Origin of the sequence: Fusobacterium sp., from assembly GCF_019012925.1 — a bacterium.
Lineage (GTDB): Bacteria > Fusobacteriota > Fusobacteriia > Fusobacteriales > Fusobacteriaceae > Fusobacterium_A.
The window spans coordinates 1-57,671 of the sequence record NZ_JAGIRL010000044.1; the positions used below are offsets into that span (position 1 = coordinate 1).

Below are 57,671 nucleotides of genomic sequence, written 5' to 3' on the forward strand. Positions count from 1 at the left end.
ATTGTTTTGTATCTTTAGGTAAACAATATCCACCATATCCAAATGAAGGATTGTTATAGTGCATTCCAATTCTTGGATCTAAACATACTCCATTTATTATCTCTTGAGTATTTAATCCCTTCATCTCTGCATATGTATCTAGTTCGTTAAAATAACTTACTCTTAAAGCTAAATATGTGTTAGAAAATAGTTTTACTGCTTCTGCTTCTGTAAATCCCATAATAAGTGTTTCGATATTCTCTTTAATAGCTCCCTCTTGCAGTAATTCAGCAAATTCATAGGCTTTTTTTGTTAATTCTTCATCATTTTTATCTGTTGAAACTATAATCCGTGAAGGATATAGATTATCATATAAAGCTTTTGATTCTCTTAAAAACTCTGGACTAAATATTATATTCTTAGTATTATATTTTTTTCTTACTGATTCTGTATATCCTACTGGAATAGTAGATTTTATTACCATAATTGCATTAGGATTTACTTTTAAAACTGTTTCTATTACATTTTCTACTGCTGAAGTATCAAAATAATTTGTTTTAGAGTCATAATTAGTAGGTGCTGCGATTATTACAAATTCAGCTTCTCTATATGCTGTTTCTCCATCCAATGTTGCTACCAAATCTAACTCTTTAGTTACTAAATACTCTTCAATATAATCATCTTGAATAGGTGATTTTCTATTATTTATCATCTCTACTTTTTCTGGAATAATATCTACTGCTATAACTTTATGGTGTTGAGATAAAAGTACAGCTATTGATAACCCCACATATCCTGTTCCTGCTACTACTATATTTTTTTTCATTTTTCACCTCTTCATATTTTTTATTTCTAAAACTTCTTTTTTAAATTTATTTAAAATATATTCTCCATAACTAGTTTCAATAATTGATACAATTAAAAATGATAGAATAGTTGCATATGCTGCACCTACAATACCAAATTTGGGAACAAATAAAATATCAAACCCTATATTTAAACTAGCTTGAATTATATTGATAATTTGTAAAAAACTATATTTTTTAAAGCAATTATAAATTAAAATATTAAATACAGTAAAGTATTTTAATAAACTTTCAATAGTCAATATGATTAATGGAATTATAGCCCCAACATATGATACTCCATAAAAAGAAATTATAATTTTTTTTGCTAAAAAAATAACAATCACATGTGGAATAATTAAAATTCCAACTAAGATAAATCGGTCTTTTTTAAAAATACTGTTTAATATATCTATATTTTTTTCTTTTATAGCTTTAACCACTTGCGGAGCAAAATAATTACTAAAAAGATATGAAAATGCAGCCATTCCCATAAATAATTGATATGAAATATTATATATCCCTACTTTTTCAACTCCTAAATAATGTTTTATTACTAAATTATCTCCAAAATTTATTAAATATAAACCTGAAAAACCAAATAATTGCCAAAAACCAAATGATAAAACTTGTTTAAATATTTTTTGGTCAAATATAAACTTTCCAAAATCTTTTTTATTTATTTTTAATAGCCAAATTAATCCTGATAACTCTGCAACTATTGAAAAAATCAGCATTTTTTTTAATGTCATATTTATTATAAAAAGTAAAAATAATGTCACAATCTTAGTTGTAAGAGTTACTAATATTGAAATTTCTCTTTTTTCAATAGCTAAAAAATAAGAAGATAAGTAATCAGTAAAAATTCTTATTGTCATCCAAATAAAAATATATATACTAACTTTTTCTGTTAAGTAGTTATTTATTTTATTTTGAAAATAGATAAATAGAATAACTATTATTGAATAAGAAATAACTAATATTATATTTCGTGACCAAAAAGTTCTATTTAATGAGCCATACTTTAATTTTTCTTCAACTCCAAAATACATTAAACTTGAAGAAGTCCAAGAAAATCCAAATATAACTAACATTCCCAAAATCGTAAGAATTAAAGTATAAACTCCATATTCATAATTAGTTAATTTTTTTACTATAATTAAAGTTAATAAAAAAGCTAATCCCATATCAGACATCTTGAATAGAATATACCTAATTAAATCTAGTTTTTCTTTAATTAAATTTATACACTTATTTAATTTCATTTTTATTCCTTAATTCTTTTTGTTTCCATAACTCTCCAAATTTATAATTCCATTCTTCTGGAATAAAAGTTCCAAAACCACTCGCAGGACAAAAAGTCAATTCACCAAAATAAATTTCACCATCAATATTATATAAATCAACCCTAACAAAATCAAAATTTTGAGATAATCTACTTGCTATCCTTTTCATTTCATCAAAATTCTGAGGTATTTTTTCCTCTAACTCAGAATTCTTTTCTTTAGGATTTATTGGATTTACTAAACCTATAAAATTTTGCTTTTGCCAATTCATATCATAAAAATCTATAGTTTCTTCTGTAGTTCTATTTTTTATTACTTGACAATACTTAACCTCTCCATTAAAGCAAAAAAACTTATAATCTTTTAAGTCTTTTTCTCCTTTATTCTTTAAAAATTTTTCTACTATTATTTTTCTTGGGACATCACTATAATATTTTTCCATGGACAAAACTCCATAATCTATTTTCAATTGATTATTTAATTCTTTTATTATCTCTTTTTTATTTACTTTATTTTTATCTTTTACTATTTGTACAGGACCACTATTATGATTAGCTTTTGCTACAAAAGAGTTTGGTAATTTTTCCCATTGTTCTTCTGTTAATTTATCTGTTACTAAATATAGTGGAATTAAGTATTCTTCCCCTATTTTTTCTTTGACATATTCCCTTACTCTATATTTATCTGCACAAATTGAGTATAAAGGATTATTATCATATAGTTTTCTAAATTGTATTTTTTGATTAAATGTTTCTGGGTTTCTATTGAAATCTATTTCATAACCTAAGTTATCTTTAAATTTTTTCTTTATATATTTTTCTTTCTCTTTATTTTTAAAATATTTATATTCAAATATTTTTTCTTTTAATTTCATTCTAAAATATTCTAACTTTAGTTTTTTTAATATTTTTCTAATTTTTTCTTTCATTTTTATTCCTTTCTTAACTTCAAACAACTTATTATATATTTAGTAATTTTCTTGTAGCAGGATAAAATAAAACAAATATATGATAAACTTGGATTAAAATTAAAAATATATTTTTTTGTTTTATCCTTAAATAAATATCTCCTAACAAAATAGGAATGAAAATATTAGAATAGTATATTAATCTACTTGGTAATAATTTAAAATTAAGAAAAAAAGTCAATATTATTATCATATAAAATAATACAAATAATATTTTTTTTATATTTAAGTCTCTTTTTTTTAATTTCATAAAAATATAAAATAATAATAAAATTATATACTTTAAATAGAAACTTTTATTTGTTGAAATTTCATAAAAATACCTATACACTTTAGGAATATTTAATAAAAATTTTATTGATATTATTCCTAATATAAATGATAATATATATATTACTATTTCTATTTTTAAACTCATCTTCTTATAAATTTTAAAATATAATGCTATCCATAAAGGTAAAAAAAATACTAAAGTTGTATGAAAACTTATCCCTAAAATTAAATATGCCAATGATAATTTACTTTTATCACTCTTAATTAAAAGACTAAGAGATATTAGTAAAAATCCACCTGCTAATGATTGCCTTAAGATATTTATACTTCCAAATAAGAATGTTGAATTAAAAATAAATATCCAAATTACTAGATCTCTCATATCTTTCTCTTTATATAAAATTTTATATCCCATAAAATATAAAAACATATTTAAAAGTGAAAGGGTTATTATGTATAGTCTTGTTGAAAATTTAAGTTCATATAAAATTTTCCCTAAATATTTAAATCCTTTTTCTGAAAAATATCCTCCATGACCAGTTTGATATTCCCTTATATAATTCACTGTATCTGTTATATAAAAATCTCTAAATCCTAAATAAATTGCAAAAAGAAATATTCCTATTATAAATATATTTTTTTTATTTTTTATACATAAGTAGAATAAAAATAATTCTATAATTACAAAAAAATTAATTGAATAATACATTTAATAGCTACTAATATCCTCCTTTTAATATATTTTTCAACATTTTTTCCCACTGATAACATATAATTCTACAATCCATTTGCCTTACCCTTTTTTTACTAACTTCCCCCATTTTTTTTAAACTACCAGCCATTTCTTTGGAAACTATTTTACAAATAGCTTCAGTCATCTTATCTATTTTTCCAACTGGTACTATAATCCCATTTTTTTCATCAATTAGTTCTGTTGCCGCTCCTGAAAAAAAATTTGTTGAAATTATTGGAAGTTCTGCATCCATTGCCTCTAGCATTACATTAGGAAGTCCTTCATAATCTGAACTTAATATAAAGGCTTTTGCATTTTCTAAATAATATCTTGTATTTTTTTTTCTTCCTAATAATTTTATTTCACTCTGCATATTTTTTTTTCTTATCTCATACTCTAACTCTTTTCGTTGCGGTCCTTCTCCTATAATGTATAATTTTTCTTTTATGTTTTTTTGTTGTTTTGCTTTAAAAAAAGCTTCTATCAACATTTTAAAATTTTTCTGTTTATCTAATCTTCCGATTGATATTAAAAATTTTTTCTCTGTATACTCCTTTCTTGATTTTTTTTGTATTATTATTGGATTTTTTATTATACATGTTTTTTTTATTCCTTTATTTTTGTACCAAGTGCTAACTTTTTTAGTCTGACAAATAAGCATATCTGATTTTTTATAAATAATATTCAATATTAACTTCTCTAAAAAATTTCTTCTCACTGGATCATTTCTTTCTGATACAATCCACTTAAAACTTTTCTTTATGGAAAAAACTAAAAAATCTGCTTTAGGTAAAAATGAAATAATAATATCTGGTGTAGTTTCTTTTATTGTTTTTTTTAATAATTTTCTTTGTCTTTTATAATTATAAATATAGTTATAAATTTTTTCTAATTTACTTCTTTTTGCTGTTTTTATCCCAGCTTCAAATATAGCTATATTTCTATCAACTTCATATTTTTCAATAGATGAAGACTCCATAAGAAAAATACTAACTTGATTATTTTGGAAAAAACTATTTGCTAAAATCGTAGCTACTCTCTCTGCTCCACCATTTCCAAGAGTTGGTATAACAATTATTATTTTCATTTAATATTATCTCCTCGTGTTTCTTAAAAATCTTTTATAAATTAAATATTGTACTTTTATAGGTAGCAAATACATTACCATTTGTGCTAGTATAACTATTAAATAGTCCCCAAAAGTTGAATATCCCGTTTTCCAAAATTTTTTAATTGTCTCAATATATGACTTGGTATTTTCCCAACTTTTTCTTCTTTTTGCCAAATCTTCATTAGCTCTAAAATATAATAAAGATTCTCCTATATTTTCTGCTTTACATCCTGAAAATAACATCCTTCCAAACAAATCAACATCTTGATTCCTTTTTAAATCACTATAACCTTTATTTTCAAGAACTTTACTTTTTCTATACATTACAACAGGATGATTAAATGCTGACCTTCTTCTTCCAAATTTATAAATATCTTGAAACTCTATTGGAACTACTCTGGTAGATTCTATTTTATCTATTGATGTATAAAACTCATCAACCCATGCTCCTACTATTGATAATTCTGGTTTTATATTAAATCTCTCAATTTGCTTTCTACATCTATCTTTCTTAGATATATCATCTGTATCCATTCTTGCTACTAATTCATTTCTACAGTGTTCTAATCCAAAGTTAAGTGCTAATCCTAATCCTCTATTTTTTTCATATCCTACAATGTTAAATAATTTCGGATATTTTTTTGTATATTTATCTAAAATATCTTGTAACTCATCAGTTATTGGTCCATCTTTTACAATAACAATCTCATCCGGCATCAAGGTTTGCTCTACCATACTTTTAATTGCTAGATCTAAATATTCTGGCTTTTCTTTTATATATAAAGACATCAATACACTATATTTTTCCATTTTTTTCCTCTTATAAAAGTTTTTTTGCTTCTTCTTGTTTTTTATCATATTCTTCTTGTGTTACTTTCTTATTTTGAAGTAGCCAATCTCCAAAATCCATATCAGATACTGTTCCTTCTCTAACTACATCTGAACGTTTTAAAACTTTTTCTATAGTTTTAAATATTATCTTTACATCATTCATAAAGGTAATATCTTTTATATAAATTAAGTCATATTCAAATTTTTGTTCCCAAGTAATATTATTTCTTCCATTAATTTGAGCTAAACCTGTTAATCCTGGACTAACATTGTGTCTTTTTCTTTGTTCTGTCGACATAAATACCATATCTCTCACAAGTTGTGGTCTAGGACCTACTATACTTAAATCTCCACATAAAATATTTAATAATGAAGGTAACTCATCAAGAGAAGTACTTCTTAAAAACTTGCCATAAGAATTTAATCTTACATTATCAGGTAAAAGATTTCCTTCTTTATCTTTAGCATTTGACATAGTTCTAAATTTGATAAGTTTAAATATTTTTTCTTGATTAGTCTTTAAATCTTTTTTCCCTGGTCTTGGCTGACAAAAGAATGGATTCCCTTTCATAGCTATTAATCCTACTACTGATAAAATAATAAGTAATGGTGAAAATACTATTATTGCTATTAGTGAAAGTGTAAAATCCATTACCCTTTTTAAACAGTTTTTATATATCTTCATTCCTTCACCTATTCAAAACAACTTCTAATTATCTCTATAATTATCTCTTGTTCTTCCTTTGTCATCTTATTATCACTTGGTAAGCATAGTCCTCTTTGGAATATATCCATTCCTACATCCAATGGTTTTCCATCTTTTCCTAAAGCTCCACCAGATATATAGGCATTAGTTTTTGCTCTACCATTTCCCTCTCTAGTTACAAATCCATTCATTCTATAGATTGGTTGCATATGCATTGGTTTCCAAATAGGACGTCCTTCTGCATTATATTTTGCCAATGTTTCCAATATTTCAGTTGGACAAGTTTTCCCTTCCTCTTTAATATAAGCTACTTCACTCTCTCCACGAACTTGTTTACACATAGCTTCTTCATCTATCAACATACAACTCAACCAATAGTTTGGTACTGAATTTTCTTCATCAAAAGGATTCATCTTTACTGGTAATCCTTTAAATCCCTCTTTATACCTCTCATATATAGCTTTTTTCTGTGCTATATGCTCATCTAAGTATGGGAACTGTCCTCTTACTACTCCTGCAATAACATTACTCATTCTATAGTTATAACCAGTCTCTTCGTGTTGGTACCAAGGAGCATTTTCTCTTGCTTGCGTTGACCATTTTCTAACTTTTTCTGCTGCGTCTTTATCATTAGTAAGTAACATTCCACCTGATGATCCTGTTATTATCTTATTTCCATTAAAGCTAATACAGTTATACTCTCCAAAATTTCCTGTCTCTTTTCCTTTATAACTTGCACCTAAAGATTCTGCTGCATCCTCTATTATTATTGCTCCATATTTATCACACACTTTTTTTATCTCATCTATCTTTCCAGGCACTCCATATAGGTGTGCTACAACTACTACTTTTACCTCTGGATAAATTTCAAAAGCTTTCTCTAAAGCAACTGGATCCATATTCCAAGTCTCATACTCTGTATCTATATATATTGGTATTCCACCTTCATATACCACAGGATTTACTGTTGCACAAAAAGTCATATCTGAACAGAATACCTTATCTCCAGGTTTTACTCCTGCTAATTTAACTGCCAAATGTAAAGCTGCTGTTCCTGCTGACAAGGCTACCGCATAATTACAACCTACCTTTTCAACAGCCATTCTCTCTACTTCGTTAATATTTTTTCCAACAGTGGACATCCAGTTTGTTTCATAAGCTTCTGTTATATACTTAAGTTCCTCACCGTGCATAGTTGGAGAGCTAAGCCAGACTTTGTTTTCAAATGGTTTAAATCTACCTTCATCCTTAAACATCTATCTTCTCCTCCTGAATATTTTAATTTTTGTAATTAACTTCCTTATACGACACTACCAACTCTTTCATTACCTCTTTTATATGCTCTATGCTTGGGTTATGAGTACACTCTTCTAATTTTTCAAAGAATTCTGTAATATCCACACTATTTCCATCCTCTATCTTAGTTATAAATATCTTCTTATTCTCTGTTTTAATTGCAGAGTTTACATCATATAGTAGCTCTTCATATAGTTTCTCCCCTGGTCTAAGTCCAATTATATCTATTCCTACATCAGCATTAGATAATTTTATCATTGTCTTAGCTAGGTCATATATTTTTATAGGTTTTCCCATATCTAGTATAAATATTTCTCCACCATTACCTATAGCACCAGCTTCAATTACAAGTTGTGCTGCTTCAGGTATAGTCATAAAATATCTTGTTATATCTTTATGAGTAAGTGTTAGATTCTTTCCTTCCTCTAGTAATTTCTTAAATATTGGAATTACTGAACCATTACTTCCCAACACATTTCCAAATCTTACTGCCATAAACTTAGTATTCTTAGCAATAGCATTCATATGTTCTATTACAAGTTCACAAGCTCTTTTACTTGCTCCCATTAGGTTAGTAGGATTTACAGCCTTATCTGTAGAGATAAGTACCATTCTTTCTACTCCATACTTATCTGCACACTCTGCCACTTTCTTAGTTCCAAATATATTATTCTTTATAGCTTCCTCTGGGTTATGTTCCATAAGAGGTACATGTTTATGAGCAGCTGCATGGAATACCACGTTTGGTCTATACTTATCAAATAGGAATTCTAGCTTCTCTTTCTCTCTAATATTACATATCTCTGATACAAAATCTAAGTTAGGATATTTTCTCTTTAGCTCCAACTCTAAGAAATACAGATCATTTTCATTAACATCTATAGCTACAAGTTGCTTAGGATTAAATTTTGCTATCTGTCTTGCTAGTTCTGATCCTATACTTCCAGCTCCACCAGTTACAAATATTCCTCTACCTTCAATCAGTCCTCTAATGCTTCCATCATTAATTACTATCTCATCTCTTCCCAATAGATCCTCTATCCTTATATTTCTAAGTTGAGTAGCAAGAGATTTACTATCTAATATTTCAGATATACTTGGTACTGTTTTAATATTTACATCTCCAATCTCTTGTACCTTCTCTACTATCTCTCTTATCTCCTTACTCTGTACTGAAGGCAGAGCTAGTAAAAGTTCTTCTATTCTTTCATTCTTTATTATTAACTCTAGAGAGTCTTTATTTCCCAATACTCTAATGTTATATATCTCTGTTCCAATCTTTTTACTATCATCATCAATAAATCCAATTATCTCATATGGAAACTTAGGATTTGTCATAAACTCTCTAGCTAGTACTACTCCAGCTTCTCCAGCACCATATATCAAAGTTCTCTTAGTATCTCCTATCATCTTATGATGGTTTCTATAGTATCTCTTCAAACGGAAGAAATATCTTCCTAATAGTTGGAAAGACACAGATAGAATAAGAGTTATTATCAATGTTGAAACTGGATAAGAATGATCCTTATTTATATACATAAAAATAGTGAAAACAGCTCCAGTTATCCCATTTAATACCAAAAGATTTAAAACATCTAAGATATTGGTATAGCTCCAGCTTTTCTCACTCATTCTCTTATATATATATCCAATCAAAAATACTCCAAGGTAAGTAATAATATACTCTTTTTTTATTCTCTCATACCATTCAAAGTCATACTTCAACATAAATGACAAAACCATTCCTAAGACTATACTTCCACTATCTATTAAAAACTTAACACTGTTTCTCTTATTTATAATTTGAGGAGTATATCTCTCATCTTTTCTAAATGATACTTTCTTAAATACTCTATATATCAACATCTGAAAAATCGAAAATACTAAAAAAATTGTAAATATCTCTATATTCTTGTAGAAGAATAGAAATATTACAAATATTAATGTATTTACAAAAACAGAGTGATATTTTGGCTTTCTTGTAAACTGTAAATTATCAGTTAAGTAATAGAATAGCAATAGAATAAAGAATAGACCATATGCTGCTGTATTCATACTGAAATCACTAAATGAAAATATAGTTTGATAGAGTACAAACAACAAAACTGAATAAATTATCTGTAGTTTCATATATAACCCCTTTAAAATTTTTACTACTTTTCTTAATAATGAAATTAAAATGACAAAATATACCAATATACTGTATTTTTTGTCACTCCATCCATTATATTTTATTATATAATACTCTCTTTCGACCTTAAAGTCAAACATTATTATTTTTATTAGTGTTCATATACATAAAAAGCTAATTAGATCAACTCCAATTAGCTTACTTTTCTATACTCTCATAGCACTTTCATAACCATGTTGTAACAATCTATCAAACTCCTCTTCACTTGGTTTTCTCAAATTAGTTGGATAGTTTTCTGCCCACTTACACTCTCTTTCACTCAAGTTATTTCTACTCTTTCTATCACAGCTTCTTCCTATTCTTATATATACACCTGCCCCCTCTTTCTCTATATACTCTCTATAGAATTTAGAGTTGAGATTATCCACCTGCTCCATTGAGATATCCAGTAATCTTTTAATAGCCTTTGTTCTTGTAAATATACTCTTTCCATAGTTTACAAATCCTCTATTCCCTGCACCTGCATCACTTACTATATAATAATTCAACTCTCTTTTCTCCCTCAATATATTTTCAAATATCGGTTCCAATCCCAGATTGTCATAGATACCTCCATCCCACAGATGTAGTTTTCCTCTACTTGGCTCTACTCTCTTCTCTCCATATCTATCATACCACTCATATCTCTCTCTTTTCAGTTCGTACATTCCTATCAAGATTGGAAATCCTGATGAAGCTGAAACGGCATCAGCTATATTTACATCATCACCGTAGAAATATCCCAACTGATCATCACCACACCTCTCTTGAGAAAAGAAAAATCTCTTTCCACTCTCATAGGTCACTGCATTTATATCCCACACAGGAGATTGAGCTAACTCTCCTAACTTACCATCTATTCTCCAGAAGAGCTTCATTGTCTTAGCAAGTTTTTTAGATTTGCTATCAAATATATGTAGAATATCTATGACACTTCTCAATATCAACCTTCTCTCTATATCCTCTTTTATCAATATCTTCCTTATACTTGGTAGCACTCTCACAAGGTACTCCTCACTTGTTGGCCATCTCATATTATTGTTCGTATACATAAAAGCTACAGATATACTCCCACCTGAAACTGTTGAGATATACTCTATCTTCTCCAATAGTTTTTTCTCTGCTAGATACTTTATCACTCCCAAATGAAATATTATAGCCCTCATTCCACCACCTGATAGTGCCAAGCCTATCCTAAGTCCACTCCTTCTCATCTTACCACCCCTTTTGAGAAAAAAGGATAGGATTAACTCCTACCCTTTTCTTTTGATTCTATTGTGCTGGATTTTTCTCTAAATAGTACTCATAGGCTACTATCAGATCTTTATACTTAGCAATTGTTGCAAGTGAAGCATTCTTAGATTTCATTTTTTTCTCTACATCTGCTTTCCACTCATCATAGCTTGTAAAGTTTGTTCCCTCTGGTAGTGGTTTTGACTCTGCTACTAAATCTCCAATCTCTTTTAATGCTGCTGTATAGTTTTGTAGATCATTCTCAATTGCTGCCTCTCTCTTTACACTGTTTCTCATTTTCTCAACTTCTTTTTGAACTGTTACTTGTACTGACATAATGTTACCTCCATCTAATTTTTTTATTCCTTGGTGGCCCCCTTTGGATATATATATGATACTATTTTTTAGTATTATTAGACAGAGCATTAATATCAACTACTATTAACTATTGGAAAAACTTTATAATCAGAAATTATTATATATTTGTCCTCTTGAGCCAACTGCTATAACACTAACTACTTTTATTTCTCCATTAACTAGCTTATAAATAACTCTATAATCATTTATTCTCATTCTGTAAAGATCTTTATAAGACTTCATAGCTTTTATATCAATATTTTGATTGCTAAAATGATAATAATTTTTAATATTTTCAATAAATTTTTCATAAACTTTTCTATGTTTAGAAAAAAATTTATCTGCAACTTTAGTCACTTCCAAAGAAATATTCTCTGTAATCTTTATCATAATTTAATAGTTTCCTTTTTAACAATTTTTAAATCATCATCATTAAGCTCATTTAGAAGTTCTACTAACTCTCTTTCCTCTTCTTCATCACAATAAGGAACACTAGACATTCTAACCATAAAATCAGATTTTTTTATATCAAGCTCTTTTTTTATAGCATTTCTAATAAACTCAGAACAAGATATATTAAATATTTCAGCTACTTTTTTAATATCTAAATATAAATCCTCTTCCAATTTCAAACTCATTGTTTTAGACATATTTCTCACCCTCTTTAATTTCTAGCAGTATTACCGTATTATTGTATTACTATATTTTGATTATATCATAGTTTTTTATAAAAAACTATAGTATAATTAAAATATTATATTGACTTTAGATAATTTTTAAGAAGGTGAATTATGAAAAAATTAAAAGCATATAAAAAAAGTAAAGATAGTATTAATGTTAACAAGAAAAAAATACCTTTTGAAATTGATTCTGACCCATTTTATTCCAAAAAAAATTTAGAAAGATTAAAAAAATCTATTGAAAAATTAGAAAAAACTATATGAAAAGAAAGAGAGATACTACACATCTCTCTTTCCAATTTATTTATTCCAAAGCTATTAATCTTGAAGCTACTACATACTTAACATCTTTTAGTTTTATTAAAATATCTTCAATAGCTAGTTTTATATCTGAAATATCCAATGATATTATCACAGAAGCTACATCATTGATAGGTATATTCTGGTTGATAGTTATGATATTACACTCCATAGAGTATAGAAAATTCAATATCTCTGACAAAGCTCCCTTTTTATCTTCAACCATAATTGAGATCAAAGCCTTTCTTCCCACATTCCCATCTGAAGGTAAAAACACATAATCTTTATATTTATAGTAAGTACTTCTACTTATACCAACTACTTTTACAGCCTCACTTACATTCTGATACTTTCCATCTCTCAATAGATTTCTTACCTCTATTACTTTCTCAAAATACTCTGGAACTATGCTTTTATCAACTATTAAATATTTTCCTACCATATTACCTCCAACTTCATCATTATTAATTAGAGTATATCCTTTAACCTAAAGTTTGTCCATCAAAAAATAAAAAAATACTTGCATTTGAACTCTCTTTATGATATATTGTTCTCTATACAGAAACAATTGTTTTCAAAATAGAGACATAGGAGTGGGAACAATGAAAGAAATTTATAATAAATGGATAGAGATAAGTTTGATTAAGAGGGTTATAGTGGGTATATTATTAGGTATACTTCTAGTTACTGTAGCACCTGACAAGGCTAGTGGTATAGCTATCTTAGGAGATATATTTGTGGGAGCATTGAAAGCTGTTGCTCCTGTGCTTGTTTTTTTCTTAGTTGTAGCTGCTGTAATTCAGCATAAAGAGGGACAGAAGAGTAATATGAAATCTATAGTTTCTCTATATCTACTTGGAACACTTTTAGCTTCTATAGTTGCTGTAGTTGCCAGTTTCTTATTTCCAGTAGATCTTATATTACAAGCTGGTGAGAGTGCTATTGCACCTCCTGAAAATATATATGGAGTTTTAAAATCACTTTTAATGAATCTTGTAGACAATCCTCTAAATGCTATTTTGAGAGGAAATTACATAGGAATACTATTCTGGAGTATACTCTTTGGAATATTTTTGAAGAGTGGAAAAGAGAGCACAAAACAAGCTATTGTGGATATATCTGAAGCTATTTTAAAAGTTGTAAAAACTGTGATTGAGTTTGCTCCATTTGGTATAATGGGTCTTATATTTAACTCTATGCGTACTAATGGATTTTCTAGTCTATTAATATATGGTAAATTGATACTTCTACTATTGGGAGCTATGGCTTTTGTAACTTTTATAGTAAATCCTGTTATAGCTTGGGTTATGATTAGACAAAATCCCTTTCCTTTAATAATGAAGTGTTTGAAATATAGTGGAATGACTGCTTTTTTCACTAGAAGCTCTGCTGCAAACATTCCTGTTAATATGAGTCTTTGTGAAGAGCTTGGATTGGATAAAGATGTTTACTCTGTATCTATTCCACTTGGTGCTACTATCAATATGGGTGGAGCTGCTATTACAATCTCTATATTCGCCCTAAGTGCTGCACATACTTTGGGTATACAGATAGATATATTCTCAGCTATACTTTTAAGTGTATTGTCTGCAATCAGTGCCTGTGGTGCTTCTGGAGTAGCTGGTGGATCTTTACTACTTATCCCTCTAGCTTGTAGCTTATTTGGAATCCCAAATGAAATAGCTATGCAGGTAGTTGGAGTTGGTTTTATTATTGGTGTTATACAAGATTCTTGTGAAACAGCTCTCAACTCATCTACTGATGTATTATTCACAAGTTTAGCTGAATACTACAACTGGAGAAAAGAAGGAAGAGCAATCCTTATATAACTAAAGAATAGAAAAAAGACAAGGGATGCAACCTTGTCTTTTATGTTTTGTATTTTTAAAAAATCTATGATATAATTCAATTAATCAATATAAGAATAGTCAACAGGAACAAAGAGAAGTATGCCAGTATCTCTCTTTTTATATTTAACTTCATACTCCTTTTGTGTATAATTCATATTCACTCAAGTCACAATCATCATTCCAAGATATTCCATATCCACCTGTATCTACTTTTACATTTTTAAAAATAGAATAGTCTTTTAATATTGAAAAATCTTCATATTTAAAATTAGGTTTGAAATCATATATTTTAACTTCTTCATTATTAAAAATAACTTTTAATATATAGTCTTCAAATACTTCTACTTCCTTTATTTTTGGATATTTCATAAATTTCACCTCTCTATCTACTTTAGCTCAGGTAATTTTTTAAAATCTTTTGTTTCCCACATTTTTAATAATTCACTTTGATATTGTTTACTCCATTCTTGGATTAATTTTAAAGCTCGTACTGGTAAATCCCCTTCAAGCATTTCAAGTGTTTTCAAATCTATTACTCCATTATATTCTCCATAAATAGCGTGTAAATGAGGTGGTAAATGATCATTAAAATACATTTTAATAACTATTCCATAAAATCTACAGATTACTGGCATATTATCACTCCTTTGCTCAATATTTTTAATAGTATTTAAAAGAAAACCTCTCTAGCTTTTTGTTTTACCTCTTGAGAAGCAATAAATGGAACTCTTGTAGTGTAACCTTTATTGGCAGCCACATACTTTTTAAATGGCCACTCAAATATCTCTCTATTCCAAACTCCTATATTATCATTGTATACTTCTCTAGCAGCAGTAATCTCTCTTTGAAGATAGATATTTTGTTGCATTGCATCTCTCAACTCTCCATGACTCTTAAGATCTGGATAGTTTTCAACAGCTATATTTAGCCCCTTGTATACTCTATCCAACTGTCCTTGAACCTCATTTCTATCCATATCTTTTATATTTCCACTTCTAAATTTAGCTATATCTGCAAATACACTCTTATCTAAATCAATTGCTTTTTCAACTAATTTAGCAGTATTTTGTAATACTACAACTCTTTGCTCCAAATAGTTATCAATTTGAGAAGCACTCTGTTGCACTCTTTGCTCCAACTGATTAAAGTATGACTCCTGTTTCTTTAAGTTGCTATATACAATTACTGGAATTATTATTCCAACAGGAATAGCATAGTATATTTTTGACATAACACCGAATACTATCAAGCCCAATCCCAATAGATACAATACCCAGATCAATACCTGAATACTTGAATCCTTTTCCACTTGTATCTGCTTAGCTATAACATTGACATCTCTACCCTGCTCTCTAATCTCTTCATCCATTTCATTTAACATATTAGCCATAGTAAAACCTCCTATTACCCCTTTATAATTCTTTTCAATATTTTATCACATTTCACTTCATCTGTATCATTAAATATTGCAAAAATATTGTTCTTATATGCAAATCTCTTATTTTCAGTAGATTCTATAAAGCCATTATCAATTGAGTCCTCAAACTCTTTCTCTCTCATATTTATTCTCTTTAATTCCATCTTACCTGTAGCAGTTAGAGGTACATAATCTATCCAATCCACTGGTACATAGTATCTCTTTCCATCTCCAGCATATTTAGGTATATACTCTGTTCTTGTTACCTCTTTATATGAATTGGCTACAACCTGTACTAGGTCTACATCATCTTTTGTTCCAATTGTATTAGTTTTCAAAATTGATTGTGTAGTAGTCTCTGGATGAGCAAATACCCTATCTCCAAGTAAGTTTGCCATCATCTCAGAAGTATATGGGTTATAGTTGTAGTTAAACTCATTTCCATAGATATAATCCTGTGATTTATGCTGATGATATATAGGTATTGTCAATATAGGTAGGAATAATCTATAGAAGTTACTGAAATATTTTTTGTTTATATCAAAAAACTTCTCTGATATTCTATCATATGAGAAATCTCTATAGTAAGATCTCTCTATATTTAGAGGCCAATCTCTATCATTAGAAACATTGTTCAATCTGTTGATCTTGTAGTAACTAAAGTCATCTCCAAAATCTGTATCCTTAAGTAGTTCAACCATATTTCTTTGAGCTATTGGGGTGAACAGTACTCTGAATTCCACCTCATTATCTCTATCAAAAGCACCAAACAGAGCATCAAATTCCAAGTTTCCCATCTCTAAGAAGCCTGTTCCCTTCTGTATAGCCTTCTCACTCATCTTTTTAACATCTTTCTGAAGCTTTTTAGAGTATTTTTCCAATTTTCTAGGCTTTAACTTATGAATGAACTGTGGTTCTCTAGTAAAAGTTAGATGTTCAGCAGCATCATTACCATAGATCAAGTTGATCGTACTCTCAAATATCTGTTTAGGTCTAATTATACTTGCTACCAGTGTCTCTGTCACTGTTCTTGACTTTCTCTCACCATTCTCTGTGTAGTATTCAGTCCAAGATACAGTTAAAGATCCTGTATACTCTTGATCTACAACCCTATTACGAACTTTTTTACTGATTATAAAGGGATTTCCCAAGATCTCTCCTGAGATTATATCTGTAACTGAAAGATTATCATTTAATTTTGCTGGCATTCCAAAGTTAGTTACAAGGTTGGCATATCTATCCAACTTAAAATCCTTGTCTAATGTCAAAGTGGGTATTAGCTCTGTTATTACATCATTTGACATATTGTCATCAAACAGATTGAGTAGTGGTTCAACCTGTGAGTAACACTCCTCTTTTTTCTCTTTTAGTATAGTTGTCAAATGCACTATTGTATCATTCAAACTTCTCTTCTTATCTCTAATATATTTTAGATTTATGTATAGGAGAGTTATTAAAAGTAGACCCATCCAAGTAGTTCTTATTCCTATCTCCTTTATACTCTCTTTTTTAGCCATAAGATCTCTTAAATGCTGGACATTAATGAACTCTGACAAAATCAGATAAGCTATTCCTATTCCTATGACCATTGAGAGCCTACCCAACCATTTTAGCTTACTCTCATTCTTACTCTTAGCATCTAAATTTCCATTGTACTCTTTTACAGATTTTCTGTTTGCCTCAATATCTATATTGGATCTATTCAACAGATTCTCAAAGACTGAGGTGATCCTCTCTAGATACTTTCCAGCCAACTCATCCTTATAGTATTTTACTGGTTCCAATAGTTTTTCTTGCTCGTCTACAAAGTCCATAAAATCTCTCCTATACTCTTCGTCTTTTATTTTCCTATATATGCAAAAATGCCAAAGAGAATCTATCTCCTTAGCATTTTTATTTTAACATATTTATTTATTTTGAGCCAACTCTTTTTTGAAAATTCCGTTTAGGATAAGTGCTAATGCTCCATCTCCAACTACGTTACAAGCAGTACCAAAACTATCTTGTAAAGCGAATATTGTAAGCATTAAAGCAACTCCACTATCATCAAATCCAAGAACAGATATGATAATTCCTAATGAAGCCATTACAGTTCCTCCTGGTACTCCAGGTGCTCCAACTGCAAATATTCCTAAAAGAATGATGAATAATACCATAGTTCCCATAGCTGGTAATTGTCCATAAAGTACTTGTGATACAGTCATAACAAAGAAGATCTCAGTTAAAACTGATCCACATAGGTGTACAGTTGATCCTAATGGAATTGCAAAGTTTGCAATATCATCATCTAAAACTTTAGATTTCTTAGCACAGCTTAATGCCACTGGTAAAGTAGCTGCTGATGACATTGTTCCAACTGCTGTTAAGTATGCTGGTCCATAGTGCTTTAATAGGCTGAATGGATTCTTTCCAGATACTGCTCCAGCTATACTATATAGTACTGTAAGCCAGATGAAGTGTCCTATTAAAACTATGATAACAACTTTTAAGAATACTGGTAATTGCTTAGTTATTCCACCCTCATAAGCTAATGTTGCAAATGTAGAAGCTATGAAGAAAGGTAGTATAGGAATGATGATAGCATAAACAAGTTTTAACATTATGTTGTTAAACTCATCTAATAATCTTTCAAAATTCTCTGATTTTGTCCAAACAACTGCAAGTCCTAAAAATAGTGCTAATACTAGTGCTGACATAACTGAGAATACAGGTGGTATCTCAACTTTAAAGATCATCTCTGGTAACTCTTTTAATCCCTCAACAGTTGAAACTATATTTAATTTTGGAATTAAAGTGTATCCAGCAACCATAGAGAACAATGCTGCCCCTACAGATGAGAAGTAAGCTAATAGTAACATTACCCCTAGCATCTTACTAGCATTAGATTTCATTTTAGTAATAGCTGGTGCTATAAATCCTAAGATGATTAATGGTACAGTAAAGTTAATTAACTGTCCAAGTACAAATTTAATAGATTGGATTACTCCAATTACAGATTCGTTACAGTATAACCCTATAACAAGTCCTACTATAACCCCTAAAATTAGCTTAACAATTAAGCTATCTTTCATTTTAGCCATATAAATGTGCCTCCTTAATATATTTTTAATTTTGTTGCCCTAAACATATACTTTATTTGTTGACAAAAATTGGTTTAGTTTATTATACCAAACTTTTTTTATAATTGCTACAATTTATTTTAAAGAGCTTTTAAAATTCTACTAAGTTGATCAGGACAAGAAGTACCCCTTACTCCACAGTTGATCCCCTCTAGTTTCTTTATAACTACATCTTTGTGTAATCCTAAGATAAGATTTTGAAGTCCTTGAGTATTCCCATCACAACCACCACAAAACTCTATTTCAGTTATGATTCCGTTCTCATCAAGTTCTACTCCTATCTCTTTAGCACAAATCTTTTCAGTCTTATAGTATTTCATCTATTCCTCCAGTTATTCTAATTTATCTACATTGAGCAGAATAGTCCTCCTCCAACTCCTAGAGGTAGTCCTAACATAAACCACACTATCAATAGAAGTATCCATCCTATTAAGAATGCTATTGAGTATGGTATCATAAGTGATATTAGAGTTCCTATACCACTCTTCTTATCATACTTTTGAGCAAATGCCACTATCAATGGGAAGAATGGCATAAGTGGTGCTATTACGTTTGTACATGAATCTCCAACTCTGTATGCTGCTTGAGTCAATTCTGGTGAGAATCCTATTCTCATAAACATAGGTACAAATATTGGAGCCATAATAGCCCATTTAGCAGAGTCAACTGCTATAAATATATTTATAATAGCTGTCATTACTATGAATGCAAATATTAATGGTATTCCTACAAATCCTGTATGCTGTAAAAATTCAGCTCCCTTTACTGATAGTATTATTCCTAAGTTTGAATAGTTGAAAAATACCACAAATTGAGCTGCAAAGAATATAAGCACCATAAATCCAGATAGGTTGTTTATAGATTTTGTCATAAGCTCTATAACATCTTTATCTGATTTTATCTTTCTTGATCCTATTCCGTAGAATATACCAGGTATCATAAAGAATAGAGACATTAAAAATACTATTCCAGTCATAAATGGTGAACGTAATAACTCACCTGTTTGAGGATTTCTTAATAGAGCATTTTCAGGTATAACTAGTAGACCTACAACTATTAAGAATACTACTAAACTTATTAGTGCAAACTTCATTCCTCTCTTTTCATCCAGTGAGATATCATTTACACTGATCTTCTCTTCAGATACATATTCACCTAGTCTTGGCTCTATTATCTTCTCAGTAACTAAAGTTCCTACAAAAGTTATTAAGAATGTTGAAGCAACCATAAAGAACCAGTTTCCTGTTGGTAACACAGTGTATGTTGGATCGATCATTCTAGCTGCCTCTGTAGACATTCCTGCAAATACAGGGTCATTTGTTCCTATTAAAAGGTTGGCACTCCATCCTCCAGAAACTCCAGCAAATGTTGCTGCAAGTCCTGCAATTGGGTGTCTTCCAAAACTCATAAACAGTATTGCTCCCAAAGGAACTAGCATAACATATCCAGTAGATGAAGCTACGTTTGACATGATTCCTAAAAAGATGATTGTAGCAGTTACAGCTCTTTTAGGTGTTACAGCAACTATCTTTTTCAAAACAGCTTCCATAAATCCAGAACCATCAGCAACTCCAACCCCCATAATTATAGTAAATACTGTTCCTAACGCTATAAAGTTAGTAAAGTTTTTAATTACAGATGTGTACATAAATCTCAATCCATCAGCAGATAGTAAGTTTACAGCCACAGTCTCTTGTGTTATCAATGATTTAGTAGCAGTGTCATAAGTTTCATAAGAAACTTTTAACCCCGATTTTGCTGCTAACCAAGAGATAACAACTAATATTAATGTAAATATTATAAACATTGTAGTTGGATGAGGTAGAGCATTACCTACCTTCTCCACCTTATCCAATGCTTTTAATATGAACCCTTCTCTATTTTTTTGATCTTTTCCCATTACTTTTTTTAAACCTCCAACACTTCTCAACTAACAACTAAACATTTTTTATCATTATATCTAGTATAACTTCGTCAGTTACTTTCATTCCTTGTTGTCCTAATACTCCAACGTGCTCTATTGTTTTCTCAACATTTTTCCCTACTATTCCCTCTCCAAATTCGAATTTTCTATTTTTTGAAGCTGCATAGTAAGCATCAAAAGCTGCACTTACTCCACTAGCAATCTTAGTTGCACATGAACTCTTAGCTCCGTCACAGATTACTCCTGACATTGTTCCTAAAGTAGTCTCAATTGCATTTCCGATCTGCTCTAGAGATAATCCTGATAGGAATGATATTGCTCCTGCTACCCCTGCACTTGCACATATAGCTCCACAATAAGCTGATAATCTTCCTATGTTTGATTTAATATGGATAGTTGTCATATGAGAGAAGAATAATCCTCTGATTATTTCCTCTTTTGATAGCCCCTTCTCTTGACAGAATTTTATTACTGGTAATGAGCAAGTCATTCCTTGGTTTCCACTTCCACTTGTAGTCATTACTGGTAGTGAGCATCCGTTCATTCTTGCGTCACTTCCTGCACTTGCAAAACTTGCCATTTTGTTTCTTAGGTCGTTTCCATAAACTCCCTCTTCCATTCCCTCTTTAATAGTCTTTCCAATAGCTATTCCATATGAATTTGTTAATCCTTCAGTAGCTATTGCTGAGTTATAGTCTATCACTCTTTGGAATGTTGCTTCTATTAAAGATAGATCTATTGTTTTTGCTAAGTTATAAATCAATTCAACTGAAAGGAAAGTTCTATCAGTCATTACATCTCCAGTACATACTTCATCACAAGATTGCCCTTTGATCTCTACACCATTTTTAACTATTTTTGTTATATTTGTATGGTAGTGTTGGATCTCAACTACTGCTGTATCATCTCCATAAGTTCCCTCTAATCTTATGTATAATTTTACATCTCCCTCATTTAAGAAAACTTTTACTTTTTTATCATCTAGATATTTTTTTACCTCTGGTAAACGGCTCTTATCTACATGTGCTATAACCATAAGCTCTTTTGTTGAGTCTCCTAAGATAGCTCCCATAGCTGTAGAAGCTTCTATTCCTACCATTCCTTCAGAGTTAGGTATTTTTACGCTCTTAACATTTTTTACTATATTTCCTGAAAGATAAGCATCAATCTTTTCAGGTACATTTCCTAAGATACTTGTTAATTTTGCAGCAGCATAAGCGATAGCTATTGGCTCAGTACATCCTTCTGCAGGAACTAACTCCTCTTCTAAAATACTTAATACTTTTTCAGTTATCTTTTCCATTATAACTTCTCCTCCTATAATAAATACTATTAATTTTAACAAATGTCAAATATATTTTTATTTTGAATGTTTTATGATCAATTTTTACAAAATCAGAAAACAATTTTATAAATCATAGTATATATTAAAGCAAGTTTTATGCCAATAAGAAAAAATTTTAAACCCTCTAAAAATGAGGGTTATTCAGAAATTCTTTATTTTCATTTTGAAAAACTTTTCCATTTTGAAAAATATTTTACAAGATTTTTTCTATTTTGAAAAATTTAATCTATTTCAAATTTCTTCATCTTTCTATATAAAGTTGTCAATCCTATTCCCATTTTATTAGAAATAGTTTTTTTCCCATCTGTACTATCTCCATATTTTTTCAAAGCCTGTAGTATATATCTTTTTTCCAATATTTCAAAATCTACTAACTCCTCATCATCCTCTTTTATTATTGGTAATATACATGTTTTTTTAATACCTTTATTTAGTAGTATTGATTCTGGTAAAAAGTCTCTACTCAAAATATGACTACTTCCACTCATATTAAACATAAGCTCTATTACATTTTCCAACTCTCTAATATTACCAGGCCAGTTATAATTTGATAACACCTTTATAACCTCTTCATCTATAGATGAGATATATTTGTTAGATATTCTATTATACTTATTTATTAATTTTTCTACAATTGGAAGTATATCCTCTTTTCTCTCTCTCAACGGAAGAAGTTTTATAGGTATAACATTCAATCTATAGTATAGATCACTTCTGAATTTTTGCTCCTTTATCTTCTTTTCAAGATCTACATTTGTAGCTGCAATAATCTTAATATCTAAATCTATACTCTTATTAGATCCAATTCTCTCTATTTTTTTCTCCTGTATTACTCTTAAAATCTTAGCTTGTAAATATAGTGGCATATCCCCAATCTCATCTAAGAATATTACTCCTGTGTTTGCTAACTCAAATTTTCCCATTCTTCCACTGTTATTCGCTCCTGTAAAAGCTCCCTTTACATATCCGAAAAGTTCACTCTCTAAAAGTGAATCTGGAATGGCTGAACAGTTGATTACCACAAATGGTTTGTCACTTCTACTGCTATGTGCATGTAGTGAACGTGCTACTAATTCCTTCCCTGTTCCACTCTCTCCTGTAATTAAAACTGTAGAGGAGGTATCTGCCACCTTTAATATATTCTCCTTTAGGTTCTTTGTTGCTATTGAATTTCCATATATATCATCTATTGTTATTACATTGTTATTATTAGTTATCTCTGCTATATTTCTGTTTATCTTTTTGATATCTTCAAATATAAAGATGTTATTCTTCTTATTATCAAAAGAATTTATTGAGATCAACTTTCCTACAACATTGAATTCTCTTTCAAAAATTAACAGTTTAAATATCTCCTCATTCATCAGATAATCATTCTGACTCACTATAGACATTGTTTCACCAATACACTCTAAACCTATTTTTAATTTTTTTCTAGCTATCTCATTTATACTAACTATTTTGTTATTTTTATCACTAACTATTACACCTTTGCTGATATTGTCAATTACTGCTCTTAAAGTTCTCTCCTTGTCCACTTGCAACATCTTCTCTTGGAACTCAAAAAACTTTATACCTATAAACTCTGCTATCTGTTTTGTAAAGTTTAAATAAGAATCTATATTAGCAATAATCTTCTTCTTCTGATCATTACTAAAACAAACTAGACCTAGTACACCAATTATCTCATTTTGACAGTATATGGGAGTTGATATCTCTAATTTTTCCTGACAATTCTCTTTATCTCTACATTTAGAACATAGTTCATGATTTCTTGGATTTTCAATAATATGAGTTTTTCCTGTTTCCAATGTATTTTTATATACATTTCCTAGAGCTGAAACTCCCTCTATATTCTTATAAAGCCCAGTTCCTGTAACTCTTAACATATTTTTATCAACAACACCAACATCAACATTTATCATATTAGAGATAATATTCACATATCTATTTACATCTTCCCTTATATGTAATAATGAAATTTCCACTTTGGCCTCCTAAAAATTAGATATCGTATTATATTGTACCACAAAATTCAATATAAAAAAAGAAAATTAAATTAAATCTATTAAAATTTATATGCTTTTATTTTTTAAAAAATACAATTTTACATAAATATATCATTTTAGAACAAACAGTCGTAAATTTCTTACTTTTTTATAAAAAAAGTTATAGAATTTTTTTTAATTTTGTGCTATAATCAACTCAAGATACTTGAAATAAAAATTCGTATTTTGTAATTTTTTATGAAATATAATATTTAAAAGGAGGAAGTTTTATGTTTAACTATCTACAAAAAATTGGTAAAGCATTAATGGTTCCAGTAGCAGTTCTACCAGCTGCAGCAATCCTTATGGGTATTGGATACTGGATAGACCCAACAGGTTGGGGAGCAAATAGCCAACTTGCTGCATTCTTAATTAAGGCAGGTGCCGCTATTATTGACAATATGCCTATACTATTTGCTGTTGGTGTTGCTTTTGGACTTTCTAAGGATAAAAATGGTGCTGCTGCTCTAGCTGGATTAGTTGCTTTTGAAGTTGTTACTACTCTACTATCTGTAGGTGCAGTTGCTCAAATGACAGGAATCGCTCCTGATCAAGTTTCTCCTGCTTTTGGAAAAATTAACAACCAATTCGTAGGAATACTTTGTGGGGTTATTGCTGGAGAGTTATATAACAAATTCCATACTTTAGAACTACCTAAATTCTTAGCTTTCTTTAGTGGAAAAAGATTTGTTCCTATTATAACTTCAGTTGTTATGTTAGTTGTTTCATTTATATTACTATATATTTGGCCAGTTATCTACTCTGGTTTAGTTGGATTTGGAATTAGCATTGCTAAATTAGGACCAGTTGGAGCTGGAGTATATGGATTCTTTAACAGATTATTGATCCCAGTTGGATTACACCACGCTTTAAACTCTGTATTCTGGTTTAATGTTGCTGGTATTAATGATATCGGAAGATTCTGGGGAGACCCAGCAGCTGCTTATGCTGGATTACCTGCTGCAGTTGAAGGAGCTTACCATGTTGGAATGTACCAAGCAGGATTCTTCCCTATTATGATGTTTGGATTATTAGGAGCTTGTTTAGCTTTCATCAAAACTGCTAAACCTGCTAATAAAGAGAAAATAAAATCTATCATGTTAGCTGCTGGATTTGCAAGTTTCTTTACTGGAGTAACTGAACCTATTGAGTTTGCATTTATGTTCGTTGCACCAGCTCTATACTTACTACACGCTTTACTAACTGGTATAGCTGTATTCTTAGCTGCTTCATTAGATTGGATGGCTGGATTTGGATTCTCTGCTGGATTCGTTGATTTTGTACTATCACTACGTAACCCTAATGCTAATAACCCAATAATGCTAATAGTTTTAGGATTAATCTTCTTCGTAATCTACTATGTAGTATTTACATTTGCAATCAATAAATTTAACATCAAAACTCCTGGAAGAGAAGATGAAGATATGGTTGAAGTTGAAGTTAATGCTAATGGTGTTTCTGCTCATATGGCTGTAGCTTCTGCTCTATTACCTCTATTAGGTGGAAAAGAAAACTTAGTTTCTATTGATAACTGTGCTACAAGATTGAGATTAGAAGTTGTTGATGGAGAAAAAGTTAATGATGCTGAAATTAAAAAAGTAGCTGCTGGAATAATGAAAAGAGGAAATGCTGTACAAGTTATCATTGGACCACATGTTGAATTTGTTGCTACTGAATTAAAAAAATTAGTTTAATTAAACTATGAAAATTAAAAGCTGTCACTTGTTTGGCAGCTTTTTTTTATTTTTTTCAAAAAAATTATTGACTTAATAAAAATTATATGGTAATATAAATATGTTGTTGGGGTGTCGCCAAGCGGTAAGGCAACGGACTTTGACTCCGTCATGCGTTGGTTCGAATCCAGCCACCCCAGCCATTCACTAAGCATATGAAGCTGTCTATATAGACAGCTTTTTTTTTACCATTTTTTCAAAAAGAATGACAAAATCTACATAAATTTTAGTATAATAATAAATATAGTAATTCTTAAAAATTATCAAATCACTATAAAAAAGTAATGGGGGAATGAAGGAATGAAAAAGAAGTTAATAATTTTAGCATTTATTATTCTAACAAGTTATAGTTATGCTAAGAAAGAAAATTTTAAGTATAAGAGCAGAAGAGAAAAGGAGAGCTTTTTAACCGAAATTTTGGAATTAGATGACATTCCTTTACTAGAAAAAGATGAATTATTTGAAGAGTGGCACTCTATATTAGAAGATTTGACTGAAAAAGCATTGGAAGATAACAATGCATTGGAAGAATTAATGGAGTGGAAAGAAATTCATAGTGAATTATCTAAAAAACATAGAAAAATTAGAGAAGATATAGATGATGACGACGATGATGATGAAGATGACGATTAATAATCTAAAACCACATAAAAAAGGAGAGCTAAACTCTCCTTTTTAATTACTTATTTCCTAATCTTTCATTTAAAGCTTCTGCTTCTTTTTCATATCCTTTTTTACCTAATAAAGCAAACATATTAGCCTTATAAGATTCTACACCTGGTTGGTTAAATGGATTTACTCCTAAGATATATCCACTTATTCCACAAGCTTTTTCAAAGAAGTAGAATAGGTATCCTAAATGGAAAGGTGTTGCTTCAGGAACATTTACTATTAAGTTAGGAACTCCACCATCCACATGAGCAAGTAGTGTTCCTTGTGATGCTTTCTTATTTACAAAATCCATTCCTTTTCCAGCTAAATAGTTTAATCCATCTAAGTCAGCTTCTTCTGCTTCTATTATGATATCCTCTTCTGGCTCTCCTATCAATACTGCAGTTTCAATTAACTCTCTTCTTCCATCTTGGATATATTGTCCCATTGAGTGTAAATCTGTTGAAAAATCTGCTGCTGCTGGGAATAATCCTTTTCCATCTTTTCCTTCAGATTCTCCAAATAACTGCTTCCACCATTCACCAAAATAGTGTAATCTTGGCTCATAGTTAATTAACATCTCTATGTTTTTACCTCTTCTATTTAAGATATTTCTAATAGCTGCATATTTGTAACAATCATTCTCTTCAAATGATGCTGTATAATCATTTTGAGCCTCTCTTGCTCCAGCCATTAATTCATCTATATCTATTCCGGCACAAGCTATTGGTAATAATCCTACTGGAGTTAAAACTGAGAATCTTCCACCTACATCATCAGGAATAACAAAAGTCTCATATCCCTCTTCATCTGCTAATTTCTTTAATGCTCCCTTAGCTTTGTCTGTAGTAGCATAAATTCTATTTTTAGCTTCAGATTTTCCATATTTCTCTTCAATATGTTTTTTCAACACTCTAAAAGCTATAGCTGGTTCAGTTGTAGTTCCTGATTTAGAGATTACATTGATTGAGTAATCTTTTCCCTCTAATAGATCTAAAAGGTGTTTTAAATATACACCAGATATGTTGTTTCCTACATAGAATATCTCTGTACCTTTTCTCTTCTCCTTTGGTAAGTTGTTATAAAAAGTATGTGACAAGAAGTCAATAGCTGCTCTTGCTCCTAAATATGATCCCCCAATTCCCACTACTAAAAGGATATCTGAATCCTTTTTTATCTTTTCTGCTGCTGCTTTAATTCTTTCAAATTCATCCTTATCATAGTTAGTTGGCAACTCTATCCAACCTAAAAAGTCATTACCAGCCCCATTTTTCTCTTTTAAAAATTTTTCTGCTGATAATACTTGTGACTTCATTAGAGCTAATTCCTCTTCACTCATAAATTGAAGTGCTTTTGAATAATCAAATGACAGTTTTTTCATAATGTACTCCTCCTAATTTATTTAATTTTTATCTTCAAGAGCTTCCACTCTTTTTTTCAAGTCTGCTATAGTTTTCTCATTTGTATTGATTCTCTCTCTCAAAATATCTATTGTTTCATTTATAACATCTATTCTATTAATAAAGGTTGTAGAGTCAAAACCTATCTTATTTAACTCTTGAGAAAATTCAAACATAAGTGATTCCAAAATATTTAAATCCTCTTTATTCGCCTTTTTTAAATCCACATAGTCCAGAGCTTTAGCTAAATTAAAAGCAAAGTCATACCTATTCATGGGTTCATTCCCATCAAATCTATATCTATTCTCTACGATTATCCCCTTATCAATCAATGATTGTATCTGTGGATAAGCCCAGTGATCTTTATTTAAATCTTCAAATTTTGTCTCTGCAAATACTGCTGAAGAAAACACAATTAATAAAACAATTATATATCTCATATGACCTTTCCTTCTCTCTTTTTTATTCTTTTTTCATCACTTTAAGTATAGCATATTGAAGAGATTTTATCCACTAAATAATCCAAGCTAAAAAATGAGATTCCTGCATTTTTTATACAAAAATCTCATTTTTAACTTTAACAAGTTATCACTTTATTAATACTTTTCTCTTTTTATTGCATGGTGGAATTGTGGTAGATAATCCCAGTTCTCTCTTATTATCTCATCAAACATAACTTTAACTTGATGTCCACTGTTAACTAATGGATTTAGTGTTAAAGCATGAATTGCTTTGTTATAGTTTCCTGTTACAGCAGCTTCTATTGTCATCTCTTCAAATGATTTCATCAATTGAAGTATTCCTCTTGCTTCTTTTGGGAATGGATCTTGAGCAAATGGTTTTATTCCATCTCTATACACTCTAGCTGTTACCTCTACTGCACAATTATCAGGTAAACAATCTATTACACCATTATTTTTAGTAGATACAACTATCACTGTTCCTTTATCATTGTAGATAGAGTTAATCAATTCACATGCAGCATCAGAGTAATACTGTCCTCCTCTTTGCTCCAATTGCTTAGGTTTTATATTTAAGTTAGGATCTTTATATAGTTCAAATAACTCTTTCTCAACTTTCTTTACCTGTTCTCCTCTAGTTCCCTTTCCTGATTTTACATCAGCAACTTGAGCTCTATACATCTCATCTGTCATGTAGTAATATCTATGGTATCCACAAGGAATCATTCCTAAATCCAATATCTGCTCTCTTACCCATGAATCAGATGTTCTAAGATTTGCAGGTGTGTTCTCTATATCGTTTAACACTCCCTCTACTGCCTCTTTTGTCTTATCCACTCCATTGTGTAATACTTTTCTTCCCCAGAAGAAGTGATTTAATCCTCCACATATTAACTCTATCTCATTATCTTCAGCTTTTAATGCCTTAACTACAGATTTTCTAACTCCAATAGGTACGTTACATAATCCTGCAATCTTTATATTTGGATAATATTTTATAACTGACTCTGTTACCATTCCACTTGGATTTGTAAAGTTTACTAACCAAGCATTTGGACAAAGTTCTGTCATATCCTTACATATATCTAAAATTACAGGTATAGTTCTTAAAGCTTTTGCAAATCCTCCTGCTCCATTTGTCTCTTGTCCTATCATTCCATATCTCATTGGAATCTTCTCATCTCTTATTCTAGCTTCTAATAATCCTACTCTAAACTGTGTAGTTACAAAGTCAGCATCTTTCAAAGCTTCTCTTCTATTCAATGTCAAATGAATCTTAAATTTATCAGCTAATCCAGCTTTTTCAACCATTCTTTTTGCTAAATTTCCAACTATTTCAAGCTTTTCTCTTCCATCCTCTATATCAACTAACCATAACTCTGTTACTGGTAATTCTGCATATCTTTTTATAAATCCCTCAATTATCTCTGGAGTATATGATGATCCTCCACCTATAGTAGCTATCTTTAATTTATGTGCCATATTAAAACCTCCTCATATTATTTCTATTTTTATAATTTTATTCTCCCTGTATCTCTTCTTGATATTTTTGCTCATCATACATTTTAAAGAATGGATAGTATATTAATGTTGTAACTATCAATGATACCAACACTCCGAAAACTGTAGATAGATTTCCTCCACTTACTAAGTAAGCATGTATAGGTGCTGGAATAGTCCATGGAATATTTACTCCAGTAGTTATACCAATTAGACCAAATTTTGTTCCCCAGTAAAGTATAGTAGTATTTACTAATGGAGCTAATATAAATGGTACTAATAAAATTGGGTTCATAACTATTGGTGTTCCAAATATAACTGGTTCATTTATATTAAATATCCCTGGTCCTAAAGAAATTTTACCAATTTCTCTCAATTGTTTACTTTTAGCAAAGAAAGTCATAAGAAAAACCAAACTCAATGTAAGTCCTGATCCACCATATTGGAAACTCATAAACATAAATGAAGAAGTTGTTATATTAGGTATCTCTGCTCCCATTTGAAAAGCCAGTCTATTTTCATCCATCATTTGTAACCATATTGGTGTCATTACTGATCCTACTATAGTGGCACCATGTAATCCCATACTCCAGAAAATTTGAGCTGCAAGTACTGATAGTATAGTTCCTATAAACGATCCTCCTAGGATAGTCAATGGTTTTCCTAAGATAATAGTTATAAAGTTGTGAACATTTTCAAAAGAAGTTAACTCAAATCCAATTCTCACTACTAATGTTAAAATTATAGTAATTATAGCTGGTATAAGTGCCAAGAAAGACTTTCCTACTGCTGGTGGCACTGAATCTGGCATCTTGATTATTAAATTTTTATCTATTGTAAACTTTACTACCTCTGTTGTGTAAATCCCTACTATTATAGCTACAAATAATCCTTTACTTCCAACAAGCCCAAGATTAATCCCTGTTACTGTCACTACTGTCTCTCCAATTGTATGTAAAATACTAAATGGAGATAATAATAGAAACGCTGTCAAAGATATTACTCCACATGAGATTGGATCTACTCTCTTCTTCTCAGCTAATCTATAGGCTACTCCAATAGAGGCAACCATAGCCATAACATCATATGTTACCTGTACAGGATATAATATTCTACTCTTCCATAATTCTCCAAATACTCCCTCCATAAATCCAGAGTACCCTGGTATTGGTAGATAAGCAAATATCAAAAATATACTTCCAACTATTAATAGTGGCATTGTAAGAGTTAATCCATCCCTAATTGCTTGTAAATATATATTCCCAGATATTTTCATAGCTAGTGGTAAAAAATATTTTTCCAAAAATTCATTTATTTTATTCATTCTAACATCTCCCCCTAATTTTGTTATTTCAATGCATTTAAAGCCGTTTCTAAGACTTTAGCTCCATTCATAGTTCCGTAGTCTAACATATTTATAACTTCTACTTTTTTTCCACACTCTGCAGCTACCTTACTTAAATCAGCCTGTTTAAATCTTACCTGTGGTCCTAATAAAAATATGTCAAACTCATTTAATTTTTCATTAAATCTTTCTATTGGACAAGCTTCTATCTTTACATCTATTTTCTTTTCCTCTGCTGCTTTTAACATTTTAGTTACCATTAAACTTGTTGACATTCCTGCTGCACATAATAGTAATATTTTCTTCTCCATTTTTTACCTCCACATTCTATTTGCATTTTATATGTAACTTTTTTAAACGTTTAGTTTTATAACGATATAATACATCAAAAATAATATTTTAGCAACTCTTCTAATAAAACTCCTTAATTTTCGTTTTTTTATATATTTTATACCCTTTTTATGCTAAAATAACATATAAAACGTTTCATACTTTCATAGGAAAAATAAACACTTGAATTTTTCGTTATTTTTTTTATGAAAAAAGGGGGAAAAATCTTGAAAAAAAAAGTTTTTGTTGAATTTTCGTGTCCATTAACTAAAGATGAGAAGAAATTAATTAACTTTTTGGTAAAAAAAGAACTAAAACTTGAAAAACTAACTTTCTTATTAGAAGACTTAGATATTCCAAAATTAAAAAATAGCAAACTTTCTTTTATTGATAGATTTTGTAAAAAAGGTATATATCTGTACTCAAATGATAATATGGAATATCTTTCTATTTTTAATTCATACTCTTTTATAAATAACTTTGTAACGATAAATTTTAATCCTATATTTATCGAATACCTAAAAAACGAAGAGAAGATTTTTCATTACAATCTTCCACAAATTTTATTTTTTAAATATGACTTTTCTATTGATTTTTTCTATAAACTGATAAAACCTAATTTTTTAGACTCTACAATAGAACTACCACTGGAGGAGTTTAGAGATATTATTAATAATTATAAGTATAAACGACTCTATGATGTTAAACGTTTTCTTATTGAACCATTGATAGAGGATATAAATCTTTACACCGATTTTAAACTTTCTTATAAAATTAATAAAACAGATACAAATTATACTGTAGTCTTTTACCTAAAAAACAATAATATTGATGAAGTTAGAAACTATGTTAATAACTTTTTAAGACTATATAAACACTATATTTTAGAGCCTGAAAAATTAAAAGTGGTTATATTCAACGCCATTCAAACTCATGGCTACAACTACACAAAAAATAAATTATTACTTACTATCAAAAATAAAAAGAAATATCGTCTAAAATTTGACGATATCTTTGAGAAATTTCTTAATAATGAGTTAGGAGAATCATATGTCGCTTTAAAAAAGATTGAGTGTGAAGTTAAAAGTATCAATAAATTAAAAGAGCTGGTCTTTAAAGAGTTGGCACCTTTAGATATTCCAGAAATTGCTAAATTAGATTATAACACCAGTCTAACTCAAAAGATCTTTTGGATGAAAGAGAAAGAGATAACTGAAATAATTAGTGATAATTTAAAAATTGAACTTTTTTTTAATCCTGAAAATAAATCTAATATAAATATCTATTTAAGATATATAAAATAGGAGTGAAAGATGAATAATACAGCTATAAAATTAGAAAAAGCCCCATTAAAAGAGTTGTTTGTCACTATGGCTATCCCCTCTGTCCTAGCCCAATTGATAAATGTACTTTATAATATTGTAGATAGGGTATACATTGGCCACATAGAGGGGATTGGTTCACTAGCACTTACAGGTGTCGGAGTTACCTTTCCTATAATTATGGTAGTTTCTGCTTTTAGTGCCTTTGCTGGACAGGGAGGTGCCCCTTTAGCATCTATATTTTTAGGAGCCAAAGATTATGATAAGGCTGAGAAGATATTGGGAAACAGTTGTGCTCTACTTCTACTTTTTTCAGTAGTTTTAACAATTTTTTTCCAAATTTTTAAGTTACCACTTCTCTATGCTTTTGGTGCTAGTAGCAATATAATCCACTATGCAAATGATTATATAACTCTATATCTGTGTGGAACTATTTTTGTTATGCTCTCTCTTGGTTTAAATACCTTTATAAGTGGACAGGGAAATGCTAAAACTGCCATGCTATCCGTACTCATTGGTGCTGTAACAAATATAATACTAGATCCCATCTTTATCTTTAAATTGGAAATGGGGGTCAAAGGAGCTACACTAGCTACCCTTATCTCACAAGCCTTAAGTAGTTTATGGGTGGTCTCTTTCTTAGTCTCAGAAAGAAGTGTTATTAAAATAAAAGTAAAAAATCTTAAATTTGATAAAAAAATACTCTCTAAGATAGGAACACTAGGAATATCTCCATTTATAATGCAGAGTACTGAAAGTCTTGTCCTTTTAACTCTAAACTCTGGATTACAAAAATATGGTGGAGATATTTATGTAGGTTCTATGTCTATTTTAACAAGTATTTTACAGCTTATAACTGTTCCTGTTTCAGGTATCACTCAAGGTATACAACCAATAATAAGCTATAACTATGGGGCAAAAAATATCAGAAGAGTATTACAAACTTTTAAATCTCTATTGGTAGTGTGTCTAAGTGTTACATTGATTATGGGTGGTCTAGGAGTATTCTTCCCTGAAATCTATGTAGGTATTTTTATAGAGTCACCAGAGTTGAGTAAAATCACCATAAAATATATGCCTATATTCATACTTGGTATGTGTATCTTTGGAATACAACAAGCTATTCAAGGGACATTCTTAGCTTTAGGACAGGCTAAATACTCAATATTTATAGCCCTTTTAAGAAAGGTTATTCTTCTTGTTCCACTGGCTATTATCCTTCCAAAATTTTTTGGAGTACAGGGTATCTACTGGGCTGAACCATTGGCTGATATAAGTTCTGTAACCATAGCTAGTACCACATTCCTTCTAACATTTAAAACAATTTTAAGAATAAAGAGAAGATAGATAACAAAAAAGGAAAAAAATTACTTTACCAATTATAGTAATTTTTTTCCTCTTATAATCTAAATTAATCTAAGCACATTTCATAGATTCTTTTTATATCCTCTTTATTAAGCTCTTTGAATCCCTTTAAAATTCCATTTCCACAAGCTTTTTCAGCCATTATATCAAAATGAGTTCTATCTATACCCAACTCTTTTAAATTGCTTGTAAGTCCAAGCTCAACAAATAGAAACTCTTCAAATCTTTTTATTCCTTCTAGAGCTGCACTCATATTATCCAATTTTGAATCCACTCCAAAGACAGCCACAGCAAAATTTCTAAATCTCTGCGCATTCTCTTCATCTAATATGTATCTCATCCAACGAGGAGTAACAATTCCTAATCCAAGTCCATGAGTTATATCATAGTAAGCTGAAAGTTGATGTTCCATAGAGTGACAACTCCAACTACAATGTTGACAACTTCTTACAAATCCATTTATAGCCCAAGAGGATGTCCACATCAAATTAGCTCTTGCCTCCTCATTTTCTGGATCTTTCATTGCTATTGGTGCATATTTTACAACACTTTTCATCATTCCTTCCATAAAACAATCCAACATATACATACTTCCCTCTGTATTGAAATACGTCTCAATTATATGAGAAAGTATGTCCACTGATCCACAAGCAGTTTGATAAGAAGATACTGTATAAGTATTCTTAGGATCGAGGAATGATACCTTTGGTTGCATCAATGGTGAAGCTACACCAATCTTATCATTTGTCTCCATATTTCTAATTACTCCACCAGCATCCATCTCTGAACCTGTTGCTGCTAAAGTTAAGATTGTTACAATTGGTAGACACTTTGTCACAGGAACCTTTTTAGTAACTATATCCCAAGCATCTCCCTCATAATAAGTAGCTGCTGCAATAGCCTTAGTACAATCTATTACAGATCCTCCACCTATTGCTAAAAGCACATCTATCTTCTCTTTTTTACAGATATCTGCTCCTGCATTTACAGATATTACTCTTGGATTTGGCTCAATTCCACTCAATTCAAATATCTCCAATTCCTCTTTTTTCAACTCTTCTAAAACTTGATCATAGAGTCCAATCCTTTTTATAGATCCTCCACCGTAGCAGATTAAAACTCTATCTCCTAGCTTTTTAATCTCCTTTCCCAATTTTGATAGTTGATCACTTCCAAAATACACCTTAGTCGGAATATTATATACAAACTTATACATAGGCTCCACCTCTCTTTTTATCCTTCCCTTTCTATATTATATCACAAAGAATAACAATTTATTATACCTTTCACAAGTTTCAAAACTTTTAGAAAATATTATCAAAGATGTAAGCATGATAAACATTGGAAAATCATTAAAAATATGATATACTATAAAGTAGGCTAACTGTTTTTTTTAAAAAATTACTATAGATATTAAGGAGATAAAATATGAAAGAGATTAAAATTTCAACTGAATTCATTAAGTTGGATCAATTTTTAAAATGGACTGGTGTGTGTGATACTGGAGTAGATGCAAAATTCTTTATTCTTGACGGAAATGTTAAGGTAAATGGTGAAATAGAAGAAAGAAGAGGAAAGAAGTTATATCCTGGAGATAAGGTTGAAGCTGCTGGAGAGACTTTTTTAGTTAAATAATTTTTATAGGGTGGATTAAGCTTTGGAAATATTAGAGATTAATTATGTGAACTTTAGAAATTTAATTGATGGAAATATTAAATTTTTTCCAAAACTTAATCTATTTTTTGGAAAAAATGGTCAAGGAAAGACAAGTTTGTTAGAGGCTGTATATTTTAATGCCACAGGAAAAAGTTTTAGAACCTCAAAAGTCAATGAGGTAATGAAATATGGCTCAACTAAGACTGGGGTATATATCTTATATAAAGATAGTATCTCTGAAAAATCTCTTACATTGAAATTTAACAATGAAAAGAAGGAGTACTATTACAACAATAAAAAAATATCATATGATGAGTTTTATGGAAGATTAAATATAGTGACATATATACCTGAAGATATTGTTTTAATTACAGGTTCTCCATCAGTGAGGAGAACTTTTTTTGACGGTGAAATTGCCCAAGCAAACAATGAGTATTTCCAAGATTTAAAAAACTACAACAAACTTCTTAAGATTAGAAATAAATATCTAAAAGAGCAAAAAACAAGAGATCCTGAGTTCTCAATATATGAAGAGGAATTTATTAAGTATGGAGCTAAGGTCATTGAAAAGAGATTGGAATATGTTCAAAGAATCTCAATCATCTTAAATCTAAACTATAGAAAACTATTTGATGATAAGAAAGAGTTGAGTTTATCTTATGATTGTCATCTAGGAAATATCAAAAAACTCTCTTTTGAAGATATAAAAAGACTTTTAAGAGAAAAAATAGAGAAAAAATTTGCTCAAGAAAAAAGATATGGTTTCTCTCTGTGTGGACCTCAAAAAGATGATTTTCTTTTTATTCTCAATGGACATGAAGCAAAGTCTACTGCTTCTCAAGGTGAGAAAAAATCTATAATTTTCTCTTTGAAACTCTCTGAAATTGATATGATAATCAGAGAAAAAAAGGAAAATCCTGTGCTTATTATTGATGATATATCATCTTATTTTGATTCCAATAGAAAGGATAGTATCTTAAATTATCTTGAAAAAAGAAATATTCAAGTGCTCTTGAGTTCAACAAATAAATTGGGAATAGACTCCAAAGATTTTTATGTAGAAAGTGGTGAAATTGAATATGGCCGAGAAATTAAGTAATGTTAGTGATATGATAGATGTTGCTGTAAAAAAAAGCAGACGTCTTAAAGAGGGGATACTTAAATCTGAATGGAGTAAGATTGTAGGTAAGATATGTAAGGAGTGCCAACCTGATTTTATAAAAGATGGTGTCCTACACATCAGAGTTAAAAGTCCTGTCTTTGTTCATCACTTTACACTTGAAAAAAATAGATATATCAAGATTATAAATGAGTATTTTGACGAGGATATTATACAGGATATCGTTATAAAATCTGGTAAGCTAGATGAAAATAGAGAGGCTTATCTAGCAAAGGTAGATACAGAGGAAAATATCCCAAGTACTACTGACAATAATACTGATGTAGAGAATAAAAATGATCTTTCCTCTCTGACTGGAGAGACTTTAAATAATAGAATTTTAGAGAAGGTCGCTGCACTTAGTAAGATGGCTTTAGAGAGAGAGAACTATCTCCTAACTCATGGTTTTAAAAAGTGTAAAGTTTGTGGGATGCTATATGAGGGAGAAGAGTTGTTCTGTAAGGTCTGTATAGACAATGGAAATGCTAAAAAATATATAAAAGATAATGGATTATCTGATGAAGAAGATGAGTAATGTATCTTTTTTTAGAAAATAATCTTATGATTCCCACAAAGGATATTTTGCTTATTATTGATTATATACATATTCAAAGTAGCGAAAATATTGAGTTCTTTCAAAATGAACTCAAACATAAGGAGTTAGTAGAATTGACTCTAAAAGATAAAAAAAGTGTTGTTCTCACTGATAGGAAGGTATATATTACCTCTTATGGGACTCAAACACTTTTCAGTAGATGTAATGAATTTTTTAATATAATTGGAGGTAGAAAGTGAGTAATAATTATCAAGCAGAAGACATAACAGTCCTTGAAGGATTAGAAGCAGTAAGAAAAAGACCAGGAATGTATATAGGAACAACATCAGAAAGAGGATTGCACCATTTAGTTTGGGAGATAGTGGATAACGCTGTGGACGAAGCTCTTGCTGGATATTGTACTCACATTGAGGTGAATATACTTCCAGACAACGTTATTGAAGTAGTGGATAATGGAAGAGGTATCCCAGTTGGTATCCACCCTAAATATGGTAAGTCTGCTCTTGAGATAGTTCTTACAGTTTTACATGCTGGAGGAAAATTTGAAAATGATAACTACAAGGTTTCTGGAGGACTTCACGGAGTTGGAGTATCTGTAGTTAATGCTCTTTCTCAATGGTTAGAAGTAGAGGTTAAAAAAGAGGGGAAAATCTGGTACCAAAAATATGATAGAGGTATCCCTCAAGAGGATGTAAAAGAGATCGGTCTATCTGATGACCATGGAACAACAGTAAGATTCAAGGCTGACTATGAGATATTTGAAACTTTAATCTATGATTACAACACTTTAAAGAATAGATTAAAAGAGTTAGCATATCTAAATAAAGGGCTTGTTATAACTCTTACAGATTCAAGAAAAGAACCATTTAAAAAGGAGGTTTTTGAATTTGAAGGAGGTATTGGAGATTTCTTAAGAGAGATAACTGAAGATACTGAAAAACTTATAAAAGAGCCTATCTATATGACTGGTGAAGTGGATAATATTGGTGTTGAGGTAGCATTTTTATACACAGTTAATCAGTCTGAAATAATCTACTCATTTGTAAATAACATCAACACACATGAGGGTGGTACTCATGTACAAGGATTTAGAACTGCTCTTACTAGAATAATTAACGACATTGGTAAGGCACAAGGATTCTTGAAAGAGAAAGATGGAAAATTACAGGGAAATGATATTAGAGAGGGTGTTACCGCTATTGTTTCTGTAAAAGTTCCTCAGCCACAATTTGAAGGACAAACAAAAACAAAACTTGGTAACTCTGAAGTGACTGGAGTAGTTTCAACTATAGTTGGATCTCAATTAAAAGTTGTTTTAGAGGATAATCCTAGCGATACAAAGGTTATAATTGAGAAGATATTAAACTCTAAGAAAGCTAGAGAGGCAGCTCAAAGAGCTAGAGAGTTAGTTCTTAGAAAATCTGCTTTAGAAGTTGGATCTCTACCAGGAAAATTAGCTGACTGTTCATCTAAGAATCCTGAAGAGTGCGAACTTTATATAGTTGAGGGAGATTCAGCTGGTGGATCTGCTAAACAGGGAAGAGATAGATCTCATCAGGCTATACTTCCATTGAGAGGTAAGATACTAAACGTTGAGAAAGCTGGTCTTCACAGAGCTCTTGAAAATAATGAGGTAAGAGCTATGATCACTGCTTTTGGTACAGGGATTGGTGATAACTTTAACTTAGAAAAACTTAGATATGGTAAGATCATTCTTATGACTGACGCCGACGTTGATGGTGCTCACATCAGAACTCTTTTATTAACATTTATATACAGATATATGGTGGAATTAATCTACAATGGAAACGTATTTATTGCTCAGCCACCACTTTACAAGATATCTTATGGTAAACAGATTAAATATGCTTACTCTGATAGAGAATTAAAAGAGATAACTGAAGCTTTTGAAGGAGAGGACAAAAGATATACTCTTCAAAGATATAAAGGATTGGGAGAGATGAATCCTGAACAGCTTTGGGAAACAACTATGGATCCTCAAAATAGAACTCTATTAAAAGTGACTATAGATGATGCTAGAGCAGCTGATATGCTATTTGATAAACTGATGGGAGATAAGGTTGATCCTAGAAGAGAGTTTATTGAAGAGAATGCTGAATACGTTAAAAACTTAGATATTTAATAGAAAGAAAAATCCTTCGTATAATACACATATATATTGATTTATGTGGTATAATCTACTGAAGGTAAAATTAAGATTAAGAGGAGAAATAATCGTATGTCGAATATAAATAATAGATACATAGAAGATGAAATGAAAGAATCATACCTTGATTATTCAATGAGTGTTATTGTAAGTAGAGCTCTTCCAGATGTAAGAGATGGAATGAAACCTGTACATAGAAGAATACTATTTGCTATGAATGAACTTGGTATGAGTTTTGATAAACCATATAAAAAATCAGCCAGAATCGTCGGGGAAGTACTAGGTAAGTACCACCCTCACGGTGACTCTGCTGTTTATGGAACAATGGTTAGAATGGCTCAGGATTTCAACTACAGATATCCTTTGATCTCTGGACATGGAAACTTTGGATCAATCGATGGAGATTCTGCAGCTGCAATGAGATATACTGAGGCTAGAATGGCTAAGATAAGTAATGAACTTCTAGAGGATATAGATAAAAATACTATTGATTTTAGAAAAAACTTTGACGATTCATTGGATGAGCCTACAGTTTTACCTGCTAAACTTCCTAACTTACTTCTAAATGGAGCAACTGGAATAGCTGTTGGTATGGCTACTAATATCCCACCTCACAATCTAGGAGAGGTTGTAGATGGAACTTTAGCTCTTATTGAAAATCCAGATCTAACTCCACTTGATCTAATGGAGTATATAAAAGGACCTGACTTCCCTACTGGAGCTATCATAGATGGAGATAAGGGTATTAAAGATGCTTATATGACAGGTAGAGGAAAAGTAAGAGTAAGAGGTAAAATTGATATTGAAGAGTTGAAAAATGGAAAAATAAATATTATAATAAAAGAAATCCCATATCAACTTAATAAATCTACTCTTATTGAGAGAATTGCTGATCTAGTAAAGGATAAAAAGATAGTTGGTATATCAGATCTTAGAGATGAGTCAGATAGAGATGGTATCAGAGTTGTTATTGAGTTAAAGAAAGGTGAGGAGCCTGAATTAATTCTAAATAAACTTTACAAATACACAGAGTTGCAAAATACATTCGGTATAATTATGCTGGCTCTTGTAAACAATACTCCAAAGGTATTGAACTTAAAGCAGATCATTGAAGAGTATATCAAACATAGATTTGAAGTTATCACAAGAAGAACTAAGTTCAACTTAGAAAAGGCAGAGAAGAGAGCACACATATTACAAGGTTATAGAATTGCTCTTAATAATATAGATAGAATTATTGAATTGGTTAGAGGTGCCTCTGATGGTAACCAAGCTAGAGAACAACTAGTGGAAAAATATGGTTTTACAGATGTACAAGCTAGAGCAATACTTGATATGAAGCTACAAAGATTAACTGGATTAGAGAGAGATAAGGTTGAGGCTGAATATCAAGAGATTGAAAAATATATTGCTGAATTGAGAGATATTTTAGCTAATGATTCAAGAATATATGAGATTATGAAAACTGAACTTCAAGAGTTAAAAGATAAGTACAATGATGAGAGAAGAACTGTCATTGAAAAAGAGAGAAAAGAGATAACTCAAGAGGATCTTATCAAAGATGAGGCTGTAATACTTACATTCACTAATAAAGGTTATGTTAAAAGAATGGAGTTAAGCAAGTACAAAGCTCAAAGAAGAGGTGGAAAGGGAGTAGCTAGTCAAAATACTGTTGAAGATGACTTTGTAGAGAATATTGAGTCAGCTAACAACCTAGATACACTTCTAATCTTCACAAACCAGGGAAGAGTACACAATATAAAAGTGTATGAGATTCCTGAGACATCTAAACAATCTAGAGGTAGATTGATAGGTAATATCATCAAACTTAGAGATGATGAGAAAATTAGAGCTATCATCAAGACTAGAGATTTCTCTAATGAGAACGAGGTTATCTTCGTAACTAAAGATGGAATTGTTAAAAAGACTAACCTAAGCGAATTTAAAAATATAAATGTTTCTGGTTTAAAAGCTATTAAATTAAAAGATGACGACGACATAATATATGTTGGACTTATTGAAAATATAGATAAAGAGGAGCTATTAATAGCTACTCAAAATGGTTACTCTATCAGATTCTCTTGTGAACAAGTAAGACACACTGGTAGAGATACTATGGGGGTAAAAGGTTTAACTCTTAGAGACAATGATACAGTTGTTTCTGCTCTACTTATAAAAGATGCTGAAAATAGCAGTATCTTAACTATCACAGAGAATGGTTATGGTAAGAGAAGTAAGATAGATGAGTATCCAGCACAATCTAGAACTGGTAAGGGAGTTATCAATCTAAGATGTAATCCTAAGACTGGTGCTGTTGTATCTGTCCTTTCTGTTACACAAGGTGAGCAGTTAATGGCTATCACATCTTCTGGAGTAGTTATAAGAATAGCTGTAGAGGATATTGTCCTATATGGTAGAGCTACTCAAGGTGTAATCATTATGAAGGTCAATGGAAAAGATGAAAAAGTTGTTTCTATTACTAGAGTTAAGTCTGAAGATGCTGATGATGAATTAGATAAAATCGAAGCAGTTAGTACAGTTTCAAGTGAGGTTATAACTACTGATGAAAATCAACCTTCTGAAGAGGAAGAGATGATAGAGGAAACAGTGGAATAATTATATTTAATCAACTTACATTTTAAATGGGGTGATATCTATGAAAAGAGCATTAGTTTTATTTGGAAATGAAATTGAAAGAGAAAATTTAATTGACAGTGCAGTTTATTTGGAAAAAGAGTTTGGCTTTAAAATCTATCCCCTTTACATCAAAGATATGTCAAGAGAGAAGCTATTAACTACAACAGATGGTTTTATGATGGCTGGTAGAGCTCCTGTTATATCTCAAGGTTGGGACGAGGTTGAAAAAGGTGAAATCGAAAGTATCAAAAAACTACTGAAAGAAAAAGGGGTTGCTTCTGAACTTGTAATAGATATTGGGCTTGTACCTGAAATTGTCACAGAACATATGAAAAGATGTGATATTCTTATTATGGGAAAAAATGATATTTTAAATGAAAATGAGGTAAGTATACTAAAAGGAAATTACAAATCAATATTCTTGATTGGTGAAAAACCTCTATCTCATATGAATAACATAGTTATAGCTAACGACAATGGTGTTAAGATCAACAGAAGTTGCTATCACTTTATAAATATCTTCCCACACATCAATGAGTTCTCATCTTTTGCTATTAACAAAGAGATTGAAGAAAATATATTGATTGAATATCTAGAGGAACACAATAAAAAAATTAAACATGAAGAGTTAGTAACAAATAATTTTGAAGATATTTTGAAAAAAGTAGATGATGCTGACTTACTAATTATGGGAAATCTAAGTAGAAGTTATTTCTTTGAAAAGATAATAGGTAAAAATGGTATTAAATTATTAGAAAAAGGAAAGGCTCCTATATTTATAGGATAAGAGTTAAAAATGAAAGTTTTAATAATTTCGGATTCACACAAAAGATTAAATACATTGATTAATATTTATAAAAAAGAGCAACCAGATGTTGTTATCTGTGCTGGAGATCATAGTACTGATGGGGAGGAGCTTTCCTATCTGTACCCTGACTCTAAATACTATATAGTTCGGGGAAATTGTGATATTTTCGACAGAAGATATGAAGATGAAGTGATAATTGAGCTGGAAGGATCTAAGATCCTTCTGGCTCATGGTCACGAATATGGAGTAAAATTCTCCTATGATTCTATCGAGGAGAGAGGAAAAAGATTAAATTGTAATATTGTTATTTTTGGTCATACTCACATCCCATATATTTCAAAAAAAGATGGTATTATATTATTTAACCCAGGTGCTGTATATGACAATGAATATGGAATTTTAAATATTACTGAAAAAAATATTGAATTTTTTCATAAAAGTATATAAAATTTTTAAATATAAAAGCCTTTTAAACTAGGGAGGAAAAATGAAAGAAAAGGTAGCACAACTTAAAGAAACTGCTAATCTTAGCATAGAAAAAGCAGAATCTTTACTAGAATTAGAAGAAATTAGAGTAAAATTACTTGGGAAAAAAGGGGAGTTAACTGAAATTTCAAAAGGGATGAAAAATCTTACTCCTGAGGAAAGACCAATAGTTGGACAATTAGTTAATGAGTTGAGAGAGTTTATCAACTCTAAATTAGAGTCTAAAAATATGGAATTGAAAGAAAAAGAGAAAAATCAAAGATTAGCTGAAGAGGTTATTGATATAACTCTTCCTGGAAAAAGAAATGTATTAGGAACTACACATCCAATAACTGATACTATGAATTTTATGAAAAATATATTCATAGATATGGGATTTGATGTAGCTGATGGACCTGAAGTGGAGTATGTAAAATACAATTTTGATGCATTAAATATTCCTGAAACTCATCCTTCAAGAGATATTACTGATACATTCTATATCAATGATGATGTTGTTTTAAGAACTCAAACTTCACCAGTTCAAGTTAGATATATGCTTGAGCATAAACCACCATTTAGAATGATCTGTCCTGGTAAGGTTTATAGACCTGACTACGATATATCTCATACACCTATGTTTCATCAAATGGAAGGTTTAATGATTGGTGAAAACATTTCATTTGCTAACTTTAAAGCTATTTTAACTGAGTCATTAAAGAAAATGTTTGGAGATACTGAAGTTAGATTTAGACCTCACTTCTTCCCATTCACAGAGCCTTCTGCTGAGGTAGATATACAGTGTGCTGTATGTAAAGGTAAAGGTTGTAGAATGTGTAAAGATAGTGGTTGGGTAGAGATAATGGGTTGTGGAATGGTTGACCCTGAGGTTCTAAAAGCTGTTGGTTATGATCCAGAAGAGGTAAGTGGATTTGCCTTTGGTATGGGTATAGAGAGAGTGGCAATGTTAAGACGTGGAATAAATGACTTAAGAGCCTTCTTTGAAAATGATGTAAGATTTTTAAAACAATTTAAGTAATTCTGGAGGAGAGTAATGTTAATTTCTTTAGACTGGTTAAAACAGTATGTTGATATAAAAGAAGATTTAAAAGAATTAGATAACGCTTTGACTATGATAGGGCAAGAGGTTGAGGCTATCGAAATTCAAGGTAAAGATCTTAACAATGTAGTTATAGGACACATTGTAGAGTATGGAAAACACCCTAACTCTGACAAGTTAACTCTTGTTAAGGTAGATGTTGGAAATGAAGAGGTCTTACAAATAGTTTGTGGAGCTCCAAACCATAAATTAGGAGATAAGGTTGTTGTAGCTAAAATTGGTGCTGTACTTCCTGGAGATTTCAAAATTAAAAAGAGTAAAATTAGAGATGTAGAATCTTATGGTATGCTATGCTCTCAAGTTGAACTTGGTATTGGAGAAGATGGAGATGGAATTATAATCCTTCCTGAAGATGCACCTATTGGAGAAGAGTATAGAAAATATATGGGTCTAGATGACGTTATTTTTGAACTTGAAATAACTCCTAACAGACCAGATTGCCTATCTCATATAGGTATAGCTAGAGAGATAGCTGCTTACTATGGTAGAAAGGTAAAATACCCTTCTGTAACTTATACAGAGGCTATTGATCCTACTACAACTGTTGCTAAAGTTACTATCGAAGATAAAGAAAGATGTAAGAGATATATGGGAAGAGTTATCAGAAATGTTACTGTTGGTGAATCTCCTGAATGGCTTAAAAAGAGAATTAGAGCTATGGGATTAAAACCTATCAACAATATAGTTGATATTACTAACTTTGTAATGTTTGAATATAATCAACCTATGCACGCTTTTGACCTAGATAAAGTAGCTAATGGAAGTATTACAGTTAGAGCTGCTAAAGAGGGTGAAAAAATAGTAACTCTTGATGGTGTTGAAAGAGAATTAAATGGAGAATTAGTTATAGCTGATGATGAAAAAGTTACTGCTATTGCTGGAATTATTGGTGGAGTTGGAACTGAAATCACTTCAGAAACTAAAAATGTATTCTTAGAGGTAGCATACTTCACTCCTGAAAATATTAGAAAAACAGGAAGAAAACTTGGAATCTCTACTGATTCATCTTATAGAAATGAGAGAGGAACTGATATAGAGAATATTCCTGATTCTAGTGAGAGAGCAGCTGCTCTTATTGCTGAATTAGCTGGTGGAGAGATCCTAGATGGAGCTATTGACAGATATGTTGAAAAGCCACAAAAATATGAGATCCCACTAAGCTTACAAAAATTAAATAAATTCATAGGAAAAGAGCTTTCTCCTGAGATTGTTGGAAAGATCTTAAGTAACTTAGGACTTGGAATTAAGACACTTTCTCAAGATACTCTAGTTATCACTCCACCTACATATAGAGGAGATCTAACTAGAACTGCTGATATCTATGAAGAAGTTATTAGAATGTATGGATTTGAAAATATTGAAGCTGTTATGCCAATTGAAAATATACAAGCTGGTAAAAAAGCTCCAAATATTGATTTAATAGATAATACAAAGGAAATTTTAAGAGAGATCGGACTTCAAGAGGTTATAAACTACTCTTTTATTCCTAAAAATGTAGTGGATATACTTAATATAAAAGATAGAGTTATCGAGATCAAAAACCCATTAAGTGAGGATATGTCTATACTTAGACCTACTCTAATGTGGAGTTTACTTGCTAACATAAGAGATAATATCAATAGAAATCAATTTGATCTTAGATTATGTGAGGTTTCTAGAGTATTTACTCCAGCTGAAGAATTAGCTGATGAAGATCTTAGAATCTGTATTGGACTTTCTGGTAGACCTGAGAGAACTCTATGGAATCCAAAACCAGAAGCTTATGATTTCTACACTCTTAAAGGTTATGTAGAGAAGCTTATGGAGTACCTAGGTATAGCTAGATACAAACTTGAAAGAAGTAGTAACTGTAATTTCCATCCAGGAAGAAGTGCAGAGATTAAGATAGGTAATGACACTATTGGAATCTTTGGAGAGATACATCCTGATGTTCAAGAGAAGATGGAGATAAAGAGAGAGAGAGTATATATAGCTGAATTAGACCTTACTAAATGTACAAAATATATGAAAGGTCAAGCTAAATATGAGAAGATTGTCAAGTATCCAGAAGTTACTAGAGACCTTGCAATTGTTCTTTCTAAAGATGTACTTGTTGGTAATATGGTAGAAAACTTAAAAAGAGTATCTCCTATTATTGAAAACATCAATATTTTTGACGTTTATGAGGGAGAGAGAATAGACGCAGATAAAAAATCTGTAGCTCTTAGTATCGTACTTAGAAATAAAGAAAAAACTCTTGATGAAAAAGAGATAAGTACTGCAATCGAAAAAATACTTACAACTATCTCAAAAGATTATAAAGGTGAGATCAGACAAGCGTAAATTAACAAAGTGAAAAAAGCTTGAAAAGGAGTTTTTCTAGCTTTCTTCACTTTTTTTTAAATGGTTAACAAAAATTTTATATACTTAAGGAGGTTAGAATGGATAGTTTAAAGGAGTTGTTTAAGATAGGAAACGGGCCTTCAAGTTCTCATACAATGGGTCCAGAGAGAGCAGCTAAAAAATTTAAAGCAAAAAATCCAAATGCCACAAAATTTGAAGTTGAACTATATGGTTCTCTAGCACTTACTGGTAAAGGACATCTTACTGACTGGATAATAATTGAGACTATGAAACCTATTCCTACTGATATAGTTTGGAAACCTGAAATTGTTCATAGATACCATACTAATGGAATGCTTTTTAAAGCATTTGACAAAGATAATAAGCAGATAGATGAATGGTTGGTATTCTCTGTTGGTGGTGGAACTATAATGGAGCACTACCAAGAGAGAAAAGGAGCTCTATCTGTATATACTTTAAATACTATGAAAGACATTCAACAGTGGTGTGAAGAGAATCAAAAAGAGTATTGGGAGTATGTAGTAGAGTGTGAAGGAGAGGAGATTTTTCCATTCCTAAAAGAGATTTGGGAGGCTATGAAAGCTGCAGTTGAAAAGGGAATCTCTACAACTGGTATACTTCCAGGAAGTTTAAAATACCCTAGAAAAGCTTCTAACTTCTATAGAAAGGCTAGAAACAATCACAGTAGAGGTGGTTTCTTAGGTAGAATATTTGCCTATACACTTGCTGTTTCAGAGGAAAATGGAGCTGGAGGAAGAGTTGTTACTGCTCCCACTTGTGGTGCTTGTGGAGTTATCCCAGGACTTTTATACGCTATGAGAGAGGAGTATGATCTAAGTGAAGACGAGATCTTAAGAAGCTTAGCTGTAGCTGGTCTTATTGGAAACTTGATCAAAGAGAATGCTACAATATCAGGTGCTGAAGGTGGTTGTCAAGCTGAGATAGGTTCTGCTTGTTCAATGGCTGCTGCTATGGCTTGTTTCCTTTTAGGTGGATCTCTTGCTCAGATAGAATATGCTGCAGAGATGGCTTTAGAACACCATCTTGGATTGACTTGTGACCCTGTAGGTGGATATGTTCAAGTGCCTTGTATAGAGAGAAATGCTGCTGCTTCTGCTAGAGCTTTAGACGCTGCTGCTTACAGTCTATACACTGATGGAAAACATAAGGTTACATTTGATCAAGTTGTTAGAACTATGGGAGAAACAGGTAAGGATTTAAAACAGGAATATAGAGAAACTTCATTGGGTGGTTTAGCTAAATTTACATTTAATGCTGAATGTTAAAAAGGAGATTACAAAATAATGAAACTGATTGTTGGACTTGGAAATCCAGGGAATAAATATGAAAAAACAAGACATAATATAGGATTTGAAGTAATTAATCAACTTCAAAAAGAACTTGGAATAACAAATGAAAGGGAGAAATTTCAAGGACTTTTAAGTGAAAAGATAGTTGATGGTGAGAAGATACTATTTTTAAAACCACAAACTTTTATGAATTTAAGTGGAAATTCTATCATAGAAGTTGTTAATTTTTATAAAATAGATCCAAAAAAAGAGTTAATTGTTATCTATGATGATATGGATCTTCCTGTTGGAAAATTGAGAGTAAAAGAGAAGGGAAGTTCTGGTGGGCACAATGGTATAAAATCGATTATATCACATCTTGGAGATCAATTTTTACGTATAAAATGTGGTATAGGTAGAGGAAAGGACAATACTATTGATTTTGTACTAGGACAGTTTGATAAAAGTGAACAAAAAGAGGTAACATTGATGATTGAGACAGCTACTAAATGTGCCATAGACATAGCTTTAGATCTGGATTTAGGAAAAATAATGCAAAAATATAACAAAAAGTGATTAAAAAAATATCGAAAATATGTTGTTAAATAGTAATAAATATGATAAACTTAGTTTAGTAGTAATTAACTTTAAAGTTGAAAGGAGATTTTGTATGAAATTTTTTGGTTTCAGAGGAGGAGTGCATCCACCTGAAAATAAAATTCAAACAGAAAATATGGCTGTTGAAGAACTGAAAGCACCAAAAATGTTGTATATCGCATTATTACAACATATCGGATCACCACTAGATCCAACTGTAGCTATTGGAGACAAGGTTTTAAAGGGACAAAAAATAGCTGATTCTCAAGCTTTTATGTCATCACCTATTCACTCTCCAGTAAGTGGAACAATCAAGAAGATAGAAGAACATGTTTTTCCTTTAATGGGAAGAATTAAAACTATCATTATTGAAAATGATGAACAAGAGACTTGGGCAGAGCTACCTAAAATCGAAAACTGGGAAGCTGCTGACAAAAAAGATCTACTTGCTATGATTAGAGAGAAAGGTATCGTTGGTATTGGAGGAGCTAGTTTCCCTACTCATATCAAGCTTAATCCACCAGCTGATGCTAAAATTGATACTCTATTACTTAACGGAGCTGAGTGTGAGCCTTATCTAAACTCAGATAACAGACTTATGCTTGAGCACCCAGAAAAGATAATAAACGGTATCCAAATTATAAAGAAAATTCTTGGAATAAACAATGCCATAGTAGGTATTGAAGAGAATAAACCTGAAGCTATTGCTTCTATGAAAAAAGTTGCTGAAGGAACTGGAATTCAGATAGCACCTTTAAAAACAAAATACCCTCAAGGAGGAGAAAAACAACTTATTAAGGCTGTTCTAGATAGACAGGTTCCATCTGGAAAACTTCCATCTGCTGTTGGAGTTGTAGTTCAAAATACTGGTACTGCTGCTGCTATATATGATGGTATCGTTAATGGTATCCCATTAATAGAGAAAGTTGTTACTGTTTCAGGAAAAGCTATTGCTACACCTAAAAACGTTAAAATAGCTATTGGAACACCATTCTCTTATCTATTGGATTATTGTGGAGTAAATAGAGAGATAGTTGATAAGCTTGTAATGGGAGGACCTATGATGGGAATGGCTCAATTCTCTGAAGATGCCCCTGTTATAAAAGGAACTTCTGGACTATTAGCTCTTACTAGAGAGGAAACAAATCCTTACAAACCTAAATCTTGTATTGGGTGTGGAAAGTGTGTAGAAGCTTGTCCTATGGGATTAGAGCCTCTTATGTTTGCAAGACTTGCTGCTTTTGAGCAATGGGAACAACTTGGACAATTCAGCTTAATGGATTGTATTGAGTGTGGATCTTGTGCATACATCTGTCCAGCTAATAGACCACTAACTGAAGCTATTAAAATAGGAAAATCTAAATTAAGAGCAATGAAAAAATAGAAATAATTATAACTAAATTGTTATTAAGTTACAGGAGGGTAAAGTGACTAATATTTTAAAGATGGGGCCATCGCCTCATATAAGAACATCAGAAACAGTTGAAAAAGTAATGTATGATGTAATTATATCATTAATACCAGCGTTTCTATTTGCTGTTTATGTATTTGGTATAAGAGCATTTATAGTAACTGCTGTATCTATACTTACTTGTATGGTTACAGAGTATTTATGTCAAAAAGTAATGGGACAAGAGCCATCTATATTTGATGGAAGTGCTATTATTACAGGTATATTATTTGCTTTTGTAATTCCAGTTATTATGCCACTACAATATGTAGTTGTTGGTTGTCTGATATCAATTGGTTTAGGTAAAATGGTATTTGGAGGGCTTGGACACAATGTATTCAACCCTGCTTTAGTAGGAAGAGCTTTCGTTCAAGCATCTTGGCCAGTAGCTATCACTACATTTGCTTATGATGGAAAAGCTGGAGCTACAGTACTTGATGCTATGAAGAGAGGTATTAACCTTGATTCTGCTCTATTAGAAGGTGGAAACCAATATTTACAAGCTTTCATTGGAAGAATGGGTGGATGTTTAGGAGAGACTTCAGCACTTGCATTATTAATAGGTGGAATATACCTAATCTATAAAAAGCAAATTGATTGGAAAGTTCCTGCAATTATAATTGGAACTGTATTCGTTTTAACTTGGGCTATGGGTGGAGATCCTGTAATGCATATACTATCTGGAGGACTTTTCTTAGGAGCTTTCTATATGGCTACTGATATGGTTACAAGTCCTTACACTAACAAAGGTAAGATAATCTATGCTTTACTATTAGGACTTCTAATCTCTATGATAAGAATGAAAGGTGGATATCCTGAGGGAGTTGCATACTCTATCTTAATTATGAACGGAGTTGTACCTCTAATCAATAGATATACTAAACCTAAAAAATTTGGTGAGGTGAAAGCTAATGAAAAATAGATTTGTACATTATGGACTAGTTCTATTAGTTATAGCTGCAGTCTCAGCAGGAATCTTAGGATTAGTTAATGATTTTACTAAAGTTGTTATTGCTCAAAATAATGAAAGAGCACAAAATGAAGCTAAAAAACAGGTTTTACCTTTAGCTAATGAGTTTAAAGCTGAGGAAGCAACTAGTGTGGAAGAATTATCTTTTATTCCTGGATATGATGCTAATGGAAATAAAGTTGGATATGTTGTTGCAGTTGCTCAACCTGGATATGCAGGAAATATCACATTTACTCTTGGAATTAACTTAGATGGTACAATTGCTGGAGTAAGAATTATTAACCAAGCTGAAACTCCAGGACTAGGAGCTAAAATAGCTGGAATAGAGTGGCAAGATCACTGGATTGGAAAAGATTCTTCTTATGAATTTAATAAATCTGTTGACGCCTTTGCTGGAGCTACAATATCTCCTAACGCTGTTTATACAGGACTTATAAGAGCTTTAAAAGCTTATGAAACTGGGGTGAGTAAATAATGAAAAATAATTATGGAAAAATAATATTATCAGGAATTTTTAAAGAAAACCCTATATTTGTACTATTTTTAGGACTATGTCCAACACTTGGAGTTACAAGTTCAGCAATGAATGGTCTATCTATGGGATTAGCTGTTATCGCAGTTCTTGCTTGTTCTAACCTACTTATATCTGCATTTAAAAATGTTATTCCTTCACAAGTTAGAATACCAGCATATATTATGATTATTGCTTCTCTAGTTACTATAGTACAAATGGTTATGGAAGCATATACTCCTGATTTATATAAGGTACTAGGACTATTTATTCCTCTTATCGTTGTTAACTGTATTGTACTTGGAAGAGCTGAAAGTTTTGCATCTAAAAATGGAGTATTCGCATCTTTCTTAGATGGTATTGGATCAGGACTTGGATTTACTCTTGCATTAACAGTTTTAGGAATGATTAGAGAGGTTTTAGGAAACGGAACTATATTCGGATTAAGAGTTACACCTGAATCATATTCACCAGCTCTTATATTCATACTAGCTCCTGGAGCATTTATTACAATTGCTTTCATCAAAGCTTTCCTTAACTATCTTGATATGAAAAAGAGTAAGGAGGGATAATCGTGAGTTTTGGTAGTTTATTTAGTATCATTATTGGTTCAATTTTTATAAATAACGTTATTTTTGCTAAGTTCTTAGGATGTTGTCCATTTATGGGAGTTTCTAAGAAAGTTGATGCCTCTTTAGGAATGGGAATGGCTGTTACATTCGTTATAACTATTGCATCTGCAGTAACTTGGCTTGTTTATCATTTTATATTAGCTCCTTTTGGATTGGAATATCTACAAACTATTGCTTTTATTCTAATAATTGCAGCATTAGTTCAATTCGTTGAGATGGCTATTGCTAAAACATCACCATCACTTTATAAAGCGTTGGGAGTTTTCCTACCTCTTATAACTACAAACTGTGCTGTACTAGGGGTTGCAATCATCAATATTCAATCTGAATACAACTTTATTGAAACTCTTGTAAATGGTTTCGCAGTTGCAGTAGGATTCTCACTTGCATTGGTTCTACTTGCTGGTATAAGAGAAAGAATAGAGTATTCTGCTATCCCAGCACCATTTAAAGGAATTCCAATTGCCTTCATCTGTGCAGGTTTACTTGCTATGGCATTTATGGGATTCAGTGGTATGAAAATTTAATAATTATTGGAGGTAAATATGGAAGCGATATTAATACCAGCAATTGTGCTGGGGTTAACAGGACTTGCAATGGGACTTTTCCTAGCTTTTGCTTCAATTAAATTCGAAGTTCAAGTAGATCCTAAAATAGAAGCAATTAGTGGAATTCTTCCTGGAGCAAACTGTGGAGGATGTGGATATCCAGGATGTTCTGGATATGCAGCTGCAATAGTTGAAGAGGGAGCACCTATGTCATTATGTGCACCTGGTGGAGCTGCTGTAGCGGCAAAAATTGGAGAGATTATGGGAGCATCTGTAGATGTTTCTGGTGAAAAAGTTGTAGCTAGAGTTTTATGTCAAGGTGACAACACTAAGACTTCTAAAATATATGATTTTGATGGAGAACTTCAAACTTGTGCTGCTATGATGCTTTATGCTGGTGGAGACAAGTCTTGTGTTTACTCATGTTTAGGTCATGGAGATTGTGAAAAAGTTTGTCCTGTTGGAGCTATTAAAGTTAATGCTAATGGAATAGCTGAAGTTGACGAGGATAAATGTATCTCTTGTGGACTTTGTCAGAAAGCTTGTCCTAAGAAGGTAATAGCTATGTTACCACAAAGTAAAAAAGTTACTGTTACTTGTTCTTCTAAAGAAAAAGGTGTTAATGCTAAGAAAGCTTGTTCTGTAGCTTGTATCGGTTGTGGAATATGTGCTAAGAACTGTCCTGTTGGAGCTATCACAGTTGAAAACAACCTTGCTAAGATAGATCCAGCTAAATGTATCTCTTGTGGAATATGTGCTACTAAGTGTCCTACTAAGGCTATTGTAAGCGATATTAAAGAGATTAAAAAAGCTGAAATTATAGAAGACAACTGTAAAGGATGTACAGCTTGTGCTAGAAAGTGTCCTGTTGGAGCTATCGAAGGAGCTGTAAAAGAGAAACACCACGTAATAACTGATAAATGTGTTGGTTGTGGAATCTGCTTTGATACTTGTAAGTTCAAAGCTATAAAAATGAATGTTGTTGATACATTAAAATAAGTTGATTAAGTAATTATAAAAGGTGCTCTATTTAGGGCACCTTTTGTAATTTTACTCAACTATAAATTTTTTCTCTTTTAATTCACTCTCAATCAGATTTAAAATCTCTTCACTCTCAGCTTCAACAGTATGATAGTGTTTACTCAATGTAAGATTTTTTAGTGGAGATATATTTTTAGTTTTTAATTTTTCTATAAACTCTCTAACCTTTCTTCTTGAAGTGATATTCAAGTTAGCTCTTATATCCCCATATATCTCATGTGTAACAAATACATCTAAAACTGTTCCTCCCAAATCTACAACTAGGTTCAATTCATTTTCAGTATCCTCATCACTATGCATAACTTCAAACACTCTTCTACAATTTTCAGAAGTTTTTAGTACATATCCCTTTGTTGTTGATGAGATATCATTTTCCTCTGCTCTTAACAGTGCAATATCCTGAACTATCACCTGTCTACTCACATCTAACAATTTTGCTAATTCAGTTCCTGATATAGGCTTAGTTGTATTTTTTATCAATTCTAAAATCTTTTTACGTCTCTCTTTACCTGTCAAAATTTTCTCCTTTCATTTACAATAGTTGAAGATTTTTTAGAGAAAAATCTAAAATAGGTGCTGAGTGTGTCAATGCTCCACTTGAAATATAATCTATTTTTATTCCTTTTAATTTTTCAATATTTTCTTTTGTTATATTTCCTGAACACTCTATTTCTGCTCGTCCATCAATTATCTCAACAGCTTCTTTTATCATATCTGGAGCCATATTATCAAGCATTATGATGTCAGCCTTAGCTTGTACAGCCTCTCTCACCATATCCAAATTCTCAACTTCTACTTCAATTTTTCTTACAAAAGGGGCATAAGCTTTAGCTAAATTTATAGCTTTACCAACTCCACCAGCAGCCTGAATATGATTATCTTTTAGTAGAATTCCATCAGATAAGTTATATCTGTGATTGTGACCTCCACCCACTTTTACAGCATATTTATCAAAGATTCTCATATTAGGAGTAGTCTTTCTAGTATCGAGTAACTTAATTCCACTTTCTTCCAATAATTTTACCATACTATGAGTATAAGTTGCAATACCACTCATATGTTGCAAGTAGTTTAAAGCTGTTCTCTCCCCTGTTAATAAAACTCTAATATCTGAAATTATCTCTCCTATGATATTTCCTTTCTTTACAATATCTCCATCTTTATAGTTGATATTGAATTGAACCTCATTACTCAAAAGCTCAAAAGTTCTTTTAAAAACCTCTATTCCTGCCAAAATTCCATCCTGTTTACAAATCAATGTAAATTTTCCCAAAGTTCTATCCTTGATGATAGAATTAGTAGTTATATCCTCATTAGGAACATCCTCTTTCAGTGCCATAATTATCAAATCATCTACATTTATCTTATTAGTTACTAAATCCATTCCTACTCTCCTTCATTCTCTTATCCTTTTCTATTGCTATAAATAGCTCCTCTTTTAACTCTTCAAAAGATAGCTCTCTACTCTCCACTTTTTCATCAATACTGTGTTGATAAAACTCCTCTTTTAGCAATCTCTCATTTATATCCAAAGCTGCTCTCTCACTAAAAACTAGACTCTCCAATAAAGAGTTACTTGCTAACCTATTAGCTCCATGTACACCATTACAACTAGTCTCTCCCACTGCATAGAGATTTTTCATAGATGTAGAACTTTTCAAATCCACCTCTATTCCTCCCATAAAATAGTGTTGAGCTGGAACTACTGGTATACACTCTTTCTCTGGGTCATATCCCTCTTCTAAACACCTTTTAACAATGTTAGGAAAACGTTCCTTGATATCTATGCCCTTTTTCATAATCGGTCTCATATCAAGCCATACAAACTTTCCACCATCTTTTTTCATCTGTTCCAATATAGCTTTTGTCACAACATCTCTAGGTTGTAATTCATCTGTAAATCTTTCATATTTTTGATTGTATAAGAGGGCACCTTCACCTCTTACAGATTCAGAAATAAGAAATCTTCTCCCCTTCTTCTCAGAATAGAGTGTAGTTGGATGTATCTGTATATAGCTAATATCCTTTATTTTTATATCATGTTTTAAAGCAATTCCTAAAGAATCTCCAGTTAGATGTGGAAAGTTAGTTGAATTCTCAAATATACCCCCTATTCCCCCAGTTGCCAAAACAACCATTTTGGAATAAATATTGAATATCTCTCCATTTGAATCTTTTACTACTATTCCTTCACAACTATTATTATTATTGATAATATCCAACATACTTGTTTTTTCTACTATTTCAATATTCTCTCTTCTCTTTACCTGAGCTAATAGTTTGCTTGTAATCTCCTCACCTGTTATATCCTCATGATAGAGTATTCTCTCTTTAGAATGTGCTCCTTCTCTAGTAAATAGAAGCTTTCCATCTTTTGAATTAAAATCTACACCATAATCAATCAATTCCCTTATAATATCTTGAGATGAATTTATCATCACCTCAACAGATTTTTTATTATTTTCATAGTGCCCTGCTTTTAAAGTATCTTCAAAAAAGCTTGAAAAATCATCTTTTTCTTTCAATACACATATCCCACCTTGAGCTAAAAAAGAGTCACTTTCCTCTAATTTTTCTTTAGTAATTAGCAGTATCCTTAAGTTTGATGAGAGGTGCAAAGCTGTAAAACAACCTGAAACACCTGTCCCCACAACAATAACATCATATTCTCTCTTCATCTTTATCTCCCTAATTGTAACATTTTTTTCAAAGGTTTTATTGCCTCTACCTGTATATTACTCTCTATAATAATCTCATTTTCCTCTTCACTCAATGTTTTGTATATATTATCTAAAGTAATTTTTTTCATATCTAAACACTCCATCTTAGGTTCTGGATAATAGAATTTTTTATCTAGATTTCCACTCTCCAATTCATATAAAATACCTAATTCAGTGCAGATTATAAATTCACTATTCTCACTTTTATTTACATAGTTGATAATTCCAGATGTACTCCCTACAAAGTCACCTAGTTGTACTACCTCATTTCTACACTCTGGATGAACCAATACCTTAGCTTGAGGATATCTCTCTTTCAATAATTCTACATCCTCTTTTAACAGAGTATGGTGTATTGGACAATATCCGTCATTTAAAATAATATTTTTATCTTTAACCTTAGTAGCTACATAACTTCCTAAATG

57 protein-coding genes and 1 tRNA gene (1 of these 58 running past the window's edge) are annotated in these 57,671 nt (G+C 31.0%); 25 read left to right on the forward strand and 33 right to left on the reverse strand.

The genetic code is table 11. The features are described 5' to 3' along the window. From QZ286_RS07940 to QZ286_RS07995, 13 genes are all read right to left on the reverse strand, one after another. Window positions 1–805 (reverse strand): nucleotide sugar dehydrogenase (locus tag QZ286_RS07940; protein ID WP_291256425.1); only part of this gene is annotated, 805 nt, incomplete at its 3' end. 3 nt (window positions 806–808) lie between these two features. Then, window positions 809–2,089, reverse strand: coding sequence for an oligosaccharide flippase family protein (locus QZ286_RS07945; protein ID WP_291256426.1), 1,281 nt, complete (start codon window positions 2,087–2,089; stop codon window positions 809–811). Continuing rightward, on the reverse strand, window positions 2,076–3,038 hold the full coding sequence (locus QZ286_RS07950; protein ID WP_291256427.1) for an ATP-grasp fold amidoligase family protein: 963 nt from the start codon (window positions 3,036–3,038) through the stop codon (window positions 2,076–2,078). Before QZ286_RS07950 ends, QZ286_RS07945 begins: the two co-directional genes overlap by 14 nt. 31 nt (window positions 3,039–3,069) lie before the next feature. Then, a complete protein-coding gene (locus QZ286_RS10315; RefSeq protein ID WP_367243733.1) occupies window positions 3,070–4,059 on the reverse strand; it encodes an EpsG family protein in 990 nt (329 codons plus the stop codon). Between the two features lie 10 nt (window positions 4,060–4,069). Further along, a complete protein-coding gene (locus tag QZ286_RS07955) occupies window positions 4,070–5,170 on the reverse strand; it encodes a glycosyltransferase (RefSeq protein WP_291256428.1) in 1,101 nt (366 codons plus the stop codon). 6 nt (window positions 5,171–5,176) lie between these two features. Continuing rightward, window positions 5,177–6,004 (reverse strand): glycosyltransferase, encoded by an 828-nt coding sequence (locus QZ286_RS07960; protein WP_291256429.1) that lies wholly within the window; start codon window positions 6,002–6,004, stop codon window positions 5,177–5,179. 10 nt (window positions 6,005–6,014) lie between these two features. Further along, window positions 6,015–6,710 (reverse strand): sugar transferase, encoded by a 696-nt coding sequence (locus QZ286_RS07965; protein WP_291256430.1) that lies wholly within the window; start codon window positions 6,708–6,710, stop codon window positions 6,015–6,017. 8 nt (window positions 6,711–6,718) lie between these two features. Then, complete coding sequence (locus QZ286_RS07970; RefSeq protein WP_291256431.1) at window positions 6,719–7,987, reverse strand: aminotransferase class V-fold PLP-dependent enzyme; 1,269 nt, start codon at window positions 7,985–7,987, stop codon at window positions 6,719–6,721. A 22-nt stretch (window positions 7,988–8,009) separates the two neighbouring features. After that, entirely contained in the window at window positions 8,010–10,157 is a 2,148-nt protein-coding gene (locus tag QZ286_RS07975) for a polysaccharide biosynthesis protein (protein WP_291256432.1), read from the reverse strand. 207 nt (window positions 10,158–10,364) lie between these two features. Beyond that, window positions 10,365–11,411 carry a patatin-like phospholipase family protein gene (locus QZ286_RS07980; protein ID WP_291256433.1) on the reverse strand — a complete coding sequence of 349 codons (1,047 nt, stop codon included), beginning with the start codon at window positions 11,409–11,411 and terminating at the stop codon, window positions 10,365–10,367. 58 nt (window positions 11,412–11,469) lie between these two features. Next, window positions 11,470–11,766 carry a hypothetical protein gene (locus QZ286_RS07985; RefSeq protein ID WP_291256434.1) on the reverse strand — a complete coding sequence of 99 codons (297 nt, stop codon included), beginning with the start codon at window positions 11,764–11,766 and terminating at the stop codon, window positions 11,470–11,472. A 129-nt stretch (window positions 11,767–11,895) separates the two neighbouring features. Next, window positions 11,896–12,177 carry a type II toxin-antitoxin system RelE/ParE family toxin gene (locus QZ286_RS07990; RefSeq protein ID WP_291256435.1) on the reverse strand — a complete coding sequence of 94 codons (282 nt, stop codon included), beginning with the start codon at window positions 12,175–12,177 and terminating at the stop codon, window positions 11,896–11,898. Then, complete coding sequence (locus QZ286_RS07995) at window positions 12,174–12,437, reverse strand: hypothetical protein (protein WP_291256436.1); 264 nt, start codon at window positions 12,435–12,437, stop codon at window positions 12,174–12,176. The genes QZ286_RS07990 and QZ286_RS07995 overlap by 4 nt, the downstream gene beginning before the upstream one ends. 141 nt (window positions 12,438–12,578) lie before the next feature. On the opposite strand from QZ286_RS07995, the gene QZ286_RS08000 reads away from it, so the two are divergent. Next, complete coding sequence (locus QZ286_RS08000) at window positions 12,579–12,731, forward strand: hypothetical protein (protein WP_291256437.1); 153 nt, start codon at window positions 12,579–12,581, stop codon at window positions 12,729–12,731. A gap of 40 nt (window positions 12,732–12,771) precedes the next feature. Here QZ286_RS08000 and QZ286_RS08005 read toward each other — a convergent pair whose 3' ends face one another. Continuing rightward, window positions 12,772–13,209, reverse strand: coding sequence for an ACT domain-containing protein (locus QZ286_RS08005; RefSeq protein ID WP_291256438.1), 438 nt, complete (start codon window positions 13,207–13,209; stop codon window positions 12,772–12,774). A gap of 160 nt (window positions 13,210–13,369) precedes the next feature. Here QZ286_RS08005 and sstT point away from each other — a divergent pair, with 160 nt between their 5' ends. After that, window positions 13,370–14,596 (forward strand): serine/threonine transporter SstT, encoded by a 1,227-nt coding sequence (gene sstT, locus QZ286_RS08010; protein ID WP_291256439.1) that lies wholly within the window; start codon window positions 13,370–13,372, stop codon window positions 14,594–14,596. Between the two features lie 150 nt (window positions 14,597–14,746). Here sstT and QZ286_RS08015 read toward each other — a convergent pair whose 3' ends face one another. The 9 genes from QZ286_RS08015 to QZ286_RS08055 all read right to left on the reverse strand — a co-directional run bounded on the left by QZ286_RS08015 (window position 14,747) and on the right by QZ286_RS08055 (window position 24,410). Continuing rightward, entirely contained in the window at window positions 14,747–14,986 is a 240-nt protein-coding gene (locus tag QZ286_RS08015; protein WP_291256440.1) for a DUF2442 domain-containing protein, read from the reverse strand. Window positions 14,987–15,003: 17 nt separating this feature from the next. After that, window positions 15,004–15,252, reverse strand: coding sequence for a DUF4160 domain-containing protein (locus QZ286_RS08020; RefSeq protein WP_291256441.1), 249 nt, complete (start codon window positions 15,250–15,252; stop codon window positions 15,004–15,006). Between the two features lie 35 nt (window positions 15,253–15,287). After that, window positions 15,288–16,007, reverse strand: coding sequence for a LemA family protein (locus QZ286_RS08025; protein ID WP_291256442.1), 720 nt, complete (start codon window positions 16,005–16,007; stop codon window positions 15,288–15,290). Between the two features lie 14 nt (window positions 16,008–16,021). Further along, complete coding sequence (locus QZ286_RS08030; RefSeq protein WP_291256443.1) at window positions 16,022–17,848, reverse strand: MAG1210 family protein; 1,827 nt, start codon at window positions 17,846–17,848, stop codon at window positions 16,022–16,024. Window positions 17,849–17,941: 93 nt separating this feature from the next. Further along, on the reverse strand, window positions 17,942–19,114 hold the full coding sequence (locus QZ286_RS08035) for a dicarboxylate/amino acid:cation symporter (protein ID WP_291256444.1): 1,173 nt from the start codon (window positions 19,112–19,114) through the stop codon (window positions 17,942–17,944). A 119-nt stretch (window positions 19,115–19,233) separates the two neighbouring features. After that, window positions 19,234–19,473, reverse strand: coding sequence for a TIGR03905 family TSCPD domain-containing protein (locus tag QZ286_RS08040; RefSeq protein ID WP_291256445.1), 240 nt, complete (start codon window positions 19,471–19,473; stop codon window positions 19,234–19,236). A 26-nt stretch (window positions 19,474–19,499) separates the two neighbouring features. After that, window positions 19,500–21,053 (reverse strand): AbgT family transporter, encoded by a 1,554-nt coding sequence (locus QZ286_RS08045; protein WP_291256446.1) that lies wholly within the window; start codon window positions 21,051–21,053, stop codon window positions 19,500–19,502. Between the two features lie 37 nt (window positions 21,054–21,090). Further along, entirely contained in the window at window positions 21,091–22,380 is a 1,290-nt protein-coding gene (locus QZ286_RS08050) for a serine dehydratase subunit alpha family protein (protein WP_291256447.1), read from the reverse strand. A 263-nt stretch (window positions 22,381–22,643) separates the two neighbouring features. Continuing rightward, window positions 22,644–24,410 (reverse strand): sigma 54-interacting transcriptional regulator, encoded by a 1,767-nt coding sequence (locus QZ286_RS08055; protein ID WP_291256448.1) that lies wholly within the window; start codon window positions 24,408–24,410, stop codon window positions 22,644–22,646. A gap of 290 nt (window positions 24,411–24,700) precedes the next feature. Between QZ286_RS08055 and nagE the strand changes: the two genes are divergently transcribed. From nagE to QZ286_RS08070, 3 genes are all read left to right on the forward strand, one after another. Next, window positions 24,701–26,164: an N-acetylglucosamine-specific PTS transporter subunit IIBC gene (nagE, locus tag QZ286_RS08060; protein WP_291256449.1), complete on the forward strand. Its 1,464-nt coding sequence runs from the start codon at window positions 24,701–24,703 to the stop codon at window positions 26,162–26,164. 107 nt (window positions 26,165–26,271) lie between these two features. Continuing rightward, window positions 26,272–26,346 (forward strand) — tRNA-Gln (locus QZ286_RS08065). A gap of 157 nt (window positions 26,347–26,503) precedes the next feature. After that, window positions 26,504–26,836 (forward strand): hypothetical protein, encoded by a 333-nt coding sequence (locus QZ286_RS08070; RefSeq protein WP_291256450.1) that lies wholly within the window; start codon window positions 26,504–26,506, stop codon window positions 26,834–26,836. 46 nt (window positions 26,837–26,882) lie between these two features. Here the strand turns inward: QZ286_RS08070 and QZ286_RS08075 are convergent, their stop codons facing one another. From QZ286_RS08075 to QZ286_RS08095, 5 genes are all read right to left on the reverse strand, one after another. After that, window positions 26,883–28,235 carry a glucose-6-phosphate isomerase gene (locus QZ286_RS08075; protein WP_291256451.1) on the reverse strand — a complete coding sequence of 451 codons (1,353 nt, stop codon included), beginning with the start codon at window positions 28,233–28,235 and terminating at the stop codon, window positions 26,883–26,885. 21 nt (window positions 28,236–28,256) lie between these two features. Beyond that, window positions 28,257–28,694: an S-layer homology domain-containing protein gene (locus QZ286_RS08080; protein ID WP_291256452.1), complete on the reverse strand. Its 438-nt coding sequence runs from the start codon at window positions 28,692–28,694 to the stop codon at window positions 28,257–28,259. 156 nt (window positions 28,695–28,850) lie between these two features. Continuing rightward, window positions 28,851–30,197, reverse strand: a complete 1,347-nt coding sequence (locus tag QZ286_RS08085) for a 6-phospho-beta-glucosidase (protein ID WP_291256453.1) — start codon at window positions 30,195–30,197, stop codon at window positions 28,851–28,853. A gap of 37 nt (window positions 30,198–30,234) precedes the next feature. Next, window positions 30,235–31,539, reverse strand: coding sequence for a PTS cellobiose transporter subunit IIC (gene celB / locus QZ286_RS08090; RefSeq protein ID WP_291256454.1), 1,305 nt, complete (start codon window positions 31,537–31,539; stop codon window positions 30,235–30,237). 23 nt (window positions 31,540–31,562) lie between these two features. Continuing rightward, entirely contained in the window at window positions 31,563–31,871 is a 309-nt protein-coding gene (locus tag QZ286_RS08095) for a PTS sugar transporter subunit IIB (RefSeq protein ID WP_291256455.1), read from the reverse strand. 246 nt (window positions 31,872–32,117) lie between these two features. Between QZ286_RS08095 and QZ286_RS08100 the strand changes: the two genes are divergently transcribed. Further along, window positions 32,118–33,194 carry a replication initiation protein gene (locus QZ286_RS08100; RefSeq protein WP_291256456.1) on the forward strand — a complete coding sequence of 359 codons (1,077 nt, stop codon included), beginning with the start codon at window positions 32,118–32,120 and terminating at the stop codon, window positions 33,192–33,194. Between the two features lie 9 nt (window positions 33,195–33,203). Beyond that, on the forward strand, window positions 33,204–34,559 hold the full coding sequence (locus QZ286_RS08105) for an MATE family efflux transporter (RefSeq protein ID WP_291256457.1): 1,356 nt from the start codon (window positions 33,204–33,206) through the stop codon (window positions 34,557–34,559). A gap of 64 nt (window positions 34,560–34,623) precedes the next feature. Here QZ286_RS08105 and QZ286_RS08110 read toward each other — a convergent pair whose 3' ends face one another. After that, on the reverse strand, window positions 34,624–35,793 hold the full coding sequence (locus QZ286_RS08110; protein WP_291256458.1) for an iron-containing alcohol dehydrogenase: 1,170 nt from the start codon (window positions 35,791–35,793) through the stop codon (window positions 34,624–34,626). Window positions 35,794–36,005: 212 nt separating this feature from the next. On the opposite strand from QZ286_RS08110, the gene yaaA reads away from it, so the two are divergent. The 18 genes from yaaA (at window position 36,006) to QZ286_RS08200 (ending at window position 54,484) form a co-directional block, all read left to right on the forward strand. After that, on the forward strand, window positions 36,006–36,212 hold the full coding sequence (gene yaaA, locus QZ286_RS08115) for a S4 domain-containing protein YaaA (protein WP_291256459.1): 207 nt from the start codon (window positions 36,006–36,008) through the stop codon (window positions 36,210–36,212). 22 nt (window positions 36,213–36,234) lie between these two features. Next, complete coding sequence (locus tag QZ286_RS08120) at window positions 36,235–37,332, forward strand: DNA replication/repair protein RecF (RefSeq protein ID WP_291256460.1); 1,098 nt, start codon at window positions 36,235–36,237, stop codon at window positions 37,330–37,332. Then, window positions 37,313–37,927 (forward strand): DUF721 domain-containing protein, encoded by a 615-nt coding sequence (locus QZ286_RS08125; protein ID WP_291256461.1) that lies wholly within the window; start codon window positions 37,313–37,315, stop codon window positions 37,925–37,927. Before QZ286_RS08120 ends, QZ286_RS08125 begins: the two co-directional genes overlap by 20 nt. Next, on the forward strand, window positions 37,927–38,187 hold the full coding sequence (gene remB / locus QZ286_RS08130; RefSeq protein ID WP_367243734.1) for an extracellular matrix regulator RemB: 261 nt from the start codon (window positions 37,927–37,929) through the stop codon (window positions 38,185–38,187). Before QZ286_RS08125 ends, remB begins: the two co-directional genes overlap by 1 nt. Continuing rightward, a complete protein-coding gene (gyrB, locus tag QZ286_RS08135; RefSeq protein ID WP_291256463.1) occupies window positions 38,184–40,091 on the forward strand; it encodes a DNA topoisomerase (ATP-hydrolyzing) subunit B in 1,908 nt (635 codons plus the stop codon). The genes remB and gyrB overlap by 4 nt, the downstream gene beginning before the upstream one ends. A 96-nt stretch (window positions 40,092–40,187) precedes the next feature. After that, on the forward strand, window positions 40,188–42,731 hold the full coding sequence (gene gyrA, locus QZ286_RS08140) for a DNA gyrase subunit A (protein WP_291256464.1): 2,544 nt from the start codon (window positions 40,188–40,190) through the stop codon (window positions 42,729–42,731). A 40-nt stretch (window positions 42,732–42,771) separates the two neighbouring features. Beyond that, window positions 42,772–43,539: a hypothetical protein gene (locus tag QZ286_RS08145; protein WP_291256465.1), complete on the forward strand. Its 768-nt coding sequence runs from the start codon at window positions 42,772–42,774 to the stop codon at window positions 43,537–43,539. Between the two features lie 9 nt (window positions 43,540–43,548). Then, on the forward strand, window positions 43,549–44,007 hold the full coding sequence (locus tag QZ286_RS08150) for a metallophosphoesterase (RefSeq protein ID WP_291256466.1): 459 nt from the start codon (window positions 43,549–43,551) through the stop codon (window positions 44,005–44,007). A gap of 40 nt (window positions 44,008–44,047) precedes the next feature. Further along, a complete protein-coding gene (pheS, locus tag QZ286_RS08155; protein ID WP_291256467.1) occupies window positions 44,048–45,064 on the forward strand; it encodes a phenylalanine--tRNA ligase subunit alpha in 1,017 nt (338 codons plus the stop codon). 15 nt (window positions 45,065–45,079) lie between these two features. Next, window positions 45,080–47,467: a phenylalanine--tRNA ligase subunit beta gene (gene pheT / locus QZ286_RS08160; protein WP_291256468.1), complete on the forward strand. Its 2,388-nt coding sequence runs from the start codon at window positions 45,080–45,082 to the stop codon at window positions 47,465–47,467. A 98-nt stretch (window positions 47,468–47,565) separates the two neighbouring features. After that, window positions 47,566–48,774 carry an L-serine ammonia-lyase gene (locus QZ286_RS08165; RefSeq protein WP_291256469.1) on the forward strand — a complete coding sequence of 403 codons (1,209 nt, stop codon included), beginning with the start codon at window positions 47,566–47,568 and terminating at the stop codon, window positions 48,772–48,774. Window positions 48,775–48,792: 18 nt separating this feature from the next. Further along, on the forward strand, window positions 48,793–49,353 hold the full coding sequence (gene pth / locus QZ286_RS08170) for an aminoacyl-tRNA hydrolase (RefSeq protein ID WP_291256470.1): 561 nt from the start codon (window positions 48,793–48,795) through the stop codon (window positions 49,351–49,353). Between the two features lie 94 nt (window positions 49,354–49,447). After that, complete coding sequence (gene rsxC, locus QZ286_RS08175; protein ID WP_291256471.1) at window positions 49,448–50,758, forward strand: electron transport complex subunit RsxC; 1,311 nt, start codon at window positions 49,448–49,450, stop codon at window positions 50,756–50,758. A 43-nt stretch (window positions 50,759–50,801) separates the two neighbouring features. Beyond that, window positions 50,802–51,746 (forward strand): RnfABCDGE type electron transport complex subunit D, encoded by a 945-nt coding sequence (locus QZ286_RS08180; RefSeq protein WP_291256472.1) that lies wholly within the window; start codon window positions 50,802–50,804, stop codon window positions 51,744–51,746. Next, complete coding sequence (locus QZ286_RS08185; RefSeq protein ID WP_291256473.1) at window positions 51,736–52,269, forward strand: RnfABCDGE type electron transport complex subunit G; 534 nt, start codon at window positions 51,736–51,738, stop codon at window positions 52,267–52,269. Before QZ286_RS08180 ends, QZ286_RS08185 begins: the two co-directional genes overlap by 11 nt. Next, a complete protein-coding gene (gene rsxE, locus QZ286_RS08190; protein WP_291256474.1) occupies window positions 52,269–52,877 on the forward strand; it encodes an electron transport complex subunit RsxE in 609 nt (202 codons plus the stop codon). Before QZ286_RS08185 ends, rsxE begins: the two co-directional genes overlap by 1 nt. 2 nt (window positions 52,878–52,879) lie before the next feature. Beyond that, window positions 52,880–53,464 carry an electron transport complex subunit RsxA gene (gene rsxA, locus QZ286_RS08195; protein WP_291256475.1) on the forward strand — a complete coding sequence of 195 codons (585 nt, stop codon included), beginning with the start codon at window positions 52,880–52,882 and terminating at the stop codon, window positions 53,462–53,464. Between the two features lie 18 nt (window positions 53,465–53,482). Beyond that, on the forward strand, window positions 53,483–54,484 hold the full coding sequence (locus tag QZ286_RS08200) for an RnfABCDGE type electron transport complex subunit B (RefSeq protein ID WP_291256476.1): 1,002 nt from the start codon (window positions 53,483–53,485) through the stop codon (window positions 54,482–54,484). A 51-nt stretch (window positions 54,485–54,535) separates the two neighbouring features. Here the strand turns inward: QZ286_RS08200 and QZ286_RS08205 are convergent, their stop codons facing one another. The 4 genes in view from QZ286_RS08205 to nadA are tightly spaced (at most 13 nt apart) and all read right to left on the reverse strand, a layout consistent with a single transcriptional unit that may run on beyond the window. Continuing rightward, window positions 54,536–55,045, reverse strand: a complete 510-nt coding sequence (locus tag QZ286_RS08205) for a transcription repressor NadR (protein WP_367243735.1) — start codon at window positions 55,043–55,045, stop codon at window positions 54,536–54,538. A gap of 13 nt (window positions 55,046–55,058) precedes the next feature. Continuing rightward, complete coding sequence (nadC, locus tag QZ286_RS08210) at window positions 55,059–55,910, reverse strand: carboxylating nicotinate-nucleotide diphosphorylase (protein ID WP_291256478.1); 852 nt, start codon at window positions 55,908–55,910, stop codon at window positions 55,059–55,061. Beyond that, the gene (locus tag QZ286_RS08215) at window positions 55,894–57,204 is read right to left on the reverse strand and encodes an L-aspartate oxidase (protein ID WP_291256479.1); all 1,311 of its coding nucleotides are present in this window, start codon (window positions 57,202–57,204) and stop codon (window positions 55,894–55,896) included. The genes nadC and QZ286_RS08215 overlap by 17 nt, the downstream gene beginning before the upstream one ends. Before the next feature lie 2 nt (window positions 57,205–57,206). Then, a protein-coding gene (gene nadA / locus QZ286_RS08220; protein WP_291256489.1) for a quinolinate synthase NadA crosses the window boundary here: on the reverse strand, window positions 57,207–57,671 show its 3' portion. Its footprint extends 435 nt past the window's final position; the window shows 465 of its 900 coding nt (coding positions 436–900); the start codon falls outside the window, past its right edge — the gene reads right to left on this strand; the stop codon is at window positions 57,207–57,209.

Excerpts from the sequence above, each read along its gene's own strand:
- yaaA (WP_291256459.1), top strand. The coding sequence starts at position 36,006 with ATGAAAGAGATTAAAATTTCAACTGAATTCATTAAGTTGGATCAATTT.
- QZ286_RS08040 (WP_291256445.1), bottom strand. The coding sequence starts at position 19,473 with ATGAAATACTATAAGACTGAAAAGATTTGTGCTAAAGAGATAGGAGTA.
- QZ286_RS08000 (WP_291256437.1), top strand. The coding sequence starts at position 12,579 with ATGAAAAAATTAAAAGCATATAAAAAAAGTAAAGATAGTATTAATGTT.
- QZ286_RS08145 (WP_291256465.1), top strand. The coding sequence starts at position 42,772 with ATGAAAAGAGCATTAGTTTTATTTGGAAATGAAATTGAAAGAGAAAAT.
- QZ286_RS07955 (WP_291256428.1), bottom strand. The coding sequence starts at position 5,170 with ATGAAAATAATAATTGTTATACCAACTCTTGGAAATGGTGGAGCAGAG.
- QZ286_RS08070 (WP_291256450.1), top strand. The coding sequence starts at position 26,504 with ATGAAAAAGAAGTTAATAATTTTAGCATTTATTATTCTAACAAGTTAT.
- QZ286_RS08185 (WP_291256473.1), top strand. The coding sequence starts at position 51,736 with ATGAAAAATAGATTTGTACATTATGGACTAGTTCTATTAGTTATAGCT.
- QZ286_RS07960 (WP_291256429.1), bottom strand. The coding sequence starts at position 6,004 with ATGGAAAAATATAGTGTATTGATGTCTTTATATATAAAAGAAAAGCCA.
- QZ286_RS07970 (WP_291256431.1), bottom strand. The coding sequence starts at position 7,987 with ATGTTTAAGGATGAAGGTAGATTTAAACCATTTGAAAACAAAGTCTGG.
- QZ286_RS08035 (WP_291256444.1), bottom strand. The coding sequence starts at position 19,114 with ATGGCTAAAATGAAAGATAGCTTAATTGTTAAGCTAATTTTAGGGGTT.
- QZ286_RS08080 (WP_291256452.1), bottom strand. The coding sequence starts at position 28,694 with ATGAGATATATAATTGTTTTATTAATTGTGTTTTCTTCAGCAGTATTT.
- QZ286_RS08215 (WP_291256479.1), bottom strand. The coding sequence starts at position 57,204 with ATGAAGAGAGAATATGATGTTATTGTTGTGGGGACAGGTGTTTCAGGT.
- QZ286_RS07980 (WP_291256433.1), bottom strand. The coding sequence starts at position 11,411 with ATGAGAAGGAGTGGACTTAGGATAGGCTTGGCACTATCAGGTGGTGGA.
- QZ286_RS07975 (WP_291256432.1), bottom strand. The coding sequence starts at position 10,157 with ATGAAACTACAGATAATTTATTCAGTTTTGTTGTTTGTACTCTATCAA.
- gyrA (WP_291256464.1), top strand. The coding sequence starts at position 40,188 with ATGTCGAATATAAATAATAGATACATAGAAGATGAAATGAAAGAATCA.
- QZ286_RS07950 (WP_291256427.1), bottom strand. The coding sequence starts at position 3,038 with ATGAAAGAAAAAATTAGAAAAATATTAAAAAAACTAAAGTTAGAATAT.
- QZ286_RS08110 (WP_291256458.1), bottom strand. The coding sequence starts at position 35,793 with ATGTATAAGTTTGTATATAATATTCCGACTAAGGTGTATTTTGGAAGT.
- QZ286_RS08015 (WP_291256440.1), bottom strand. The coding sequence starts at position 14,986 with ATGAAATATCCAAAAATAAAGGAAGTAGAAGTATTTGAAGACTATATA.
- nagE (WP_291256449.1), top strand. The coding sequence starts at position 24,701 with ATGTTTAACTATCTACAAAAAATTGGTAAAGCATTAATGGTTCCAGTA.
- QZ286_RS07995 (WP_291256436.1), bottom strand. The coding sequence starts at position 12,437 with ATGTCTAAAACAATGAGTTTGAAATTGGAAGAGGATTTATATTTAGAT.
- pheS (WP_291256467.1), top strand. The coding sequence starts at position 44,048 with ATGAAAGAAAAGGTAGCACAACTTAAAGAAACTGCTAATCTTAGCATA.
- QZ286_RS08150 (WP_291256466.1), top strand. The coding sequence starts at position 43,549 with ATGAAAGTTTTAATAATTTCGGATTCACACAAAAGATTAAATACATTG.
- QZ286_RS08200 (WP_291256476.1), top strand. The coding sequence starts at position 53,483 with ATGGAAGCGATATTAATACCAGCAATTGTGCTGGGGTTAACAGGACTT.
- rsxE (WP_291256474.1), top strand. The coding sequence starts at position 52,269 with ATGAAAAATAATTATGGAAAAATAATATTATCAGGAATTTTTAAAGAA.
- QZ286_RS08050 (WP_291256447.1), bottom strand. The coding sequence starts at position 22,380 with ATGGAAAAGATAACTGAAAAAGTATTAAGTATTTTAGAAGAGGAGTTA.
- QZ286_RS08005 (WP_291256438.1), bottom strand. The coding sequence starts at position 13,209 with ATGGTAGGAAAATATTTAATAGTTGATAAAAGCATAGTTCCAGAGTAT.
- rsxC (WP_291256471.1), top strand. The coding sequence starts at position 49,448 with ATGAAATTTTTTGGTTTCAGAGGAGGAGTGCATCCACCTGAAAATAAA.
- QZ286_RS08025 (WP_291256442.1), bottom strand. The coding sequence starts at position 16,007 with ATGGCTAATATGTTAAATGAAATGGATGAAGAGATTAGAGAGCAGGGT.
- nadC (WP_291256478.1), bottom strand. The coding sequence starts at position 55,910 with ATGGATTTAGTAACTAATAAGATAAATGTAGATGATTTGATAATTATG.
- QZ286_RS08095 (WP_291256455.1), bottom strand. The coding sequence starts at position 31,871 with ATGGAGAAGAAAATATTACTATTATGTGCAGCAGGAATGTCAACAAGT.
- QZ286_RS08125 (WP_291256461.1), top strand. The coding sequence starts at position 37,313 with ATGGCCGAGAAATTAAGTAATGTTAGTGATATGATAGATGTTGCTGTA.
- pth (WP_291256470.1), top strand. The coding sequence starts at position 48,793 with ATGAAACTGATTGTTGGACTTGGAAATCCAGGGAATAAATATGAAAAA.
- QZ286_RS08075 (WP_291256451.1), bottom strand. The coding sequence starts at position 28,235 with ATGAAAAAACTGTCATTTGATTATTCAAAAGCACTTCAATTTATGAGT.
- QZ286_RS07945 (WP_291256426.1), bottom strand. The coding sequence starts at position 2,089 with ATGAAATTAAATAAGTGTATAAATTTAATTAAAGAAAAACTAGATTTA.
- QZ286_RS10315 (WP_367243733.1), bottom strand. The coding sequence starts at position 4,059 with ATGTATTATTCAATTAATTTTTTTGTAATTATAGAATTATTTTTATTC.
- QZ286_RS08045 (WP_291256446.1), bottom strand. The coding sequence starts at position 21,053 with ATGGGAAAAGATCAAAAAAATAGAGAAGGGTTCATATTAAAAGCATTG.
- QZ286_RS08030 (WP_291256443.1), bottom strand. The coding sequence starts at position 17,848 with ATGGACTTTGTAGACGAGCAAGAAAAACTATTGGAACCAGTAAAATAC.
- remB (WP_367243734.1), top strand. The coding sequence starts at position 37,927 with ATGTATCTTTTTTTAGAAAATAATCTTATGATTCCCACAAAGGATATT.
- QZ286_RS08165 (WP_291256469.1), top strand. The coding sequence starts at position 47,566 with ATGGATAGTTTAAAGGAGTTGTTTAAGATAGGAAACGGGCCTTCAAGT.
- QZ286_RS08085 (WP_291256453.1), bottom strand. The coding sequence starts at position 30,197 with ATGGCACATAAATTAAAGATAGCTACTATAGGTGGAGGATCATCATAT.
- pheT (WP_291256468.1), top strand. The coding sequence starts at position 45,080 with ATGTTAATTTCTTTAGACTGGTTAAAACAGTATGTTGATATAAAAGAA.
- QZ286_RS07985 (WP_291256434.1), bottom strand. The coding sequence starts at position 11,766 with ATGTCAGTACAAGTAACAGTTCAAAAAGAAGTTGAGAAAATGAGAAAC.
- QZ286_RS07965 (WP_291256430.1), bottom strand. The coding sequence starts at position 6,710 with ATGAAGATATATAAAAACTGTTTAAAAAGGGTAATGGATTTTACACTT.
- sstT (WP_291256439.1), top strand. The coding sequence starts at position 13,370 with ATGAAAGAAATTTATAATAAATGGATAGAGATAAGTTTGATTAAGAGG.
- QZ286_RS08105 (WP_291256457.1), top strand. The coding sequence starts at position 33,204 with ATGAATAATACAGCTATAAAATTAGAAAAAGCCCCATTAAAAGAGTTG.
- celB (WP_291256454.1), bottom strand. The coding sequence starts at position 31,539 with ATGAATAAAATAAATGAATTTTTGGAAAAATATTTTTTACCACTAGCT.
- QZ286_RS08020 (WP_291256441.1), bottom strand. The coding sequence starts at position 15,252 with ATGCCAGTAATCTGTAGATTTTATGGAATAGTTATTAAAATGTATTTT.
- QZ286_RS07990 (WP_291256435.1), bottom strand. The coding sequence starts at position 12,177 with ATGATAAAGATTACAGAGAATATTTCTTTGGAAGTGACTAAAGTTGCA.